The 56389-nt window shown below is 69.6% G+C and carries 48 protein-coding genes and 3 tRNA genes (1 of these 51 running past the window's edge); 24 read left to right on the forward strand and 27 right to left on the reverse strand.

Annotated elements, in window-relative coordinates:
* On the forward strand, positions 1-118 hold the 3' portion of the coding sequence (locus AAFX79_11890) for a CoA transferase subunit A (GenBank protein ID MEO1009258.1). It extends 584 nt beyond the left edge of the window; 118 of the gene's 702 nt are visible here — the last part of the coding sequence; the start codon falls outside the window, past its left edge; its stop codon occupies positions 116-118.
* Positions 119-121: 3 nt separating this feature from the next.
* Complete coding sequence (locus AAFX79_11895; GenBank protein MEO1009259.1) at positions 122-280, forward strand: hypothetical protein; 159 nt, start codon at positions 122-124, stop codon at positions 278-280.
* Between the two features lie 7 nt (positions 281-287).
* Here the strand turns inward: AAFX79_11895 and AAFX79_11900 are convergent, their stop codons facing one another.
* Together AAFX79_11900 and AAFX79_11905 are read right to left on the reverse strand one after the other, a co-directional pair.
* The gene (locus AAFX79_11900) at positions 288-1526 is read right to left on the reverse strand and encodes an Nramp family divalent metal transporter (protein ID MEO1009260.1); all 1239 of its coding nucleotides are present in this window, start codon (positions 1524-1526) and stop codon (positions 288-290) included.
* 30 nt (positions 1527-1556) lie between these two features.
* Positions 1557-2486 (reverse strand): MqnA/MqnD/SBP family protein, encoded by a 930-nt coding sequence (locus tag AAFX79_11905; GenBank protein ID MEO1009261.1) that lies wholly within the window; start codon positions 2484-2486, stop codon positions 1557-1559.
* Between the two features lie 221 nt (positions 2487-2707).
* Here AAFX79_11905 and AAFX79_11910 point away from each other — a divergent pair, with 221 nt between their 5' ends.
* Complete coding sequence (locus tag AAFX79_11910; GenBank protein ID MEO1009262.1) at positions 2708-3397, forward strand: heme-binding protein; 690 nt, start codon at positions 2708-2710, stop codon at positions 3395-3397.
* A gap of 19 nt (positions 3398-3416) precedes the next feature.
* On the opposite strand, the gene AAFX79_11915 is transcribed toward AAFX79_11910, so the two are convergent.
* Together AAFX79_11915 and purF are read right to left on the reverse strand one after the other, a co-directional pair.
* Positions 3417-4052 carry a hypothetical protein gene (locus tag AAFX79_11915; protein MEO1009263.1) on the reverse strand — a complete coding sequence of 212 codons (636 nt, stop codon included), beginning with the start codon at positions 4050-4052 and terminating at the stop codon, positions 3417-3419.
* A gap of 47 nt (positions 4053-4099) precedes the next feature.
* Positions 4100-5662 (reverse strand): amidophosphoribosyltransferase, encoded by a 1563-nt coding sequence (purF, locus tag AAFX79_11920; protein MEO1009264.1) that lies wholly within the window; start codon positions 5660-5662, stop codon positions 4100-4102.
* A 250-nt stretch (positions 5663-5912) separates the two neighbouring features.
* Here purF and rpsD point away from each other — a divergent pair, with 250 nt between their 5' ends.
* Positions 5913-6518 (forward strand): 30S ribosomal protein S4, encoded by a 606-nt coding sequence (gene rpsD / locus AAFX79_11925; protein ID MEO1009265.1) that lies wholly within the window; start codon positions 5913-5915, stop codon positions 6516-6518.
* A gap of 58 nt (positions 6519-6576) precedes the next feature.
* The gene (locus tag AAFX79_11930; GenBank protein MEO1009266.1) at positions 6577-8625 is read left to right on the forward strand and encodes a hypothetical protein; all 2049 of its coding nucleotides are present in this window, start codon (positions 6577-6579) and stop codon (positions 8623-8625) included.
* A gap of 5 nt (positions 8626-8630) precedes the next feature.
* Here the strand turns inward: AAFX79_11930 and truB are convergent, their stop codons facing one another.
* Together truB and AAFX79_11940 are read right to left on the reverse strand one after the other, a co-directional pair.
* Positions 8631-9344 carry a tRNA pseudouridine(55) synthase TruB gene (gene truB / locus AAFX79_11935; GenBank protein MEO1009267.1) on the reverse strand — a complete coding sequence of 238 codons (714 nt, stop codon included), beginning with the start codon at positions 9342-9344 and terminating at the stop codon, positions 8631-8633.
* The gene (locus tag AAFX79_11940; protein ID MEO1009268.1) at positions 9341-11143 is read right to left on the reverse strand and encodes a glycosyltransferase family 39 protein; all 1803 of its coding nucleotides are present in this window, start codon (positions 11141-11143) and stop codon (positions 9341-9343) included. The genes truB and AAFX79_11940 overlap by 4 nt, the downstream gene beginning before the upstream one ends.
* Here AAFX79_11940 and AAFX79_11945 point away from each other — a divergent pair.
* Together AAFX79_11945 and AAFX79_11950 are read left to right on the forward strand one after the other, a co-directional pair.
* A complete protein-coding gene (locus AAFX79_11945) occupies positions 11127-12017 on the forward strand; it encodes a phosphatase PAP2 family protein (GenBank protein ID MEO1009269.1) in 891 nt (296 codons plus the stop codon). The two genes, AAFX79_11940 and AAFX79_11945, sit on opposite strands and share 17 nt — an antisense overlap.
* Positions 12018-12093: 76 nt before the next feature.
* Positions 12094-12180, forward strand: a tRNA-Ser gene (locus tag AAFX79_11950).
* Positions 12181-12233: 53 nt separating this feature from the next.
* Here AAFX79_11950 and AAFX79_11955 read toward each other — a convergent pair.
* The 3 genes from AAFX79_11955 to AAFX79_11965 all read right to left on the reverse strand — a co-directional run bounded on the left by AAFX79_11955 (position 12234) and on the right by AAFX79_11965 (position 15880).
* Complete coding sequence (locus AAFX79_11955) at positions 12234-13367, reverse strand: hybrid sensor histidine kinase/response regulator (GenBank protein ID MEO1009270.1); 1134 nt, start codon at positions 13365-13367, stop codon at positions 12234-12236.
* Between the two features lie 61 nt (positions 13368-13428).
* Positions 13429-13884 (reverse strand): response regulator, encoded by a 456-nt coding sequence (locus AAFX79_11960; protein MEO1009271.1) that lies wholly within the window; start codon positions 13882-13884, stop codon positions 13429-13431.
* Positions 13853-15880: an ATP-binding protein gene (locus AAFX79_11965; protein MEO1009272.1), complete on the reverse strand. Its 2028-nt coding sequence runs from the start codon at positions 15878-15880 to the stop codon at positions 13853-13855. The genes AAFX79_11960 and AAFX79_11965 overlap by 32 nt, the downstream gene beginning before the upstream one ends.
* Before the next feature lie 431 nt (positions 15881-16311).
* On the opposite strand from AAFX79_11965, the gene lysW reads away from it, so the two are divergent.
* From lysW to AAFX79_11990, 5 genes are read left to right on the forward strand one after another with little or no spacing between them, the layout of a single operon-like run.
* Entirely contained in the window at positions 16312-16497 is a 186-nt protein-coding gene (gene lysW / locus AAFX79_11970) for a lysine biosynthesis protein LysW (protein ID MEO1009273.1), read from the forward strand.
* Between the two features lie 41 nt (positions 16498-16538).
* A complete protein-coding gene (gene lysX / locus AAFX79_11975) occupies positions 16539-17399 on the forward strand; it encodes a lysine biosynthesis protein LysX (protein ID MEO1009274.1) in 861 nt (286 codons plus the stop codon).
* The gene (argC, locus tag AAFX79_11980; GenBank protein MEO1009275.1) at positions 17393-18421 is read left to right on the forward strand and encodes an N-acetyl-gamma-glutamyl-phosphate reductase; all 1029 of its coding nucleotides are present in this window, start codon (positions 17393-17395) and stop codon (positions 18419-18421) included. The genes lysX and argC overlap by 7 nt, the downstream gene beginning before the upstream one ends.
* Before the next feature lie 26 nt (positions 18422-18447).
* Positions 18448-19275, forward strand: a complete 828-nt coding sequence (locus AAFX79_11985; protein MEO1009276.1) for a [LysW]-aminoadipate kinase — start codon at positions 18448-18450, stop codon at positions 19273-19275.
* A complete protein-coding gene (locus AAFX79_11990) occupies positions 19272-20399 on the forward strand; it encodes a [LysW]-lysine hydrolase (protein MEO1009277.1) in 1128 nt (375 codons plus the stop codon). The genes AAFX79_11985 and AAFX79_11990 overlap by 4 nt, the downstream gene beginning before the upstream one ends.
* Here AAFX79_11990 and AAFX79_11995 read toward each other — a convergent pair.
* Together AAFX79_11995 and AAFX79_12000 are read right to left on the reverse strand one after the other, a co-directional pair.
* Positions 20396-22885, reverse strand: coding sequence for a protein kinase (locus AAFX79_11995; GenBank protein ID MEO1009278.1), 2490 nt, complete (start codon positions 22883-22885; stop codon positions 20396-20398). The genes AAFX79_11990 and AAFX79_11995 overlap by 4 nt on opposite strands.
* Entirely contained in the window at positions 22885-23454 is a 570-nt protein-coding gene (locus AAFX79_12000; GenBank protein ID MEO1009279.1) for an ECF-type sigma factor, read from the reverse strand. Before AAFX79_12000 ends, AAFX79_11995 begins: the two co-directional genes overlap by 1 nt.
* Positions 23455-23660: 206 nt before the next feature.
* Between AAFX79_12000 and AAFX79_12005 the strand changes: the two genes are divergently transcribed.
* From AAFX79_12005 to AAFX79_12015, 3 genes are all read left to right on the forward strand, one after another.
* Positions 23661-24608, forward strand: coding sequence for a GC-type dockerin domain-anchored protein (locus AAFX79_12005; GenBank protein MEO1009280.1), 948 nt, complete (start codon positions 23661-23663; stop codon positions 24606-24608).
* 541 nt (positions 24609-25149) lie between these two features.
* On the forward strand, positions 25150-26223 hold the full coding sequence (locus AAFX79_12010) for a CocE/NonD family hydrolase (protein ID MEO1009281.1): 1074 nt from the start codon (positions 25150-25152) through the stop codon (positions 26221-26223).
* Entirely contained in the window at positions 26202-26696 is a 495-nt protein-coding gene (locus tag AAFX79_12015) for a nuclear transport factor 2 family protein (protein MEO1009282.1), read from the forward strand. Before AAFX79_12010 ends, AAFX79_12015 begins: the two co-directional genes overlap by 22 nt.
* Here the strand turns inward: AAFX79_12015 and AAFX79_12020 are convergent.
* The 3 genes from AAFX79_12020 to AAFX79_12030 form a co-directional block, all read right to left on the reverse strand.
* Positions 26694-26766 (reverse strand) — tRNA-Ile (locus AAFX79_12020). The genes AAFX79_12015 and AAFX79_12020 overlap by 3 nt on opposite strands.
* Before the next feature lie 367 nt (positions 26767-27133).
* The gene (locus AAFX79_12025; GenBank protein MEO1009283.1) at positions 27134-30166 is read right to left on the reverse strand and encodes a serine/threonine-protein kinase; all 3033 of its coding nucleotides are present in this window, start codon (positions 30164-30166) and stop codon (positions 27134-27136) included.
* A complete protein-coding gene (locus AAFX79_12030; GenBank protein MEO1009284.1) occupies positions 30163-30705 on the reverse strand; it encodes an ECF-type sigma factor in 543 nt (180 codons plus the stop codon). Before AAFX79_12030 ends, AAFX79_12025 begins: the two co-directional genes overlap by 4 nt.
* 201 nt (positions 30706-30906) lie before the next feature.
* Here AAFX79_12030 and AAFX79_12035 point away from each other — a divergent pair, with 201 nt between their 5' ends.
* From AAFX79_12035 to AAFX79_12050, 4 genes are all read left to right on the forward strand, one after another.
* Entirely contained in the window at positions 30907-32124 is a 1218-nt protein-coding gene (locus AAFX79_12035; protein ID MEO1009285.1) for a dockerin type I repeat-containing protein, read from the forward strand.
* Positions 32125-32503: 379 nt separating this feature from the next.
* Entirely contained in the window at positions 32504-35704 is a 3201-nt protein-coding gene (locus tag AAFX79_12040; GenBank protein ID MEO1009286.1) for a glycosyl hydrolase, read from the forward strand.
* A 244-nt stretch (positions 35705-35948) separates the two neighbouring features.
* A complete protein-coding gene (locus AAFX79_12045) occupies positions 35949-39194 on the forward strand; it encodes a glycosyl hydrolase (GenBank protein MEO1009287.1) in 3246 nt (1081 codons plus the stop codon).
* A gap of 1334 nt (positions 39195-40528) precedes the next feature.
* On the forward strand, positions 40529-40978 hold the full coding sequence (locus AAFX79_12050) for a hypothetical protein (GenBank protein MEO1009288.1): 450 nt from the start codon (positions 40529-40531) through the stop codon (positions 40976-40978).
* 119 nt (positions 40979-41097) lie between these two features.
* On the opposite strand, the gene AAFX79_12055 is transcribed toward AAFX79_12050, so the two are convergent.
* Positions 41098-41589: a redoxin domain-containing protein gene (locus tag AAFX79_12055; protein ID MEO1009289.1), complete on the reverse strand. Its 492-nt coding sequence runs from the start codon at positions 41587-41589 to the stop codon at positions 41098-41100.
* Between the two features lie 73 nt (positions 41590-41662).
* Between AAFX79_12055 and AAFX79_12060 the strand changes: the two genes are divergently transcribed.
* Positions 41663-42451, forward strand: coding sequence for a YggS family pyridoxal phosphate-dependent enzyme (locus AAFX79_12060; protein ID MEO1009290.1), 789 nt, complete (start codon positions 41663-41665; stop codon positions 42449-42451).
* An 18-nt stretch (positions 42452-42469) separates the two neighbouring features.
* On the opposite strand, the gene AAFX79_12065 is transcribed toward AAFX79_12060, so the two are convergent.
* Positions 42470-43192: a peptidoglycan recognition family protein gene (locus AAFX79_12065; GenBank protein ID MEO1009291.1), complete on the reverse strand. Its 723-nt coding sequence runs from the start codon at positions 43190-43192 to the stop codon at positions 42470-42472.
* Between the two features lie 141 nt (positions 43193-43333).
* On the opposite strand from AAFX79_12065, the gene AAFX79_12070 reads away from it, so the two are divergent.
* Together AAFX79_12070 and AAFX79_12075 are read left to right on the forward strand one after the other, a co-directional pair.
* Positions 43334-44191 (forward strand): DUF481 domain-containing protein, encoded by an 858-nt coding sequence (locus AAFX79_12070; protein ID MEO1009292.1) that lies wholly within the window; start codon positions 43334-43336, stop codon positions 44189-44191.
* Between the two features lie 26 nt (positions 44192-44217).
* Positions 44218-45156, forward strand: coding sequence for a mechanosensitive ion channel domain-containing protein (locus AAFX79_12075; GenBank protein ID MEO1009293.1), 939 nt, complete (start codon positions 44218-44220; stop codon positions 45154-45156).
* A gap of 27 nt (positions 45157-45183) precedes the next feature.
* Here the strand turns inward: AAFX79_12075 and asnB are convergent, their stop codons facing one another.
* The 3 genes from asnB to AAFX79_12090 form a co-directional block, all read right to left on the reverse strand.
* Positions 45184-47298: an asparagine synthase (glutamine-hydrolyzing) gene (gene asnB, locus AAFX79_12080; GenBank protein MEO1009294.1), complete on the reverse strand. Its 2115-nt coding sequence runs from the start codon at positions 47296-47298 to the stop codon at positions 45184-45186.
* A 5-nt stretch (positions 47299-47303) separates the two neighbouring features.
* Positions 47304-47942, reverse strand: a complete 639-nt coding sequence (locus tag AAFX79_12085) for a hypothetical protein (GenBank protein ID MEO1009295.1) — start codon at positions 47940-47942, stop codon at positions 47304-47306.
* A 62-nt stretch (positions 47943-48004) separates the two neighbouring features.
* The gene (locus tag AAFX79_12090; protein ID MEO1009296.1) at positions 48005-49393 is read right to left on the reverse strand and encodes a UDP-glucose/GDP-mannose dehydrogenase family protein; all 1389 of its coding nucleotides are present in this window, start codon (positions 49391-49393) and stop codon (positions 48005-48007) included.
* A gap of 161 nt (positions 49394-49554) precedes the next feature.
* Here AAFX79_12090 and AAFX79_12095 point away from each other — a divergent pair, with 161 nt between their 5' ends.
* Positions 49555-50430 (forward strand): class I SAM-dependent methyltransferase, encoded by an 876-nt coding sequence (locus AAFX79_12095; protein MEO1009297.1) that lies wholly within the window; start codon positions 49555-49557, stop codon positions 50428-50430.
* Here the strand turns inward: AAFX79_12095 and AAFX79_12100 are convergent.
* Positions 50412-51044: a pyroglutamyl-peptidase I gene (locus AAFX79_12100; GenBank protein ID MEO1009298.1), complete on the reverse strand. Its 633-nt coding sequence runs from the start codon at positions 51042-51044 to the stop codon at positions 50412-50414. The genes AAFX79_12095 and AAFX79_12100 overlap by 19 nt on opposite strands.
* A 36-nt stretch (positions 51045-51080) precedes the next feature.
* Here AAFX79_12100 and AAFX79_12105 point away from each other — a divergent pair, with 36 nt between their 5' ends.
* Positions 51081-52304 carry a class I SAM-dependent methyltransferase gene (locus tag AAFX79_12105; GenBank protein ID MEO1009299.1) on the forward strand — a complete coding sequence of 408 codons (1224 nt, stop codon included), beginning with the start codon at positions 51081-51083 and terminating at the stop codon, positions 52302-52304.
* Here the strand turns inward: AAFX79_12105 and AAFX79_12110 are convergent.
* The 7 genes from AAFX79_12110 to AAFX79_12140 all read right to left on the reverse strand — a co-directional run bounded on the left by AAFX79_12110 (position 52301) and on the right by AAFX79_12140 (position 56350).
* Positions 52301-52627 carry a hypothetical protein gene (locus AAFX79_12110; protein ID MEO1009300.1) on the reverse strand — a complete coding sequence of 109 codons (327 nt, stop codon included), beginning with the start codon at positions 52625-52627 and terminating at the stop codon, positions 52301-52303. The two genes, AAFX79_12105 and AAFX79_12110, sit on opposite strands and share 4 nt — an antisense overlap.
* A gap of 27 nt (positions 52628-52654) precedes the next feature.
* Positions 52655-52729 (reverse strand) — tRNA-Met (locus AAFX79_12115).
* A gap of 94 nt (positions 52730-52823) precedes the next feature.
* Complete coding sequence (locus AAFX79_12120) at positions 52824-53189, reverse strand: twin-arginine translocase TatA/TatE family subunit (protein ID MEO1009301.1); 366 nt, start codon at positions 53187-53189, stop codon at positions 52824-52826.
* Between the two features lie 102 nt (positions 53190-53291).
* Positions 53292-53726, reverse strand: coding sequence for a hypothetical protein (locus AAFX79_12125; protein MEO1009302.1), 435 nt, complete (start codon positions 53724-53726; stop codon positions 53292-53294).
* Complete coding sequence (locus AAFX79_12130) at positions 53687-54559, reverse strand: NYN domain-containing protein (protein MEO1009303.1); 873 nt, start codon at positions 54557-54559, stop codon at positions 53687-53689. Before AAFX79_12130 ends, AAFX79_12125 begins: the two co-directional genes overlap by 40 nt.
* A gap of 3 nt (positions 54560-54562) precedes the next feature.
* A complete protein-coding gene (locus AAFX79_12135) occupies positions 54563-55996 on the reverse strand; it encodes an NAD(P)/FAD-dependent oxidoreductase (GenBank protein ID MEO1009304.1) in 1434 nt (477 codons plus the stop codon).
* A gap of 57 nt (positions 55997-56053) precedes the next feature.
* Complete coding sequence (locus AAFX79_12140) at positions 56054-56350, reverse strand: hypothetical protein (GenBank protein MEO1009305.1); 297 nt, start codon at positions 56348-56350, stop codon at positions 56054-56056.
* Between the last annotated feature and the right edge of the window lie 39 nt (positions 56351-56389).

The following is a 56389-nucleotide window of genomic DNA, read 5'->3' on the forward strand; positions in this document are numbered from 1 at the left end:
CCAGATGGTCGCCCTGGGCGAGCTGGACGCCGACGAGATCCACACGCCGGGCAGCTTCGTGGATCGGGTGGTGCACACGACTAGCGAGAAGCGCATCGAGCAGCGGACGACGCGGTAGGCCATGGGCACGACGAACGCAAAGAAGCGGTTGATCGTCTCTCTGGGCCTGGCCGTGCTGGGCGTCGCGATGATCGCCATCGGCGGCATCGCGGTCCTCGTGCCGCCGATCCTCACCGGCATCGGCTTCCTGCTGCTGGCGTGGTACCACGGCACGAGCTAGCAACGGCTCACAGCCGGCCCGCGATCGACCAGCCCGCCGCCGTGAGCGAGATCGCGATGGCGATGACCAGCGCGATGTTGGAGGCCAGCCGGTTCCGGAGCGCCTCGCCGATCCAGGCGGTTCGGTTGTTGAGCAGCACGAGCGCGATCGCCAGCAGCGGGATGAAGCCCGCGCCGACGATGCCGTACCACTTCTGGGCCGCCCGGTAGTCGACGAAGAGCAGGCCGCAGGGCAGCACGGCGATCGCCAGCAGGTAGCCCCGGTAGGCCCAGGACCTGGTCGAGGCGCCGCGGGCCGTGCGGCCGGGCCGCATGCCCCACCAGTCGGCGAAGACGTAGGGCACCGCCTGCCATACTCCCAGCAGGCTGCTGAAGACGGCGCCGAACGCCCCGATGAGGAAAGCCCAGCGGAAGGCCCCGCCGAGCTCGCCGCCGATGAAGGCCGCGATGATCGGGATGACCGCGCTGCCGCCGAAGTCGATGTCGCCGCCCGCGACGCCCGCCGCCAGCACGACCATCGCGACGCCGAAGATGGCGGTCATGCCGTAGCCCACGAGCAGATCCAGCCGGCACAGCCGGAGCGACTCGGGGCCGCGGCGGCCGGTCTCCCGCATCCAGTAGGCGTAGCAGATGATGGTGAGCGTGCCGCCCACGCCGCCAACGAGCGCGATCGTCCACTCCAGCGCCCTGGCATCGGCGGGCGGCCGGGGCACGAAGCCCGCTAGCACGACGAGCGGATCGGGCCGCGTCGCGATCGCACTCGTAACGACCACGACGAACATCACCGCGATGCACGTCGCCATGACCCGCTGGAAGAGCGCAAAACCCCCGAGCAGCACCATGACCAAGCCGAGCGCGCTGCAGCCCACGCCGTAGAGCCACGCGTGCTCGATCGGCTGCATGCTCGAGAGCGTCACCATGCAGGCTTTCATCAGCGTGACGGCCACGAAGGGCGACCAGAACAGCAGGTACGCGCCGAAGACCGCCCACACGACCGGTCCGAGCCGCGTGCAGGCGCCCTCGAGGATGGTGGTGCCCGTGGCGAGCTGCCAGCGGGCGAGTTGCTCGTTGAGCACGAACTTCACGCCCGCGCCGACGAGCACCGCCCAGAGCACGGCCAGGCCGATCTGGCTGCCGGCGAACGCCGCCCCGCCCAGATCGCCCGCGCCGACGCCAGTGGCGGCCACCAGCACGCCGGGACCCACCAGCACCAGCAGCGTTCGCAGGCCCTGCGGTTGCTTCACCATGGCGGAGAGTGTACGGACCCCCGTGTGCGGCTAGGCGACGTCGACCGTGGGCAGGCGATCGACCACGCCGCGGAACAGATCGGCGGCGGCGGCCTCGCGGTAGAGCAGCGCGAGGGCATCGCGGCCCGCGCCGCCCATGCTCGCGGTGAGATCGCTGACGTACATCGCCAGGTAGCGGTTGAGCAGGGCCGCGTCACGCCACTCGGGCCGCGCGTCGGCGTGCATGAGCAGGTAGCGGCGCGTGGCGTCGGGGTGCGCCCGCGCGTGCGTGACCGAGGCGCTCAGCAGCCGGCTGACCTCCGCGAGCGTGCCACCGCCGTGCTCGGCCTCTAGGCCCCGGCGGATGACGTTGAGCCCCAGCGGCAGCGGCGCACCGGTCTGATCGTGCCACCACGCGCCTAGGTCAACCACCATCCGCAGGCCCATGCCCTCGAAGGCCAGCTGCGCCTCGTGGATCAGCACGCCCCCATCGGCCGCGCCGGCCAGCACCGCCGGCGCGACCTGCTGGAAGGGTCGGGCCTCCAGGGACACCCGCTCGCGTGCCTCGCCCAGCAGCAGGCGGAGCACCAGGGCCGCGGTGGTCCGCAGCCCGGGCACGATGATCGCCCGCGTTTTGCGGAGCTGCTCGATCGTCCGCACCGGCGCGTCGGCGGGCACCACCACCTTCGGTCCGTACCCCTCGCCGAAAGACGCGCCGCAATCGGTGATGGCGTAGCGGTCGGCCAGCGCGGGCCACGCCGCCGCCGAGATGGCGGTGATGTCCAGTTCGGCGTCGCCCGCGCTCGCGTTGAGGGCCTCGACGTCCTCGGCCATCGGGCGAAACGCGAAGCGGCCGGTCTCGATCGCGGGCGGCTCGACCAGCTCGCCCTCGGGATCACGCATGCCCGTCAGCGGCCACCACATCGCCATGTCGTCGGCATCGGGCGAGTGCGCGAGCGTGAGTTCGATCGGCCGGGCCATGGGCGAGCGTAGTCGGCCGCGGCCGTCGTGCCCGAGCCGCACCCGCGGACAACCCGCCGAAAGCGCTGGATGTCCGCGATGCCGTCGAGGGTGCGTCCGCGGTCCGTTGCGAGCGCGCCGCATTTCGTACGCGTGACGCCGACGATTCTTGACGTGTCACGCGGCGACGCGCACCGGGATGGGGAGCACTGCCCCGATCGCACCGCGAAGGAGAACACCCCATGGCACGCATCCTGGACACCATCCGCCGACGCAAGCTCGCCACCATCGCCCTCGTGGCCGCGGCCGCGGCCATATTTCCGATCACCGGCGTGGGATGCTCGGTGATCGGCATGGGCGGCTGGGAGGAGCGGGCCTATACGGCCGTCGTGGAGGACGGCCGCTTCGAGATCCGCGACTACGAGCCGGCCATCCTTGCCACCGCCACCAGCGACGGCACGTTCGGGAGCGCGAGCGGCGAGGCCTTCGGCGAGCTCGGCGGCTACATCTTCGGCAAGAACGCCGAGGAGGCATCCATCGCGATGACCGTGCCGGTGCAGCGGGTGCCGGTGGGCGCGCCCCGCATCGAGGTGCTGGACGGTGATGCCAACGCGACGACCGCCGCGGACGAGGCCTGGGAGATGGGCTTCTACATGCCCCGTGAGTGGTCGATGGCATCGCTGCCCGAGCCGACGTCCGATGCGGTCACGATCCGCGAGATTCCCGGCGAGACGATGGCGGTGTACCGATACTCGGGCGTGCAGCGCGGGAGCGACCTCGAGAAGTACGCCGGCGACCTGCTGGACTGGATCGACGCGAACGGCTACCTGCCCGCGGGCGAGGCGGAACTGGCGGCCTTCGATCCCCCCTGGACGCTGTGGTTCCTGCGGCGGAACGAGGTGCAGGTGCCGGTGCGGAAGGTCGGCCAGTAGCGGCCGAGCGCACGCGGCGTCAGCGTCGTTTCGGCCGGCCGCACTCGGGGCAGCGCGACGCATCACCGAGGTCGTAGCCGCAACCGACGCAGTGCCCGCGGCACGTGCGGACCAAACGCCGCACCGGGGCGGGCAGCCGAGAGAGTGCATAGAGCAGGACGGCGTACACGAGCCCGTTGGCCAGCAGGCCACTCCAGATCGGCAGGTACGGGAACCGCACGGCGCGGCCCCAGATCTGGAGCTCGGCAAGGCCCTCATCGACATGGCCGGAGAGCCCGCGCACGTCGTGGCCCCGCGTGTAGAACGTGGGCCACGGGGCGCCGGCCTCGAGGCCCCAGGCATAGGTCCGCCGCCGCATCGCAATCTCGCGCAGCCAGCGGGGCCTTGGATCGTCTGCCGCCTCGATCTCGGTCTCGCGGCGGAGCGCGCGGATCTGTGCGGCATGACCGATTGGAATCGGCTGGGTCGTCATGAAGCGTGTAGCCCCGAGCGACCATTCGCGGCGCACATGAACCTCGAGCTCCGGACTCGGCCGGTACGCGAACACCTCGGTTCGATAGCTCGGCCCGAACTCGTACCACAACACGCCGATGGGCGCCGATGTCGCGGAGAATACGAGCCCCAATCCGCCGAAGACCGCCAGGCGCCGGATCACGCTGGTCCAGCGGATGCTGGCGACGACTGGGAGCCGGGCGGCCAGTGTCAGGGCCTCGCGGCGGGGTTCTCGGCGGGCGCCGGCTCGCCGCGGCCGTTGGCGAACATGCGGCCCTGGTCGGGATCGATGAACTGCTCGGTGGTCGGGTGATGCACGTCGATGCGGTACTCGCCGCTCCAGCACGCCGTGCAGTAGCGATCCGGTCCGTGCGCGGCGCACCCGAGCATGCCATCCAGTGAGAGGAAACGCAGGCTATCCACGCCCAGGAACTGGCGGATCTGCTCGGGGTCCCGGCCGTTGGCGACCAGCTCGTTCTTGCGGGCGAAGTCCACGCCGAAGTAGCACGGGTGGCGGATGGGCGGGCAGCTGATGCGGAGGTGGATCTCGGCGGCGCCGGCGTCGTAGATCTGCCGCATCTTCAGCCGCGTCGTCGTGCCGCGGACGATCGAGTCGTCCACGACGACCACACGCTTGCCGCGGACGATCTCGCCGATGACGTTCAGCTTGAGGCGGACGGCGGTCTCCCGCTCGCCCTGCGTGGGCTTGATGAACGTACGGCCCACGTAGCGGTTGGGCACGATGCCCTCGCGGTAGGGCACGCCGCTGGCCCGCGCGTAGCCGTTGGCGGCCGACCGCCCCGAATCGGGCATCGGCATGACGTAGTCGGGTGGATCGTCGCGGAGCAGGTCGTCCTCGGCCCAGAGCGTCGCGCCCAGGTCCTCGCGGAACGTCTGCACGTTCTGGCCGAAGACCGTGCTCGCCGGGCTGGCGAAGTACACGTGCTCGAAGACGCACATCGCCGTTCGCTCGGCCGCGGGCGCGAACCGGCGGCTGGAGACGCCATCGAAGCCCAGCGTCACGATCTCGCCGGGCTCGACCTCCCGCTCGAAGGTCGCGCCGAGCACGTCGAAGGCCACCGTCTCGCTCGCAACCACGGGCGAACCGTCGGGCATCGTGCCCAGCGCCAGCGGGCGGAAGCCCCAGGGGTCCCGCGCGGCCTCGAGGCGGTCCTCGAACAACATCAGCAGGGAAAAGGCGCCCTGCAGCCGGCGGAGCGTGGCGGCGACGGGGTCTGGCGCGGCCTGCTGCTCGGGGCCGGCCAGAAGGTGGATGATGACCTCGGTGTCGCTGGTCGTCCGGAACAGGTGCCCCTGCTCGCCGAATCGCCGCCGCATCGCCCGCGCGTTGACGAGGTTGCCGTTGTGCGCCAGCGCAATCTGGCCCCGCGGCATGGTCTGCACCAGCGGCTGGGCGTTCAGGTCGCTGCTCTCGCCCGTGGTGCTATAGCGGTTGTGGCCGATGGTGGCGACGGGGTCGGCGGCCCTGAGCCGGACGAGCGTCAGCTCATCGAAGACCTCGGCCACCAGCCCCATGCCGGTGTGGCCCGTGATGGTCCGCCCCGACGTGCCCGCGATGCCCGCCGACTCCTGGCCGCGGTGCTGCTGGGCGTACAGGGCGGTGTACGCGTGGCCGACGGGGTCCGTGGTGCCCCAGACGCCGAAGACGGCGCACTTCTCCTTCTTCTCGCCGGCATCGGGCCAGCCGCCGCAACCGGGATCAACGGCCGCGGGCAGCTGGGGTAGGGCGACACGGGCGGGACTCTTTGGCATGCGCACCCCTCGTCCCACATGGTATGGGCCTCCCGCGACCGACCCCGGCCGGAATCCGGTTGATCCGAAGTTCTCGGCGGCCTTGAATCCCCTTCCCTGGCCCGCGGATGGGCCGGATCAGCCCCGCCGGCCCGCAGTCGCGGCTTGCCGGCCTGATCGCCGGACCCCGATGCGCCCCCATGATGGCGTATCGGACGCCTTCCGGCACCCTCGGAGGGCCCGTGCCCTTCGTGCGGACGGAGATGCAGCCATGGCTAACTACACCGGACCCAAGGTCCGCCTCAGCCGCCGCGTCGGCGTGCCCATCGAGGCCGTCGACAAGCACGCCAGCAACGAGCGGGTCCGCCAGCCGCCGGGCATCCATGGCGGCCGCGGCCGCCGGCCTCGGGACTACGGCATCCGCCTGACCGAGAAGCAGAAGCTCCGCTTCCACTACAACGTGGGCGAGAAGCAGTTCCGCCGCTTCGTCAAGGAGGCCAAGCGACTGCCCGGCAACTCGGGCGACATGCTGCTCGTGCTCCTCGAGCGTCGGCTGGACAACGTCATTCGCCGCATGGGCATCGCCCGCACCATCTGGGCGGCGCGGCAGATGGTGGCCCACGGCCACGTGCTGGTCGACGGCCGCAAGACCGATCGCCCCAGCTTCATGGTCAAGCCGGGCATGGAGATCTCCATCAAGGAGAAGACCCACAAGCTCTGCCGCGAGAACATGGAGAGCCTGCCGGGCCACGAGGTGCCCGAGTGGATCAGCCTCAACCCCGGCGAGCTGAAGGCAAAGATCGTCTCCGTCCCGCGGGCCGAGGAGATCCCCTTCCGCGTGAACACCAACCTCGTCATCGAGTTCTACCGCTTCTGAGCCTCCCGGTCGCGGGAGCCTCGGTCGCAGGATCGCGCGGCGGCGCGCGGGGGCCGGCATGCTCAAGTTCCTCCGCAAGCATACCAAGTGGCTGCTGATCATCTTCGGCGTGTTCCTGATGGTCGCCTTCACGGCGCCGCAGGCCATCACGCAGCTCAGCCAGGGCCTAGCCAACCCCACCGTCGCGACGCTGGACGGCAAGGACATCGACGCCCGTACGCTCGCCGAGGCCGAGCGGCAGATGGACGTCGCCGGCTTCATCGTGGGGTCCAGCCCGGCCTTCGCCGCCCTGCTGGACGACCGCAACACGGGCCTCCACTGGATCATGCTGACCACCGAGGCCGAGCGGGCCGGGCTCATGGGCATCCGCGAGGATGGCCGGCTCTGGCTCGAGGAGCTCGCCGAGCCCTTCGCGTTCGTCCAGCTCGAGTCCGAGCTCTCGCTCCGATACGGCCGGGACATCGCACGCCAGCTCGCGGGCTTCCAATGGAACAGCCTGGACCCCGAGATCCGGCAGGCCCGCATCGACCAGGCCTTCGGCGCACTCCAGCGGCCGCCTCCCGGCACCAGCGAGCGGGAGTACCACGAGGCGCTCAGCGCCGCCCGTGGCGTGCAGCGGCTCATCGACGGCTACTGGGACAGCGCCGCGCTGTCGGATGCCCGGGCCCGCCGCGAGAGCGCCCGGATCCAGCGCACCGCGAGCGTCGAGGCGTTCTGGATCGAGGCTGCGCGGTTCGCCGACGCCATGGGCGAGCCCACGGCCGAGCAGCTCGACGAGCACTACGCCCGCTTCGCGTCCACGGATGAGGGCGGCGGCGAATTCGGCATCGGGTACACGCTGCCTCCGCGGGTGACGCTGGAGATCCTCCAGATCGACCGCGCCGCGATCGAGGCCGGCATCGAGCCCGACAGCCTGGAGGTCCGCAAGCGCTACCAGCTGCAGGCCCGGGAGGACGAGCGGGCCGGCCGCGAGCCGCCGCCGTTCGCCGACGCCCGCGAGCGGATCGCCTCCGAGATGCGGCGGGAGATGGCCGAGGACGTGATCCGTGTCGCACGGCAGGCGTTCGTGGCCGCGATGTCCGAGGCGACCCGTGAGCTGCAATCCGACGGGCCCTACAAGCGGCTGCCCGAGGGCTTCGCCGCCCAGCGTCCCAGCTTCGAGACGATCGCCCGGCGGATGGTCGAGGCCGTCGCGCTGACCCGCGTCCCGCTGGCAGAGGGCGGCCGCGTCGAACTGCCCGAACCCACCGTCATCCGGCCCGAGGGCTGGCAGACCTTCGCCGACGTGTCGGCCATCGAGGGCTTCGCGTCCGCGATCCTGCAGGTGGGCTCCACCCCGCTGCCGGCGTCCCAGGCGATCTTTGCGGTGCGGGAACTGCGGGCCGACACGGGCGGACGACTGGCGATCCAGGCGGGGCTGCCCGCGGCCGACTCGCCCGTCGTGGATGCCGCCGGCAACGTCTACTTTTACACGGTGCTCGACGTCCGCGACCGCTCCGAGCCCGACGATCGTGCGGAGATCGCCGAGCGGCTCGTCGACGACTGGCGGACGCTGCAGGCCTTCCAGCGGCTCGAGGCATTGGCGTCGCAGACCCGCAACCGGGCGAGCACCGCGGGCCTGACCGCGGCCGCACTGCAGCTGGCCGAGGTGCTGCCGGGCGACATCGACACACCGGAGCTTGCGCAGCTCACCGTCACGCCGGCGCAGGTCGCCGGCGCGCCGCCGCTGAACCAGCCGGCCTTCCGCGACGAGATCATGGCGATCTTCGATGCGCTCGATCCGCTGGTGGACGTCGAGACGGTGCCGCCCGAGCAGCGGACCTTTGCCCAGCCGGTGCCATCCACGCTGACGCTCGGCGTCGGCATCGTCCGCGGCACGACGCCGCTCACCATCGAGGACTACCTCCGCAGCGCTGACCTGCTGAACCAGAACATCCGATTCAACGAGCTGCGGTCGCAGCTGGTCGACGGCCCCTTCGTCTTCGAAGCCATGCGGGAGCGGCTCGGCCTCGAGATCGTGTCCGAGGACGACGACCCGCGGGACGCCGCAGCCTCCGAATCCGAGCCAGAAGCCGAGACAGAGACCGCGACCGGCGAAGACGGCTGAAGCCTTCAGGCCTCCGGCGGTTCGAGATCGGACTGGGTGAGCGACTCCGGCAACTCATCGATCGTGGTCGCGTCCTCGATCGCGAACCGCCCCACCGCCGTCCGCCGCAGCCCCGCGAGCATGCCGCCCGTCCCGAGCGCATGGCCCACGTCCCGCGCCAGGCTGCGGATGTAGACGCCCTTGCCGCACCGAACTCCGAGCGTCAGCATCGGCCACGCGTACCCGAGCGCGGCGATCGCGTGGATCTCGACGCGGCGCGGGGCCAGATCCGGCGGCGCGCCGGCGCGAGCCAGCGCGTACGCACGGCGGCCGCCGACCTTGATGGCGCTGTAGGCCGGCGGCACCTGGTCGATCTCGCCGACAAAGCCACGGAGCGCGGCGCGGATCGCGTCGTCGGTCGGCGGCCCGGCGACGCGGACGGGCCGGCGTGCGCCCTCGCGGTCGTCGGTGTCGGAGAACGCCGACAGGTCGACCTTGGCCACGTACCGCTTCTCGCCGGCCATGACGCGGTCGCAGAGCTTGGTGGCGCGACCGCACAGCACGACGAGCACCCCGCTGGCGAGCGGGTCGAGCGTGCCGCCGTGGCCGACCTTGACCCGCTTGGGCGCGCCGCCGCGCCGCAGCTTCGCGCGGACGATGGCGCACGCCTTCATCGAGCTGGGGCCGATGGGCTTGTCGATCACCAGCAGGCCGCTGATGGGGGGCGCGGGCTCGGTCATCGCAGCCGATCCGCGTCGCGAGCGGGCACGATGGACACCGCCACGGGCTTGCCCCGGGAGTAGTTGAAGCCCCGCTCGGTCGGGTAGCCCTCGGGCGGCGCGGCCAGGCGGTCGTGCTGCACCACCAGGAGCGCACCGGGATTGGATGCGGCCCACGTCCGCCACTGATCGTCGGCGAGTCGCTGCGCCCGGCCGCGGGTCGCGAAGATGAGGCTGTCCTCGTGGTAGCCGACCAGGCCGACGGCGGCGGTCTCGTCGGCGGCGCGCAGGGCGGCGGCGATGCGGGGCGACAGATCGACGACGGACGCGCCGGGCAGCCCCACGCCGATCATCGCCCACCAGGCCATGACCGCCCCGGCGACCGCGGCGACCTGGGCTGCGAGGTACCGGCGGCGGCGGATCGCCAGCAGCATCGAGACGCCCGGCACCGCGAAGGCGATCGCGAGGATGGCCGCGGCGGCCGAGGCGGCGGCGACGCGATCGTCGTGCGCCGCGAGGGCGATGCCGATCCCGCCCGCGGCGACGATCACGCCGACGCCGAAGAGTGCCCAGAGCCACGCGAGCGCACGGAACCACCCGCGCCGGACGATCGCCGCCGAGCCGCGCACGACCGGAGGCATGGCCCGCGCCGCCAGCAGCGCGAGCGCCGGGTACAGCGGCATCGTGTAGTGCGGCAGCTTGGTGCTGACCAGCTCGAACACGATCCAGGACGGCACGATCCAGGCGAGCAGGAACGCCTCGGCCGGCCGGTCGTACACGAGGGCGCGCAGCGTCGCGGCGGTGCGAGACAACCAGCCAGGGCCCTTCGCCGCTCGCTTCGCACGAAGCCACGGCCGCACCACGCCGTATCCCAGCAGCAGCGTGCCGGGCCAGAGCAGTGCGAGCACGAGCAGCAGGTGGTAGCCGGGTGGGCCCGAGTGGCCCTCCTTCGCGGACACGCTGCGGCCCAGCGTCTCGTCGTGGATGATGGCTACGTACTCGCCGAAGCCCACGTGGGTGGCGACGGCGAGCACCCAGGGCGCTACTACGAGCACGGCGAGGAAGACGCCCCAGATGGGACGGATGCCGCTCAGGGGTCGCCACGTCCGGCCGGCGAGCGCGAGCGCCGCGACCGCCAGCAGCGCAACCATGGGCGTGATCGGCCCCTTGGTGAGCACGCCCAGGCCGACGGCAAGCCAGAATGCCGCCGCCCATCCGCGGGATCGCGTGCGGAGGGTCGTCCACAGCAGCAGCATCGCGAGGGTCGTGACGCAGACGAGCAGGTGGTCGGCCCGGGCCTGCCGCGCTTCCCAGACGAAGATTGGGCACGCCGCGAGCATGCCGGCCGCCAGGATCCCGACGCGCGGGCCGAACATGCGGCAGCCCAGCCGCCAGGTGAGCAGCACGGTGCCAACGGCGGCGAGCAGCGACGGCACACGGTACATCCAGATGGCATCGCGCATCGGCTCGAAGCCGGTGAGCACCGCCGCCGACGCCGCCTGCGCCCAGTAGATGAGCGGCGGCTTGTTGAGCCGCGGCGTGTCCTGCACCATGGGCACGACGAGGCCGCCGGCGTGCAGGGCCGGATCGCGCTCGGCGGGTGTCAGCAGGACGGCCTCGAGCATCTGCCGGCTGGCCTGCGCGAAGCGGGCCTCGTCGCGGTCGATGGTCGGCAGGCGGAAGAAGCCCGGGAGGAAGGCGGCGAGGCACAACGCGACGAGCGCGAGCCCGCCCCCGGTGCGGCCGTACCATTTCGCTCCCCGCCAGGCCGCGGGACGATCACTCTGGGCGCCGGATGGTGCGGTGAGGAACGCGAGCATGGGGCCCAGCGGGCTGCAACGGGCGTGGGACTATAACCGGGGGGTTCCGGCGTGGCTGCGGCCCGCGGCGATCGGCTTCGACGCGCTGATGACCGGCGTCTTCCGGTCGTGGGTCTGGACGGGCCTGCCGTCGCGGCGGCAGTGGGCGCGGCCGCTGCTCGTGGGCGTGCTCGTCGGCCTGCTGCTGCTGCCGCTCGACGGCATGCTGATCGAGCTGGCGCGATGGATCGACCGCGAGCGCATCGTCGGCGGCGACGTCCGCCGCGTGCTGGTGACCCTCGGCGAGTATGGCCAGGGCGTGTGGCTGGTGCTGGTCGCCATCGCGGTCTGGTGCCTGCACCCCGCCGGGCGGCGACGACTGGCGGACCTTGCGCTGGCCGTCCCCGTGCTGCTGGTGCTGGTCAACGCCGGCAAGATGCTCATCGGCCGGCCCCGCCCCCGCGACGGCATGGCCGACCTCTATGGCTCGATCGACTTCCTCGGCCCGCTGGGGCAGCACCCCTTCGCGGCGGCGGCCCACGAGGATGCCGTCGGCGTGCGGCACGCCTGGCAGATCCTGCCCCCGGCGGACCTGAGCGACATCCACTCCATGCCGTCGAGCCACACGGCCTTCGCCTTCCTGCTGTCGGCCTTCTTGGCGTGCGCGTACCCGGCGATCGCGAGGCTGGCCTTCGTGCTGGCCGTGATCGTTGCCGTGTCGCGGGTCATCGAGCGGGCGCACTGGCCGAGCGATACCGCACTGGGGGCGGCCCTCGGGCTGGCGGTCGGGCTGGTCTTCGTGCGTCGAGAGCTCGGCCAGCGGCTTGTCGACGCCGTGCGGCGGTGGCTGGGCTACGCACCGGTCTTCCGGCCCCAGGCGTCAACGGCCGCGTAGGCGACCTGGGCTCGCGTCGGCCGCGGATGGAGCCCCCGCCGCCTATCCTGCGGGCCCGCAATCGGGACCCACTAGTGGAGCGGTGGCCGAGCGGTTTAAGGCGCACGATTGGAATTCGTGTGGGGGTGCAAGCCCCTCGTGGGTTCGAATCCCACCCGCTCCGTTCCGCGTCGGCCCTGCCCGCGGCGATTCGTGCGATGGAATGAACGGTCGCCGCTACGCCGCGGTCGCTGCGGGGTCGGCCGCCTCCCGGCGAGCGTCGCCGATGGCAGCGGGCATGGTGAAGCGGAAGGTCGCTCCGCCTCCGGGCGTGTCGTCGATCCAGATCTCGCCCGAGGCCCGCTCGACGATCCGCCGGCAGACGCACAGGCCGACGCCGGTGCCGCCCGGCTCGTCGCTGAGCCGCTGGAAGACCTTGAACGCCCGCTCGCGGTCGGCCTCGGGGATGCCCGGGCCGTTGTCCTGCACGAAGATCTCGACGCGGTCGCCGCGCTGGGTGGCGCCGATGCGCAGCGTCGAGCCGGCTTGTGGGCAGCCGTACTTGAGGGCGTTGGTCATGAGGTTCTCGAGCACGCGGCGCAGGCTGGCGCGATCGGTCTCGACCGCGGGCAGGTCCTCGTCGGCGACGATGGCCACGCCCCGCTGCGCGGCCCGGGGCTGCAGCGAGACCCGCATCTCGTGCACGAGCTCCGAAAGGTCGACCGGCTCGGGATGCCATTCGCTGCGGCCGACGCGCGAGAGGATCAGCAGATCGTCGATCATGGCGGTCGCGTTGCGGCAGGTCCGCTGGATGACCGCCAGCGCGTCGTGGATCGAGTCGCGATCGCGGGCCTCGCACGCAGCGTGGAGCAACTCGCAATAGCCCTGGATGGTCAGCAGCGGCGACTTGAGGTCGTGCGACGCCGCGTAGGTGAACTCCTGCATCTCGGCGTTGGCCAGCTCGATGCGGCGGTGGGCCTCATCGAGCTGGTTCTGCACGCCCTGGCGGTGCAGCGCGTAGCGGATCGCGCGGCCGAGCAGCGGCGTGAGTACGTCTGCCTTGGCAATGTAGTCCTGCGCCCCGAGCTCGAGCGCGCGGTAGGCGAGGACGCCGGGATCGCTGCCCGTGAGCGCAATGACCGCGGCGTCGGGGGCGGCCTCCTTGACGGCGCGAATGGTCTCGATGCCGTGGCTGTCGGGCAGATCGAGATCAGCCAGGACCACGTCGGCGGGCGCCGCCGAGATCTGCTCGATGGCGGCGGCGAGACGCTCGGCGTGCAGCACCTCGTGCTCGGGACCCAGCTGGTCCCGCAGGGCGCGTTTCAGCAGGTGCAGATCGCTCGGATTGTCCTCGAGGGCCAGGATCCGCATGGGTGCTCTCCTCGGGTCGGCGGCCGGATCGGCGGCGGGATCGCCGCGGGCAAGAACGTCGCTAGGCGGCGGAGGTGCGGGGCAGCTCGACGGTGCGGAGCCAGAACTCCTCGAAGGCGTGCACCAGGCCGGTGAAACGCTGGAGGTCGACGGGCTTGGTGATGAAGCAGTTGGCGTGCAGCCGGTAGCTCTCCTCGACGTCCCGCTCGGCGCAGGAACTGGTCAGCATGATGACCGGGATGCTGCGGAGGTCGTCGTCGGCCTTGGTCTCGGCCAGGACCTCGAGGCCGGTCTTGCGGGGCATGTTGACGTCCAGCAGCACGAGGTCGGGCCGCGGCGCGTCGGTGTACTCGCCCTGGCGGCGCAGGAAGCGGACCGCCTGCTCGCCGTCGCGGACGATGTGCAGCCGAGTCGGCGTGCGGAGCTTGCCGAGCATCCGCTGCATCAGGTGGGCGTCGGCGGGGTTGTCCTCGGCCAGCAGCACGTCAACCGGCCTTGCGGACGCTGGACTGCTCATGGCGTTCCTCCGAGCATGCGGGGAGCGTGAAGGTAAAGGTCGTGCCCCGGCCGGGCTGCGAATCCACGGTGATGCCGCCGCCGTGCCGCTCGACGACTCGCTTGCAGATCGCCAGACCGATGCCGGTGCCCTCGTACTCCGACCGGGTGTGCAGCCGCTGGAAGATCTGGAACACGCGATCCGACAGCGCGGGATCGAAGCCCACGCCCTCGTCGGCGATGGACACCGCCACCGAGGACGCACGGCGCTCGGCCGACACCCGGATGCGGGGCGGACGGTCGCCCGAGAACTTGATGGCGTTGCCGATGAGATTCTGGAAGACCTGCGTGATCTGCGGGGCGTCGGCCAGCGCGTGGCCCAGCTGGCCGACCTCGACCTCGGCGCCCGACTCGGCGATGGCGGCCTCGAGCGAGGCGAGCGCCGCCCGCAGGGGCTCGGCCAGCGGGGTGGGCTCGGGGCTGCGGCCCGTGCGATTGATCCGCGAGAGCTGCAGCAGGTCGTCGATGAGCACCTTCATCCGCTTGGCGCCGCTGATGGCGAATTCCAGCGAGGGCCGGGTCACCTCGGGCAGCAGGTCGCCGCAGTCCTCCTGGATGATCGCCAGGTGGCTCGCGATGGATCGCAGCGGCTCCTGCAGGTCGTGCGACGCCACGTATGCGAACTGGCTGAGCTCGGTGTTGCGGCTCGTGAGTTCCTGCTGGAGCTTCTGCTCGGCATCGATGTCCAGGTGCATGCCCGCCACGCGGAGCGGCTTGCCCTCGTCGTCCCGCGCGACGATGCGGCCGATCGTGCGGATCCACATCCACGAGCCGTCCTTGCGGCGCATGCGGAGGTTGGCCTCGAACGTATCGCACTCCCCAGAGAGGTGCGCCTCCATGCAGGCCATCGCGACGGCGATGTCCGAGGGGTGCACCAGCTCCTCCCAGACCTCGAAGGTCATGGGCAGCTCGCCGGGCTCGTAGCCCAGCATGGTGTACCAGGTGTCGCTGTAGGCGACGATATGGTCGGGCATGTGCCAGTCCCAGGTCGCCTGGCCCGCCGCCCGCAGCGCGAGGTCGAGCCGCTCGTGGACCTCCTTGAGCCGGGTCTCGGCCTGGCGGAGCTCGCTGACGTCCGTGGCGATCGCCACCAGGCGATCGAACTCGCCGTGCTGGTTGGGCAGCGGGATCTTGTCGGTGCGGATGACGCGACGCTTGCCCTCGGCGTTGACGTAGCTCTCCTCGATCCCCAGCTTGGGCCTGCCCGAGTTGAGCACCTCGAGATCGTCCTCCAGGTAGGCCGACGCGTCGTCGGGGTAGATCTCCTCGGTCTGGCAGCCCGAGATCTCGTCGACGGTCATCCGCATCGATTCGGCGCCCGCGCGGTTGACGTTGAGGATCTTGTTGGCGTTGTCCTTGTAGAAGATCAGCGACGGGACGGCATCGAGGATGGTCCGCAGCTCGCCCCGAATGTCTTCGACCTGCCGGGCGTCGCGGCGCAGCTCGAGCAGCCGTGCGGTCTGCTGCGCGAGGACCTGCAGCTGGGCGAGCGACGCATCGTCGATGGTGCGCGGCTGGGTATCGATGACGCACACGGTGCCCAACGGATCGCCCGACTCGAGGCGGATCGGCGCGCCGGCATAGAAGCGAATGCCGGGCTCGCCGGTGACCAGCGGGTTGTCGCGGGTCCGCGGGTCGCGGGCGGCGTCCTCGATGACCAGGGGTTCCTCGGACAGGATGGCGTACGCGCAGAACGCTTGGTCGCGGGGAGTCTGGCGGGCGCCGAGGCCCACGGCACTCTTGAACCACTGGCGATCACGATCGACCAGCGAGATGAGCGCGATGGGCGTCCGGCAGATGCTCGCGGCGAGCTGGGTGATGCCGTCGAACACCGGCTCGCGGTCGGTATCCAGGATGCTGCACTGGTGGAGCATCGCCAGGCGGGTGGCCTCGGCTGGGTGCGGGGGCGGATTGCCCCCCGCGGCGGCGAGATCCGGCGTGGCACGGTCGTCGCCCATGGCGGCAGCCCCCTCGTGGTGCAAGCGGCACCGCAGTGGCTATCGGCCGCGGCGAGGGTCGGATCCAGTCGCGATTGGCGGATTGGCGGTTGGCTGCTGGCGGTCTTTGGGCGACCTGCGGCGACCCCGCACGGGCGAGCATGCACGTGGCCCGGCGCGGCCGCCTGGGTATACTCCTCCGCCATGCGAAGCCCCATTGCACGCAAAGCCAGCAAAGCGACCACCCGCGGCGTCCTCGTCGCCGGGCGTTGTCGTTGTGGCTTCCTGCACGCGGGCTAGGCCCTAGCCCCGGCACACCGAAGCAACGACGCACCCCCGGCCCGCCCGGGGGTGCTGTTCTTCGCGTCCGCCGCGGATGTTCCGCGGCGGTTCGGGCGCACGCGATGCCCACCCACACCATGCACCCAACCCACGCAGCACGGAGCACAGCCATGATCGAATCGCCGAGCGCCACCACCGCCTGTCCCGAGTGCGATGCCGCCGTCGCCTTCGACCGCCCGCCGCTCAACGGCCAGATCGCCCGCTGCGGCGACTGCGGCGCGGAGCTGGAGGTCATCGCCATCCAGCCCATCACCCTCGAGCTGGCGCCCGAGGTCGAGGAAGACTGGGGCGAATAGCACCGCTTTCGAGCGCGGCGCGCCCGCGGCAGGAGGCCACCATGCACATCGCGATGACCTACACGCGTCTGCGGACCGAGGAGCGGCTGCTGCTCGATGCCATCGAGTCCATCGGCGTCCGCGTGACGCCCGTGGATCTGCGTGGGATCGTGTTCGACCCCGCCGACGCCGGCGAGTGGGCACGGTACGACGCCGTGCTCGATCGCTCGGTGAGCCTAACGGCGACGCTGACCGCGTTGCGGCTGATCGAGGGCTACGGCGTCCGCTGCATCAACCCGCTGCGGTCGATCGAGGTCTGCGCCGACAAGCTGCGGACGACCATCGAGCTGGTGCGAGCGGGCGTGCCGACGCCGGCGGTCCGCGTCGCGACCAACGCCGACGCGGGGCTGCGGGCGGTCGAGGCCATCGGCTACCCGGCGGTCCTCAAGCCGACCGTGGGTTCGTGGGGCCGGCTCGTGGCCCGGCTCAACGATCGCGACGCGGCCGAGGCGATCCTGGAGCACCGCGAGACGCTCGGATCGGTGCAGCAGGGCGTGGTGTACGCCCAGGAGCACGTGGACAAGCCGGGGCGGGACATCCGCGTGTTCGTCGTGGGCGGCGAGCCGATCGCGGCCATCGTGCGCTCGAGCGACCACTGGGTGACGAACACCGCGCGGGGCGCGCAGGCCGAGGGGCTCGCGATCAACGACGAGCTGCGGGACGCCTCGGCGCGCGCGGCCGCGGCGGTGGACGCCGACGTCGTCGCGGTGGACGTCCTCGAAGATCCGCGGCGGGGGCTGCTCGTCAACGAGCTGAACCACTCGATGGAGTTCCGCAACAGCATCGACACCACGGGCGTGGATATCCCCGCGGCCGTGGCTCGACACGCCGTGGCGATCGCCGAGGGAGCGGCCGCGTGCTGAGGCGGGCGTCCATCGTCGGCGGCAGCGGCTTCACGGGCGGCGAGCTATTGCGGCTGCTGCACGCCCATCCCGAGATGGAGATCGCGCAGGTCTCCAGCCGCTCGCTGGCGGGGCGGCCGGTGCACGGCGTGCACCCCAATCTGCGCGGGCACGTCGACGCGGCCTTCTGCACGCCCAACGAGATCGAGGGCTGCGACGTGCTCTTCCTGTGCATGCCGCACGGGCGGGCGGCGGCCGAGATCGATGGCTGGCGGGGCCTCGCGCCGCTGGTGGTCGATCTGTCGGCGGACTTCCGGCTTTCGGATCCGGAGGCGTACGAGCGCTGGTACGGCGAGACCCATCCGGCGCCCGCCGTGCTGGCCGAGGCGGCCTACGGGCTGGCCGAGGTCTCGCGGGCGCAGCTGACGGGAGCGGGGCTGGTGTCGGGCGTGGGCTGCAACGCGACGGCGATGACGCTGGCGCTGCTGCCGCTCGCGCGGGCCGGCCTCGTCCGACGGGCGATCGCGGACATGAAGGTCGGCTCCTCGGAAGCCGGCTCCGAGGGAGGTGCGGGCTCGCACCACGCGATCCGCGCGCGCACGGCTCGCACGTACAGCACGGCGGGGCATCGGCACCTGGCCGAGGTGGAGCAGTCGCTAGGGCCGCTGGACCTCGACGCGACGATCACCGCCATCGACATGGTTCGGGGCGTGCTGTGCACGGCGCACGTCGAGCCCACAGAGCGGCTGGCGACCCGCGACCTGTGGCGGCTGTACCGCGAGGCCTACGGCGGCGAGCCCTTCGTGCGGATCGTGGCCGATCGGAGCGGTCCCAACCGGCTGCCCGACCCGCGGGTGGTGGTCGGATCGAACCACGCCGATGTGGGCTTCGCGATCGACGAGCGATCGGGACGCATCGTGGCGCTGTGCGCCATCGACAACCTGGTGAAGGGCGCCGCGGGGTCGGCCATCCAGGCGATGAACGTTGCACTCAGCCTCGACGAGGCGCTGGGGCTGGGCTTTCCGGGGCTGCACCCCGCGTAGCGGACGAACCGGGCAGGAGCACGCACATGCACACCATCGTGGTCAAGATCGGCGGCGGCGAGGGAATCGACCCGATGATCGCGGTCCCGGAGATCGCCGAACTCGTCCGTGCCGGCGTCCGCGTCGTGCTCGTGCATGGTGGTTCGCACGAGACCAACGTGCTGGCCGAGGCGCTGGGCCATCCGCCGGAGACGATCACCAGCCCGAGCGGGCACCAGTCCCGCCGGACCGATCGTCGGACGCTGGAGATCTTCGAGATGGCCTACTGCGGCCGGGTGAACAAGGCGGTGGTCGAGGGCCTGCGCGCCGCGAGTGTCGATGCCGTCGGCCTGAGCGGGCTCGACGCGGGCATCTGGCAGGGTCGGCGGAAGCACGCCATCCGCGCAATGGACGATGAGGGCCGCACGCGGATCATCCGCGACGACCTGTCAGGCCGCGTCGACTCGGTCGACGGCGACTTCCTCGGCGTGCTGCTGGATGCGGGGCGGACGCCCGTGCTTACGCCGCCGGCGGTGACGCCCGAGGGCGTGGCGATCAACGTCGACGCGGATCGGGCGGCGGCCGCGACCGCGGCGGCGCTGCGGGCCGACGAACTGCTGCTGCTCTCGAACGTGCCGGGCGTGCTGGCCGACCCGGCACGGCCCGAGACGCTCATCCGCCGCGTCGGCGACGATGCGCTCGAGTCGGTGCGTGCCGCGGCCCGCGGGCGGATGAAGAACAAGGTGCTCGCGGCCGAAGAGGCGATCGCGGGCGGCGTGCCCCGGGTGGCGATCGCCTCGGCGTCGGGCGGCGACGCGATCGCACGGGCACGGTCAGGAAGCGGCACGGTGTTCGCCGCGGCGGTGGCGTCGTGAGCGTTCCGCATCCACAGTTGGATGGCGACGCGCGGTTCCTCGTCGACCTGGTGTCGACGCCCAGCATCTCGGGTAGGGAGCGAGCAGCGGCCGAGCTATTTGTTGATCGAGCTCGCGCCTGGGGCTTCGACGCGGACATCGACGAGGCGACCAACGCCGTCGCGCACCGCGGCCCCGCGGATGCGGCCATCCACGTCGTGCTGCTGGGCCACATCGATACCGTGGCCGGCGACATCCCGGTGCGGATCGAGGACGGCGTGCTGCACGGGCGGGGCAGCGTGGACGCCAAGGGGCCGCTGGCGGCGATGCTGGCGGCCGCACGGCGGGCGGACATGCCCGCGGGCGTGCGCCTGACGGTGGCGGGTGCCGCGGGCGAGGAGACGCCGATGTCGCCCGGCGCGCGGCACCTGGTCGATCGGTGGCGGCCCGATGCTTGCATCATCGGCGAGCCGAGCGGTTGGGACGGCGTGACGCTGGGCTACAAGGGTCGGCTGCTGGCGGCCGCGACGGCGACGTGCCCGCACCACCACTCCGCGGGACGCGATCCGTCGGCGGCGGACCTCGCGTTCGCGTGGTGGCGCGGCGTGCTTGGCTACGCCGATGCGTTCAACGCGGATTGTGGCCGCGTCTTCGACGGGATCCAGGCGAGCATGCAGGACATGCATTCGGATTGCGACGGATTGACGCAGCGGGCGAGCATCGACGCGGGCTTCCGGCTGCCGGTGGGCGTCGAGCCGGCCGTGTTGGCGGAGCAGCTGCGGGCGATGGCGCCGGCGGGTGTGCAGATCGAGTGCCGCGGCATGGAGCGCGCACATGCGACCGACCGGAGCGATCCGGTCGTGCGGGCGCTGACCAGCGCGATACGGACCAACGGCGGCCGGCCGCGTCCCAAGCTCAAGACCGGAACGGCGGATCTGAACGTGGTCGGGCCCGCGTGGCGATGCCCGATCGCCGCATACGGGCCGGGCGATAGCACGCTCGACCACACACCGGACGAGCGACTCCCGCTGGACGAGTTCGGGCGGTCGATCGACGTGCTGGCGGATGCAATCGCGTCGCTCATCGACGAGCTGTGCGCGGCGGATCCGGCAACGGCCTCGGGCGTGCCGCAGCGGGTTGGCTAGCGGACCGCCGGTTCCTGGCTTGCGAGCAAGCGGGCGGCACGCCGCTCGCCGAGCGACTGCAGCACGCGTCCCTTGTTGAACGCCGCTGCGGCGTCGCCGGCGGATTCCGCGCAGGCGATGGCGTAGCGAATCAGCTCGAGGGACAGGCGATGGTCCGACCCCGCGAGCTGTTCCGCGGAGCGGAACAGCTCGTCGATGGCGTGCATCGCATCGCTCGGATTCTGCGGCGCGACCACGGCCATCGTGCGCAGGGCGCTGGCGGCGATGAGGTCCGGATGGTCGGGGCCGAGCCTGCTCGAGCGGATGCGGTGGCAGGCGTCGGCGTGGGTCGAGGCCGCCTCGATGCGGCCGGCGGCGAGCGCGAGCCGCGCCTCGACCTCGTGGACGTCGGCGAGGTCGACGTGGTTCTCGGGCAGCCTGGCCTCGAGGATCCGTCGCGCGGCGTGGGCGTGCTCCTCCGCCTCGTCGAACCGATCGGCCTCCACGAGCACGCGCGCGAGCACGGTGCGGACGTGGGCCTCGGCGTAGGACTGCTCGCTCGCGCCATCAACGAGTTGCAGCGCGGCGCGGGCGGTGGCCTCGGCCTCGGACGCATCGCCGCCGGCGAGTTCGGCGAGCGCGCGCCAGGCCATGGCGCGTGCGCGGTAGGCCTCGCCGTAGTGCCGCGCGAGCAGATCGCTGGCACGATCCAGGGCGTCGCGGGACTCGTGCAGGCGGTCGTGCATGAGCAACGAGCGACCGAGCTTGAGCCACTGCCAGCCGGCTTCGGCGGATTCGTCACGGCCGGCTGCCTGCTGGAGCTGCAGGATGCGGCGGAAGCCCTCCGCGGCCGCCTCGGCCTGCCCGTCGACGAGCAGCGTGAGGTAGGCAATCTCCTCCGCAGCGGAGATGGACTTGGGGTGGTCCTCGCCCAGGTGTTCCCGCCAGGTGCGCAGGGCCGCCTGGATGTTCCGCCGGGCGGGGGCGTACATCGAGTGGCGGCGGTAGATGAAGCCGATGGAGTAGCGGACCTCGGCCTCCACGAGCGGCGCGTCGGCGAGATCCCGGTGGATGCGGTTGGACGCGTACTCCAGCGCGTCGAAGAAGCTGGCATCGGGGCCGAGTTCCTCGGGGTCGACGCCGAAGATGGCGTTCTGGAGGAAGGTGCTCATGCGACCCGCGCGGAGGATCTCGGCCTCGGCCTCGGCGGTGGCGAGCAGCGCGGCCTGGGTCGCCTCGCGCTCCCGCTCGGCCGACGCGTGCGCGTTGAGCATGCTCGCGACGAGCAGCCCGAGGGCGGCGACGGCGATGAGCACGGTGATCGAGGCGGCGATGACCACCGGGCGGTTGCGACGTGCGTAGAGACGGGCCCGCCGGAGCGGTCCGCCGCTGCGAGCGTCGACGGGCTCGTGTGCGAGCCACCTGCGCAGGTCGGCCCCGAACTGGCCGATGGAGGCGTACCGCCGCTCGCGGTCGGGCGCCATGGCCCGCGCGAGCACCGCACTCAGCTCGGCGTCGATGCGGGCATCGACCTCCTGCGCCGCCGGCGTCGGCGCGGTCAGGGCGGCCAGCAGCGCGTCGCGGGCGGCCTGCTGCGCGTCGGCCGCGAGGGGCGTGCCGCCGAATCCCGCGGTCGGCGCGCGGCGAGGCAGCTGGCCGGTCAGCAGCTCGAAGCCCAGAGCGCCCAGGGCGTAGATGTCGGCACGGGTGTCGAGATCGTGGGTGTGCCCGGTGAGCTGCTCGGGGGGCATGTAGGCGAGCGTGCCGATGATGCTCCCACCCTCGGCGAGCCGGGCCTCGACGCCGCGATCGAGGGCGCGGGCGACGCCGAAATCGAGCACGCGTGGGGCGCCGTTCTCGTCGACGAGGATGTTGGCGGGCTTGAGGTCCAGGTGGATGACGCCGCGCTGGTGGGCGTGCTGCAACGCGTCGCAGAGCACGGCCAGCAGCGCAACGCGCTCCCGGATCGAGAGGCCCTGGTTGCGTGCGTGCACCTCGAGGGGCGTGCCCTCCACGAGCTCCATCGCGATGAACGGCCGCTCCTCGCTGCGGCCTCGATCATCGACGACCTCGGCGTGGCCGGCCTCGAAGATCTGGGCGATGCCGGGGTGCCGAAGGCGTCCGAGGATCTCGGCCTCCTGCTCGAGCCGGCCCGCGATGCCCCGGCCGAAGAGCTCGGGCTTGATGAGCTTGAGGGCGACGTCGCGCTTGGGCGTCTCTTGGAGGGCCCGGAGCACGACACCCATGCCACCGCGGCCCAGCTCCTCGACCACCGCGTAGCGGCCGACGCGGCGGAGCGTGGCCGGCTCTTCTGGCGACGCCGACGCGACGGCGGACGGCTCGAGGAATCCCGCCGCCGAACCGTCCTCGGCTACGAGATCCTCCACGGCCCGCCGCAGCTCGGCGTCGTCGCAGCGCTCGTCGAGCACCGCGATTCGTCGCTCGGGCGGCAGGTCGCAGACCTCCTGGAACAGCCTCGTGACGAGCTCGTAGCGGGCGGCGTCCATCACTCGGCATCTCCCGCGTCGCCCTCGCTCAGGCGGCTCCGCAGCCAGGCCCGCGCCGTCCGCCAGTCCAGCTCGACGGTGCGGGGCGAGACGCCGAGCGCATCGGCGGCCTCGGCGACGGTGAGGCCCGCGAAGAACCGCAGTTCGACGATGCGGGCCTGCCTGGGGTGGAGGTTCGCCAGCTCGGTGAGCGCTGCATCGAGGCCGAGGGTGTCGACCTCATCGCCGCCGGCGACGTCGAGGCCGGTGAGCGTGACGCGGTGCCAGTGGCCGCCCCGCTTCTGGGCGAGCCGCTGGCGGGCGTGCTCGACGGCGGCCTGCCGCATGGCGCTCGCGGCCGCGCCGAAGAAGTGGTGGCGGCCCTCGAAGCTGGGGTCGCGGCCACCGAAGAGCTTGGCGTAGGCATCGTGGACGAGGGCAGTGGCGTGCAGCGTGTGGGCCGCCGACCCGCCGAGCTGCCGGCCGGCCATGGCTCGGAGGCGGTCGTAGACCCGCTCGACGAGGTCCTCCCGCGCGCGGGCATCGCCCGAGCCGACGCGATCCAGCAGCTTGGTGAGGTCGTCGTCCATGGGGCGGCCAGAAAAATCGCCGCGGCGTTGCGCCCGCCGCCGGCGGTTTCCATATCTCGGTCTGGCCCGCCACGACCCAGGAGGGAGGCGGCGGGCCGCAGAGCCCCGGGGCCTTCGCATTCGGCGCAACGGCGTGCCGACCCCCGCGGGTACCCACCGTGGCCCGCCTTGGACGGGCCATCGAACGCATACCGAGAGGATACGCCATGCAGTCCATGACCAACCGCACGCTCGTTGCCGCCACCCTCGTCGCCGCCGCAGGCGCCGCCCACGCCTCCGACCCGGTCGTCTACAGCGATTCGGGCGCCACCGCCGGGGACATCACCGCGACGGTCGACGCCTTCCGCGACGCCCTGGGCGATCTGAACCGTCCCGAGCCGGGCACGGTGGGCACGGGCCGCCGCCAGATCGACTGGGATGCCGCCCCCGACGCCGTCAGCGCCCCCAACGACTTCCCGGGCGATTTCTTCAACTTCCCGGCCTTCCCGCGGGCCCGGGGCGTGGTGTTCACCACGGACGGCACGGGCTTCCAGCTGTCGGCCACCGAGGCGTCGGGCGTGGGCGTGGAGTTCGCCAACATCGACCCGACCTACGACGACATCTTCTCGACCTTTAGCCCCGAGCGGCTGTTCACGCCCATCGGCAGCAACGTCGTCGACGTGCACTTCCGGATTCCCGGCGAGGACCGCCCCGCCGCCAGCACCGGCTTCGGCGCCGTCTTCAGCGACGTGGACACCGAGGAGCAGACCAGCCTGACGTTCTACGGCCTGGACGACGAGTTCCTGGGCATCTATTACGTGCAGGCCGGCGACGTGGATAGCGAGTCGCTGTCGTTCCTGGGCGTGAAGTACGACGAGGCGATCGTGACCCGCGTGCGGATCGTGACCGGCGATACCGCGCTGGCCGCCGGCGTGCAGGAAGCCTGGCCCGCCAACGACCTGGTGGTCATGGACGACTTCATCTTCGGCGAGCCCAACTTCCTGCCGTGCTTCGCCGACCAGGACGCCGACGGCGAGCTGACGATCTTCGACTTCCTCGGCTTCCAGAACGCATTCGCCGCCGGCAGCCTCGATGCCGACTGCGACGGCAACGGCCGGCTCGAGATCTGGGACTTCCTCTGCTTCCAGAACGCATTCGACACCGGCTGCCCGTAACACCGGCCGGCAACGAAGCGTCGCGCGGGTGCGTGGAACCCATCCGAAAATCCCCCCGAGCACGGCGGCCGCGCGGCTTCTCCGCGGCCGCCGTGCTGGTTGCGCGTTGGGGGCCTCGGGACAACTCCACGCGTGCTGTTCGCTGGATTCCAGTCGCTCTCAACGGCAAGGAAGCGGCACGGAGATTCCTGCATGCCGAGGCAGGCCTGGGCCACCGCCGGGTGGAGAAGTGCAACAATTGGTTCCGGAAGTAGCAGTTGCGTGGCCGCGACGAACCTCACGAGCGACGCCACGGATGTCGCGTTGCGGGTCTTCGGGGCTCTTCTTGCCTGACCATGAACCGCTCACCATCGAGTGCGTGGGTTCTGCCTTTGCAAGATGGCCCAGCAATCACCGTGCTCTGCAACACGCCGAACGAGCACGAACGCTCTAACATCATCAACGCATCTGCATTTGTTCCGCTATGCGGCGTGATGCTTCGCGCGTTGAATCGACGCATGAGTTGAGCGACGCTTCGATCAAGATCACACGAGGACCCGCCATGAAGTCTGCCGCAATCACCGCCGCCGTCCTTGGCGCTTTGCTTGCCAACGGAGCATGGGGTTTCGATGAGGTTGTCCGTCGGAACGTCTCCTTCGAGTCCGGCGGCGTCACGCTCGTGGGCCATCTCTACCTTCCGGACGGGCACGATGCACGCAGGCTCCCGGGCCTCGTCGTCACCGGTGCCTGGACGACCGTAAAGGAGCAGATGCCGGCGACCTGCGCCGCAGTAATGGCCGGCCGCGGGTTTGCGGTCTTGACCTTCGACTTTCGCGGCTGGGGCGACTCGGAGGGACATCCCCGTTTCCTCGAGGATCCGGAGCGCAAGACCGAGGACATCATTGCCGCCACGACGTATCTGGCCGCACGGCCCGAGGTGGACGCCGCGCGTATCGGCGGCCTCGGGGTGTGCGCTTCCGCGGGCTACATGAGTGACGCGGCACACCGGAGTCCAGTTGTTCGGGCGATCGGGCTGTCGGCACCATGGCTGCACAACGACGCCATCGCTGAATCGGTCTACGGCGGACCGGAGGGCGTTGCGAACCTGGTCGCGGCCGGCCGCGAAGCGGCCGCATCGGATGAACCGGTCATCATCGAGGCCGCCAGCACAACAAACGAAGCCGCGCTGGTGTTCAACGTTCCGTACTACACGGAGGCCGACCGCGGACTCGTCGAGACGTACGACAACCGGTTCAACGTTGCATCATGGGAGCCCTGGTTGGCCTATGACGCGATCAGCATCGGCGATTCGCTCCGCAAGCCCACGCTCGTGGTGCACTCGCGTGCGGCAGTCATTCCCGAGGGCGTCACGGAGTTCGCGGCGCGCATGGGTGGTCACGCCCGCATCATGTGGCTGGATGGCATCACGCAGTTCGACTTCTATGACCAACCGGCCCCCATCGCGATGGCGGCGGACGCCCTCGCGGAGCATTTCACGACGGTGTTCGAACTGCAGCAGGATGTGGCGGCCGTGAAGACGGTCGTGGAGGGCGTTGCCAGCTCGCGGACCTGGGACAGTTCGATGCCCTCCAAGATCTCTATGCGGACGAGGTCATCGTCGACTACAGCTCGCTGACTGGCCAGCCGGCGGCGACACTCGCAGCCGCGGATCTCATGCGGTCCTGGGCCGGCTTCCTGCCCGGCTTTGATCGCACGCGGCACACGCTGTCCGAGATCCACGTGTTGATCCGCGGCGACACCGCCGTCGCAACCGCGGACTTCGTCGCGGATCATTACCTCGGTGGGCACTTCTGGCAGGCGCGGGGCGACTACGGGTACGAACTCCGGCGCACGGGACGGCAATGGCGCATCACCAGCCACACCATGAATCTTCGAGACGAGATCGGAAGCAGAGAGGTCCTGCAGCTTGCCCCGCTGAAGGCGGTCGCAAGCCGGCCGATCCCTGAGACGCCGGGCGCCGCTGCCCTAAGGCGGCGATGGCACGGAATCTCGGGCGGCCAGCATGACCGTGCGGCGACAGCGGTGGGCACCGACGCGGCACGAACGTGTGGTGCTGCCGAGCACGTGCGCCTAGCACCCACTCAATAGCCCCGCCCGGATTCGAACCGGGGACCAAGCGATTATGAGTCGCGTGCTCTAACCGCTGAGCTACGGGGCCAAATGCCTCTGTTTCAAGGACTTGCGTGTTTCGACATCGTGATCATCGTGCGTTGAAGCACAACGGGCAGTGAGATGGTAGGAATTCCGCCGCGGGAGATGGAACTCTCTACCTCTCCGAGCTGCTGCACGGGCAAGGCTAGATCCCCGGACGCCGGTGCGGGCCTGGGGCTGGCTGCTTGGTGGTGCCTCCGGAGCATCGGGCCCTGGCCGACATCCCGGCGCACCACAACGACGAAGGCCCCCACGCCCCGAGCGGAACCTCGTTGCAGCGCGATCACCCACCCAGATGCGCCAGGGGGCGGCCTCGTGATCGATCACGCCATCTGCGATCACCAGTTCACGCAAAACCCGTTCGCACCTTCACGCTACCGCCGATGCTCGACTGTCACACCGTCGGCTCTTCCACCTGCACCCACAGAACCAATCGTGCGGATGCGCATGGGATCCAAGCTGCGCGCGTGCATGGCCACTCGCAACGGATGCTCCTCCCTGACGCCCAGGGCGTCGCACAGAACGCGAGTTCGGTCGTAGAGTCGCTCCGCCAGATAGACATCACCCATATGCAGCGCGCACTCGGCCATCAACGCGCACCACTCGGCTTGCTTCGTACTGCATTCCTGCACGACAGCGCCATGATCCAGCACGCCTTTTAGCATCATGTAGGCTGGCATGTACTCGCCCATGCCGAGATGGGCCCTGGCAAGGCCCTCGTAGAGATCGGCCACTCGCGACGATTCGTGCAGCGTATCGTCGGCCATCGCGCGCACGAGGGCATCGTACTCTTCGTATGCCATTCGATACTCGTGCCGCTCGATGAACAGGTCGGCGAGCAGCCGGCTCGCATCAAGGCGCACCTTTTCGCGTACCTCGTCATTCGAGAGCATGGACCACAATGCCACCTCTGCTTCGTCGAGCTGGCCAGCAGCGAGCATCGCCTCGATGCGCAACGTGCTCCGGCGGGCATCCGGGCCCGCCCCTTCTGTTCCAAGCACTTCGAGCACCCGAACCGGCCTGCCTGTTTCGAGCAATGCGTCCACGTAACTGGTTTCGGTCGCGCGGACGTGCGGGTGGCCCGGGCCGAACATGTCCACCAGGCCCCTCCACGCTGCCGCGAAGTGGTCGATGCTGCCCTCGGCGTACCCAGCTCGGACTCGCGTTACCGCCATGTTGTGCCTGATCTGCAGGTTCATGAAATGCCCCGGCGACAACACCCGCTCGAACGACTCTAGCGCCTTGCCGAACCACAATTCGGCCTCTGCATAGCGCCCCTGCCGCGACGCGATCTCCCCGAGCAGGCGCCACGTCATGCGCGTTGGCTCATCACCTTCGGCATGGTGGACCCGGCACGCCTCGAGGGCCTCCTCGGCGAGTTGGCGGGCCCGCTCGAGGCGACCGCTTAGCGCACAAGCCTGCGCCATGTTGTTCCACAGGGCAACCGTGTTGGGATGCCGCCATCCATAGACTCGCAGCACCATCGACCGAAGTTCGTCCGACAGCTCGACAGACTGCTCTATGCGACCCGTCTGTAGGTATATCAGATAGAGAGAGTTGCAGGATGACAGCGTGCGAGGGTGCGTCTCACCAAAACTCTCGCGATACCGAGCATGTGCGTCGCGAAGCAGCTGCTCCGCGAGTTCGTAATCTCCGCGACGTCGATGTGCTTCGCCGAGGCCGAAGAGCGTATCGGCAACTTCGGGCGCCGCCGAATCGACTCGCTGCCAGTCTTCCAGGACTCGTTCGCCGATGCGTACGGCGTCGTCGTATCGTCCCTCGTGTATCGCAATCTCCAGGGGAAGCCGCCGCCACCGGAGCGCGTTCTTGTCGTCGTCCTTGGATGCACGATCATGCTGCCGTAGTGCTTGGTCGGTTACCTCTTTCGCTGCGTCCATGTCGTCCAAGCCGATCAGTGCACGCGCAAGCACGAGACGCGCCTCGGACAGTTCTGGGCCCGCGTGTCCTTCCTGTTCCTCGAGGACATTGACCGCACGGCGCGCATACAGAATGGCTTCGTCCAACAAATCACAGTCATAGCAGCGTGATGCGAGTTCGATGTAGAATTCGCCACGAGACTGCGCGTTGGCTGCCTCGATCGCATCGAGATCGCCGGCGGCAACTCGGTTCGTGATGAACTCCATCGTGTCATAGAGGGTGGCGTTCGGTCCCAGATTTTGCGGACGCACGGCCTCGAGCATCAGCCTGGACAGCGCGTCGCTCGCCCGTCGCTCCGAAACGGATTGCTGCGCCGCGAGCCGCTGCCGACCCGCGTTGGTGGTCGCGATGGCAGCGAGGAGCACGAGGCTTGCCAGCACGAGGCACGCGACCGTCCATGCCCCGGTCGTCCACGGGCGCCGCTGGATGAACTTGGAGGATCGATACGCCACCGTCTGCCGGCGCGCCTGCACCGGCCGGAGCGCCCCGACGCGCCGCAGATCTTCGGCCACATCCGCCACGTGTGCGTACCGCTCCCCCGGATTGTCTGCCAGGCAACGACGGAGCAGATGCCGCACATCGGCCGGCAGCGACTCCGCGAGCGATAGCTCCGGAGCCTGCGTAGCGCGCCGCACGGCCGCCAGGAGCGACCGGTCGTTCACGGCCCAGGGCAATCGACCGGCTAGCACCTCATGAATGACGACACCGATCGCGAAGACCTCTGATGCGGGCGTTGGCTCGGCGCGGGCGGTGAGCAACTCGGGACTGATGTAGGCCGGCGTACCACTGCACGAGCCTTCGCTGCTGCGACCCTGCAATCGTGCTATGCCAAAATCCAGGAGTCTCGCGACACCGTCATCGCTGACCATGATGTTGGACGGCTTGATGTCGCAGTGCATGACGCCACGATCATGGGCGTGCTGCAGGGCATCGCACACCGAGGCGAGCAGTGCGAGTTGTTCACGCAAGCTCCGCGTAGCTGCGACCTCCGTGATGATCGAACCACGCACCAATTCGATGGCGGCGTAGAAGCACGCCGTACCAGCAATGACAACCGAGCCCGCTGTGAATACCCGGGCAATGCCGGGATGGTCCAGTCCGGCAAGCACGTCGATTTCGTGCTCGAAGGTAGCCTGATCCTGGTGCGGACCCGATGGGACCAGCTTCAACGCGACCTCGCGGACTGGCCAGCGTTGCGTGGCACGGTACACGACGCCGTACGAACCAGACCCCAGCTGCTCTTCGAGCGTGAATCCCGCGATCGTGTCGCCGGGGCGGATCGCCGGGAGCACCGCGTCGGGACTGTCCCCGGGCGCGGTGTCGGCGTGCCACGTGATCAGCCGCCGTGCGAGTTCCGCAGCGTCATCGCCAAGTCCATGGAGGCGTCGCTGCAGATCTTCGGCCCCTGTGCTCCTGCCAGCAGCGTCGTCGAAGAGCGCTCGGACCTTCCGCCATTCTTCATTCGTCAATGACACAGCTTGCTCCGGAGCCATGCGCGCCCGAACATCCAGTGTCGCTTTACGCTGCGTTCCGAGATTCCCGTAGCCGCGGCGATGCCGGACGTCCCCAGGCCCGCGAAGATCCGAAGCTCCACGATCGTCGCGAGTTGTCGGTCCTGCTTATCGAGCGTGTCGAGCGCCTCATCGAGCGCGATGAGATCGATGGCGGCCAGGCCACTCGCCGGCAATTCATCCCCGGCCCGTGCCCGCGTCCGCTTGCGATCTCGCTTCTGCGCGGATCGCTTGTGGGCATGGTTCACGAGCAGCCGACGCATCGTTCGCGTCGCCAGCGCAAAGAAGTGCTCGTCAGATTGGACGTTATGCATGGCCGCGATCGCCATGTACGCCTCGTGTACGAGAGCCGTTGGCTGCAGTGTGTGGTCCGGCGATTCGGTGCGCAGCATGCGGCTTGCAAGCTTTCGCAATTCATCGTAATGCAACTCGACGAATCGATCAATGGTGTTTTCCGCAATGCGGCCTTCGTCTTCCGTGGAGCTGCCGGTCGCCATTCGTCTCCCCGTCCGTGATTCGCGCCGCCGCCGACCAAAAAACCGGTCCTTCGTGGCCCCGCTCGGCGCGGTTCCTGCTTGTGTATCCAATGCGATGGCGCCGGGATGCGACGTTCGCCAATGGATCCAAAGCAATGTCCTGCCGGCATCACATCGCAGCGTGGAGTTTATCGATCGGACCAAGCACACGAGGAGATGCCCATGCATGCGAACGTTCTCACCGCGTCGACACTGGCCGCTTGCGTTACCGCGACGGCGTGGTCCCAGGGCGGCTGGACGCCGCCGCCGCCGACCGCCGATCCGCTCCGGCCCCAGGAATTCCCCGGCGGATCGTACGTCCTGCCGACTTTCCCCATCGATCGCCGGCCGATCGCCTTCCAAAGCCTGCGACTGGACACGGCCAACGTCCAGCATCTTCTTGGCGACAATGACGACGCCAATGGCAATGGTCATCCCGATCCGGACGACAACTGGGCGGGATTCGATGCACTTATTACCAAGCTCGACGCGCTGTACGACAGCGGCTGGCGCCGCATCGCGCTAAACCGTGCAACCGGCGATCTTTCGCTCGCGTTCGCCGACATGACGGCATGGCAGCAGTACGGCTACCTGACGTTCATCCGCGAGTGGGCCGACGCGCACCCCGAGGTATCGCTCGAGATCTACATCCTGCCGCAGTCCATCTCGTTTGTAAGCGAGAGCGATCTCAACGATCCGGCGACGATGCAGGACGTGCTGGTGGACTTCGAGCCGTGGCACAACAGCGGCATCCGGACGATCTGGCTCGATAGCAGCTTCGGTAACGCATCGCTGCTCGAGGCGATCAACAAGAGCCCGCTGCTGTACGACGTTGATTCGGATCGCAGGACGTACATCGCGAGCGAAGCGGGGTCCGGGCTTATCACCGCGCCGGGCGTCTGGCCCACTGAGTCCCAGATTCCCTGGCTCGCCGCGAGCCAGAATCCTTTCTGGTGGAGCACGAACTTTGGCCTCGCAACGCCCGTCAACCCGCTGCTCTCCAGCGTTGGCTATTGGTACATGACCGGAAGTCTCGGCGACATCGAGGACGCGTACAACCACGTACGCGGGGGCAAGTGGCTCGGCATCCAAGTCGGATCGATGCCGGCGACCGAGTGGGTCCGTCGAGTGTGCGAGTTCGGGAACATCAGCACCCCCGCCGACTTCAACGGCGATGGCACCGTCAACAGCCTGGACTACCTCCTGTTTATGTCGCAGTACTCGGATCCCGATGACGCCGACGACCCGACGTTCTTCGAGGGCGACTACGACCAGGACGGCTTGGTCACGAGCCTCGACTACTTTGCGTTCATGAACGACTACTCGGCGGGCGGTGGCTCCCCCCGGTTCCTCGGGGTCTCGCAGCAGCCGCCGCTGTGGCCGGAGCACCGGACGCCCTGACCGTTCCCGTTCTTGCATCGCGTGCCTCGGGCCACGTCCACGTCCATGGGCGTGCGCTCGAGGCTTATCACGGTCCAGCCCCACGCTCGACCCCGGAATGGGAGCGGACGGCGGCTTCGGCCGCTTGGACGAACGTCCCGGCATCGACGTGATCCCGCCCGCCAGCGGTGGCCGCCTCCCCGGAGGCGTGCCAGCGGCTCGGTTAGGATGCCCGACACGACGCGAATCACCACGGTCACTTGCCCAGGAGCCAGACATGGCAGCTCATCGAACCGCATGCTCTTCGTTGCAGATCCTGCTGGCCTGCTGCTGGTTCGCTGCCTCGGCCCGGGCAGCCAGCGCTGGCGCGAGTCAGCAGCAAGGCGAGACCCCGGAGTCCATGAGCGCCGAGACGTTCGCCGGACTGGAGCTGCGATCGATCGGCCCCGCGCTCATGTCGGGTCGCGTGTCCGATCTCGCCGTGCATCCGGAGGACCAGAGCACGTGGTACGTCGCCGTCGGAAGCGGCAATCTATGGAAGACGACCAACGCGGGCACCACCTGGAACGCCATCTTCGACGACCAGGGCTCATACTCGATCGGCTGCGTGACGCTCGATCCGCGCAATCCCGAGGTCGTCTGGGTTGGCACCGGCGAGAACGTCGGCGGACGCCACGTCGGCTACGGCGACGGCGTGTACCGGAGCCGCGACGGTGGTGCGTCGTGGGAGCACCTCGGGCTGAGGGACTCGCAGCACATCGGGATGATCGCGGTCGATCCGCGTGACTCGGACACCGTGTACGTCGCCGCCGAGGGTCCGCTGTGGTCCCCCGGCGGCGATCGCGGACTGTTCAAGTCCACCGACGGCGGGCAGACCTGGGAGAAGATCCTCGGCGGGAGCGAATACACCGGTGTCAACGAACTACACCTCGATCCGCGCAACCCCGACGTCATGTACGCCGTGACGCAGCAGCGCTTCCGGAACGTCGCAGCCCTGATCAACGGCGGGCCGGAGAGCGGCATCCACAAGTCCACCGACGGCGGACGCACCTGGCGGGAACTCACCAGCGGCATCCCATCGGAGGACAAGGGCCGCATCGGCCTTGCCGTCTCGCCGATCGATCCGGACATCGTCTACGCGACCATCGAACTCGCCCACCGCCAGGGCGGCTTCTACCGCAGCACCGATCGCGGCGAATCCTGGACGAAGGGCGCCGAGTACATCTCGGGCGGCACGGGTCCCCACTACTACCAGGAGATCTTCGCAAGCCCGCACAAGCTCGACCGGGTCTACCAGATGGACGTGCGTGCGCACGTGACCGAAGATGGTGGCAAGACCTTCCGGCGGCTGCAGGAGACGCACAAGCACAGCGACAACCACGCGCTCGCCTTCAACCCCAGCGATCCCGAGTACCTGCTCATGGGATCCGACGGCGGCCTGTACGAGAGCTGGGACCTCGGCGAGACGTGGAAGTTCACCGCCAACCTCCCCGTCACGCAGTTCTACAAGGTCGCCGTAGACTATGACGAGCCGTTCTACCACGTCATCGGCGGCACCCAGGACAATGCCACCCAGTACGGCCCGTCGCGCACCGACAACATCCACGGCATCCGCAACTCCGACTGGATGATCACCGTCTTCGGCGACGGGCACCAGCCCGCGATCGACCCGACGAACCCCGACATCATCTACTCGCAGTGGCAGCAGGGAAACCTGGTGCGCCACGACCGCAAGACCGGCGAGATCGTCTACATCCAGCCCCAGCCGGGCGCCGACGAGGAAACCGACCGCTTCAACTGGGACGCACCCATCCTGATCAGTCCGCACGATCCGGCCCGCCTCTTCTTCGCGAGCCAGCGCGTTTGGCAAAGCGACGACCGTGGCGAGTCCTGGGTCGCCATCAGCGGCGATCTCTCGCGCGGCATCGAGCGGCTGACCGAACCGATGATGGGGCGCGTGTGGAGCTTCGACGCCATCTGGGACCTCTACGCGATGTCCAAGTACGGCACCATCACCTCCCTCTCGGAATCGCCGCAGCAGGCCGGCTTGATCTACGCCGGCACGGATGACGGGCTGATCCACGTGACCGAGGACGGCGGGCGGACCTGGCGGGCAGCCGGCCCGCTTCCCGAGGTGCCCGACTTCGCGTTCGTCAACGACATCAAGGCCGGCCTGCACGATGCCGACACCGTCTATGTCTGCCTCGACAACCACAAGGCAGGCGACTTCGCCCCGTACGCGCTCAAGAGTTCCGACCGCGGCCGCACCTGGACGTCGATCGGCGCCAACCTGCCCGACCGGCACATCGTCTGGAGGCTGGTGCAGGACCACATCAAGCCGGAGTTGCTCTTTGTTGGCACGGAGTTCGGCGTCTTCTTTAGCGTGAACGACGGGCAGGACTGGATCGAGCTGACCGGCGGCGTGCCGAACATCCCGTTCCGCGACCTCGCGATCCAGACGCGCGAGGACGATCTGGTCGGCGCGACATTCGGCCGGGGCTTCTACATCCTCGACGACTACTCTCCGCTGCGGAGTGTCTCCGAAGATACGCTCGAGCAGGACGTGGACCTCTTCCCCGTGCGCGATGCGTGGTGGTACGTGCCCCGTCGCACGCTCGGCTACGGCCAGAAGGCCTCCCAGGGCGACGCCTTCTTCGTTGCGCCAAATCCACCATTCGGCGCCACCTTCACGTACTACCTCCGGGAACCGCTCGAGACGCGAAAGGAAATCCGCACGAAGCGCGAGACGAAGATCGCCGAGACCGGCGGCGATACGCCCACGCCTGGGTGGGACGCGCTCCGCGAAGAAGAACAGGAAGAACCCCCCGCCGTCGTGCTCACCGTGCGCGACGCCAACGGCGACGTCGTCCGGCACATCACCGGACCAACGCAACGCGGCATCCACCGTGTGCAGTGGAGCCTGACCTACCCCTCTACCGATCCGTGGGTCGCGGATCGCGGCGAGGATAGCGTGTACGCCATCGGCGATCCAGACGATGGCGTCCTCGTGACGCCGGGGACATACACCGTGCACCTCTCGACGCGCGTCGACGGCGAACTGATCGACAGCGGAAAGTCGGAGCAGTTCGAGGTCGTGCCTTTACGCAAGAGCGGCACTCTGCCGGGCGCGTCCCCGAGCGATCTGGTCGCGTTCAATCGGGGCATCGCGGAGATGCAGCGGTCCGTAGCCGGAGCGAGGCGTGTCCTGCAGGACACGGGGCGCCGGCTCGGCGCTATTAGGCAGACCCTCGATCGGTCGATCGTCGACGACGCCACGCTCGGCGATGAAGTCAGGCTGATGGCGCGACGCGTCGCCGATATGCAGGAACGGCTCTCCGGCAACGAGCGGCGTGGCCTGGCGAATGACCAGGGGCCCGTCTCCATCTCGCGGAGACTAAGCGTGGCGCAGTTCGGGACCCAGTACGCGCTGCACGGCCCCACGCCGACACACCGCGAGTCGTATGACATCGCTCGGCGGACATTCGCCGACCTGAAGGCGGAACTGGATCGCCTGGTGACGCGTGAACTTCCGGAACTGGAACGCCGCCTCGATGAGGCGGGCCTGCCCTGGACGCCAGGCCGCGCCGTGCCCGGTCGCTGACCACCGCGACGCCACGCTCGCTGGCGCGGCGCTGCCCAATTTCGCCGGCATTCCGAGGGCGGCATCGACCACGCCGCCGTCCGCGGCGTGGGCCTACATATTCTCCGCAAGGAGGTGCGTCGTGAGCGATTTGCTGCCAATCCGATCCATGTTGTTCCTCGCCGGGGCCGCCGTGATCGGCTGCGCACCGACTCACACCCAGGGCGGTGAATGGGCGAGCGCCGGGACTACCCGGGGACCGCGGGTGGTTGCGCCCCAGGAGGGCATCCAGGCCCCCACGGCCGATGCCGCCGCCCAGGAAGCGGAGTCCGAAGAAGAACCGGTGATGAGCGCCGGTTCCTTCTCGGGGCTCAAGTTCCGCTCGATCGGGCCCGCCCTCATGTCCGGACGCATCGGCGACCTTGCCGTCAATCCCCACCGCGACGCCGAGTACTACGTCGCCGTTGCCAGCGGCAATGTCTGGAAGACGGTCAACGACGGCATCACGTTCGAGCCGGTCTTCGATGGCGAGGGCTCGTACTCGATCGGGTGCATCACCCTCGATCCCAACGACACCAACGTCGTCTGGGTCGGCACGGGCGAGAACAACTCGCAGCGTTCGGTCTCCTTTGGCGACGGCGTCTACAAGAGCATCAATGGGGGTGGCAGCTGGACCAATGTCGGCCTGCCCGAATCCGAGCACATCGGCATGATCGCAGTCGATCCGCGCGACTCGGACACCGTGTACGTCGCGTCGCAGGGGCCACTCTGGCGGTCCGGCGGCGACCGTGGCCTCTACAAGACGATCGACGGCGGCGAGACCTGGGAGCGCATCCTCCACGTCTCCGACGACACCGGGATCAATGAGGTCCACCTCGACCCGCGCAACCCCGACGTGCTGTACGCCTCCGCCTACCAGCGTCGGCGGCACGTCTGGACGCTCATCAATGGCGGGCCCGAGGGCGGCCTCTGGAAATCCACGGATGCCGGAGCCACCTGGAAGGAGATCAACTCGGGCCTGCCGGGCGAGGACAAGGGCCGGATCGGCCTGGACATCTCGCCGGCCGACCCCGACGTGCTCTACGCCATCGTCGAAGCGGCCAAGGGCGAGAGCGGCTTCTACCGCTCGGACGACCGCGGCGAGACCTGGACAAAGATGAGCGGCCACGCCACCACCAGCCCGCAGTACTACAACGAGATCGTCTGCCATCCCACCGATGTCGACACCGTCTATTCGCTCGACACGTTCATGCACGTCACCCGCGACGGCGGCAGGAGCTTCCAGGTCGTGCCCCGCATGAACCGGCACGTCGACGACCACGCGCTGTGGATCGATCCAGAGGATCCCCTCCACATGCTCGTCGGCTCCGATGGCGGCCTCTACGACACGCACGATGCCGGCGAGAACTGGCGGTTCATGGCAAACCTGCCGATCACCCAGTTCTACCGCGTCAACGTCGACAACGCCGAGCCCTTCTACAACATCTACGGCGGCACGCAGGACAACAACACGCAGGGCGGGCCATCGCGCACCACCGATCGCGGCGGCATCATGAACGAGCACTGGTTCATCACCGTTGGCGGCGACGGCTACGAGACGGTCGTCGACCCACAGGACCCGAATCTGGTCTACAGCCAGTGGCAGTACGGCGGGCTGGTGCGCCACGACCGGCGGTCCGGCGAGGTCGCCGACATCCGGCCCCTGGCGCGTCCCGGCGACGAGCCGTACGTCTTCAACTGGGATACGCCGCTCATCATGAGCCCGCACGACAACGAGCGGCTCTACTTCGCGGGCAATTTCCTGTTCCGATCCGACGATCGCGGCAACAACTGGCGGATCGTCAGCCCGAACCTCACCCGCGGCATCGATCGAAACACGCTCGAGGTCATGGGCGTGATCCAGAAGCCCGACGCGGTCGCCAAGCACAATTCGACGTCGATCTACGGCAACGCCGTCGCGCTCGACGAATCCCCCATCGCCGAGGGGCTCCTCTATGTTGGCACCGACGACGGACTCATCCATGTCACCGAGGATGGCGGCGAGAACTGGCGCAGGATCGAGCGCATCGAGGGCGTGCCGGAGAGGACCTACGTCAGCTGCCTGCACGCATCGATGGTCGATCCCGACGTCGTCTTCGCCACCTTCGACAACCACAAGATGGGCGACTTCGCCCCGTATGCCTATCGCTCCGATGACCGCGGGAGGACGTGGACGCCGATCACCGGCGACCTGCCCGAGCGCGACATCTGCTACGTCATCCGCCAGGACCACGCGAATCCGGATCTGCTGTTCCTCGGGACCGAGTTCGCGGCGTACTTCACCGTCGATGCGGGCCAGACCTGGATCAAGATGAGCGGCGTCCCCACCATCGCCGTCCAGGATCTCGAGATCCAGCGCCGCGAGAACGACGTGGTGCTCGGCACGTTCGGCCGAGGCTTCTACGTGCTCGACGACTACTCACCGCTCCGGACCATCAGCGAAGACGTGCTCACCGGCAAACCCGTGCTGTTCGGCGTCAAGGACGCGCCGCTCTACGTCGAGCGGAGCCGGCTCGGCCACACCAACGGCCGGGGATACCAGGGCGCCTCCTTCTACGCCGCGCCCAACCCCCCATTCGGCGCGATCTTCACCTACCACCTCGCCGAGAAGATCACCACGCTCGAAGAGCAGCGGCACGAGCGCGAAGATGAGGAAGGCTGGGCGTACCCCGGCATTGATGAGCTTCGCGCCGAGGACCTCGAGACTGCGCCGCGAGTCGTCCTCACGGTGCGCGACGAGGCCGGAGGCGTCGTCCGGCGCGTCGAGGGTGGGCGCGACAAGGGCTTCCATCGCACCGCGTGGGACCTGCGGTACCCATCGGAGCAGCCCGTCGAGCTCTCGAGTGGCGAGGTGTCGGACTTCGCACCACCACCGGCCGGCCCGCTCGTTGCATCCGGCACCTACTCGGTCACGCTCGATCTCTACCACAACGGTGCCGTCGAACGGCTCGCCGGCCCAGAGCAATTCGGCGTGTATGCGTTGGACCTCGCGACCATGCGGGACGCCGATCCCAGGGGCTCGCTGGCGTTTGCCCGCGAAGCCTCCGAACTGCGTCGACGGGTCGTGGGCGCCATCCGGGCGTCCGGCGAGGCCGAGAATCGCATCCGCTACCTGCGGCAGGCCATCCTCGACACGCCGGCCGCCGGCCCCGAGCATGACGAGCGACTGGAGACCATTCGCACCGATCTTGCCGGCATCCTCGTTGAATTGCGGGGCGACCCAACACTCCGCCGGCGAAATCGCCCGCAGGACCCATCGATCGGCGACCGCATCGGCGCCGTCGTCTCCGGCCGGCTGCGAGTCACCAGTCCACCGACCGGCACGCATCGCGAGCAGTACGATTTCGCGGCCGAGTCGTTCGCTCGGGCACATGCGGAGCTCCGCCGCGTGATCGATCGCTTGGTCGAGTTGGAGTCCGAACTGGAGGAACTGGGAGCACCCTGGACGCCCGGCCGGGTGCCGTCGCGGTAGCCCGGGCTACAGGGGTGCTTCCGAGGGATGCCAGGGCGACACGCCGCAACCGAGTCACGCGCCGTCGATGAGCGTGCGGGTGGAGTTCAGGGAGCCCCGAGTCGAACGATCCGATCTCGCGCGATCGCCCAGCTCGGTGACGACCACGCAACATGCCGGCAAGACCATCTCGATCAACGAATGGTGGACGACCATGCCGCCGCCGGACGTCGATGGCCGTGCTTTCCGTGCCGGGGATGCTCGCAAACCGGCGCCATGCCCGGTCGCCATCGCCTGGCCTAGCCGATCGCATAGAAGACCGCGGACGCGACCTCGCAGAGCATTTCGGGGTCCATGGGCTCGGAGATGCGCTCCAAACGGGCATCGCCGTAGAGCCATCCGTCGCTCTCGTGCCCGCGGTAGTCGTCGAAGGAGTCGCCATAAGCGGATTGCAGCGGCGGCCAGGTCGTGACGGCCGGGGCTCCCAGCGCGGGGCGGCCTCGAGCTGCGCCCGGTTCGCCCAGTTGCCCCGGTCGAGCAGGCCCGCCTCATCGATCAGGCCGGCGTACCCGTCGAGCCAGCCGATGGCCGCCTTGCTGGCGTACCGCGGGTGCACGTTGCCGAAGGCGCGCGCGGTCGACGACGTGTCTTCTCTCTCGTCGAACGTCGAATCGAGCGGCGGCTGGGACACCCACAGGTAGCCCTCGGTGTCCTGCGTGGCGACACGGAAGCGGGACGACGCGAACGTGATCAGCCCAGAAGGATCGAACGCCGCATCGAGCCGCGCGACGTGGTATCGCTTGGCGAGCATCCGCTCGTCCTGGTAGTCGCCGCCCACGAAGTCGCGGTTCATGCCGAAGCTGGGGAACACGCTGATCAGGTAGGTCCACGTATCGGTGCCGCCGGCGGCGACGGTCTGCTCGAAGTCGCGCAGGGTCCGGCCCTGATCGCCGACGTGCGTGGTGCCCCCACGGGAAGTCGACGTACGGCCCGAGGCGGGTAGGTCCATCGCTGGGAAACGAGCGGTCCGCTCAGGGCGCCAAACTCATCCAGGACGCCCTCGGACTGCTGCGCGGTCAGCGTGGCCGGCATGACAGCGCCGACGGAGTCGCCCGGGTAGGAATGCAACGCCTGCATCAGCGACCGCACCGCCGCCAGCGACTTCACGGTCGCGGCGGTCCGCCGCGATGAGCGCGGGCAGCAGGATGCCGGCTCTTCCTCGACTGCAGCTGAGAGGTAGTCGCAACAAGGCAAGGTCATGGCGTACATGGTCGGCAGCTTTCCTGTTTGACAGGAACAATTCCAGTCAAGCAGGATCTTGCCGCGCCCACGACGGCCGGCTGCATCTGCACTCGGTGTGGAACCGCAAGCTGCCCAGCCGAGACGGCACGCCCACGCGGAGCGCCGGCATCGCCTTCTCCAAGTTGGTGCACTACGGGTACGGCGGCCTGCTGCTGAGTGATCGCCGCCCCAGCGTCGCTGACCCGAACTCCGCGAGGAAGGGGCACCGCGCCTGGGTGGGCTACCGCATCTCGTCGCTGCCGCAGCCAACGCGGACGGTGATGTTCGCCGATTCGACTCGCCGGATCGTGGGCCGGCTGCTGCCCCAGAAGGACATCCTGCCGTCTATCGACGTGGCGTTCCGGGATGGCGCGGCACGGGCGGCGGCGAGTCCCCGCGTGCACGGCCGCCACTCGGGCAACGCCTCGTCGCCGCGGACGGCGCAGCCGTTATCGCGGTCGCCGTGGCCGACGTCGTGCTGGCCACAAAGCCGTCCGGCAGCACGCCGGTCTTCGACGCCATAGGGCGGGCCGACGGCATACGAAATTCTCAAGGTGGCCGTGCGATGCGGAGCCTGCCGCGCGGGCTCTTCGCACGGCCTTGTCGCTCCTGCCCATCACATCAAGACGCAGATCGACCGCCCCTAGCCGAGTTGGCCAACCAGCTCGTCGAGGTCCATCGCGTCCTTGATCTCGCGGGCCTGCACCCACTTGACGGTGGGCTGGCCGTCCTCGCCGCGGGTGATGAGCACGGTGCCACGGCTGGAGATGTTCAGGTCGGACCAGTAGAAGCCGTAGGCCTTGCAGACCGCTCGGTGCATGTCGGCCAGCAGGGTCTGCTTGAGGCCGAGCTGGCTGGCCCACGCCTCGTGCACGAAGAAGCTGTCGCAGGAGATGCCGACGACCCGGGCGTTCTTGGAGGCCCACGAGTCCATCTCGTCGGTCACGCACTTCATTTCGGCGGAGCACACGGGACTGAAGTCCATGGGGTAGAAGCAGAGGGCAACGTCCCCGTCGGCCAGGGCCTCGCTGAGCGTCCACTCCTCGCGGTTCTGGTCCATCAGCGTGAAGTCGGGCGCGGGCTCGCCGGCGGCGATGGGCGATTCGCGGACGGGCAGCTCGATGGTCGCGGTCATGCGGTCTGGTTCCTCTCGCGTGCCTGTGGGCGCTGCGTCGCGATGCACCGCGCCGCTCGGCGTATGCTAGGGCATGCCGACGACCCGACCGGCCGCCATGAACGACATCGCCGACGACGAGCTGCGGCGCCGCTATCGGGACGTCCACGAGCGGATCGAGCGGGCCGCCTCGCGGACCGAGACCGATGCCGCCTCGATCATCCTGGTGGCCGTCACCAAGCACGCCGAGCCCGAGCAGATCCTGCAACTGGTGCGGGCCGGCCACCTGGATTTCGGCGAGAACCGCGTGCAGCAGCTGCTCCAGCGGGCCTCGATGCTCAGCGAGCAAGCCGAGCGGATGCGCTCTCTGGGTGCGGCGCTGGGGGCGGCGGGCGCGAGCGAGCCCGTGCGGTGGCACATGATCGGCCAGCTGCAGCGCAACAAGGCCAAGCAGGTCGCCAGCGTGTGCCGCCTCGTGCACAGCGTCGACAGCCTGCGGGTGGCCGAGGAGCTCCAAGAGATCGGCCTCAAGCGGGAGGCCCCCGTCGAGGTGCTGCTGCAGGTCAACACGTCGGGCGAGGCGGCCAAGGCGGGCTGCCCCGGCGCCGCGGCGCTGCACGTCGTCGAGCAGATCCACACGATGATCCACCTGCGGCTGCGCGGGATCATGGCCATCGCGCCCTACAGCGAGGACCCCGAGGACAGCCGCCCGGTATTCTCGCGGTGCCGGGAGCTGTTCGAGGAAATCCGCACCGAGGGCCTCGTGGAGCGGTCGTTCAACATCCTGTCGATGGGCATGTCGGGCGACTTCGAGGTGGCGATCGAAGAAGGGGCGAACATGGTCCGCGTCGGCAGCGCCATCTTCGGAGAGAAGCGGGAGTAGCCCCGCGAGCGGCGGGTGCTACGCCAGGCCCGGCACGCCGCTGCGCCGGCCATTGTCGACGGCGCGCTGCAGCCAGGTGCCCGGGCACTGCGTGGCCGCCAGCTCGCGGTGCGTGCGGACGCGGGCCGGCGGCACGCGGTAGCGAAGCGCCTGGGCGCCCACGAAGCTGCGCAGGGCGGCGACGGCAGCGGGCGTGGGCTGCTCGTGCATGAAGTTCCCCAGCACCACGATGCCCAGGTTCCGCTCATTCTGGTCGCGGACGTGGGCGCCCTGGAGGTTCGTGGGGCGGCCCTCCCACACGCGGCCCGCCGGATCGATGGCGTAGTGGTAGCCGATGTCGGCCCAGCCCAGCTCGAAGTGGGCCCGCTGGATGGCCCGCAGCCTGTCGGCGGCGTCGCCCCTGGCGAGCATGCCGCTGGACGGCATCGCGTCGTGGTGGATCGTGATCCGCTGGATGCGGCGCATGCGGTCGGCCAGCAGCACGCGGGGCGGCTCGCTGGCCCACGCCGAACGCCGCTCGACGCCCATCGCCCCCACCACGGGCACGGGGGCCTCGACCGGGCTGCCCGACGGACGCGGACCGGGCACGTATGGGTCGGAACTCGCGGGCCACACGGGCGCGGGCAGCGCGGCGGTGGACCTCGGCCGGCCCGCGCAGCCCAGCATCAGGCCACCCACCGTGAGGCAGCCGAGCCCTAACACCTGCCGACGGGTTGCGCTCCGCTCCATGTCGCTGGTCATCGGCGTGGCCGCTCCAAAAAGTGGACATCTTTCGATGGCCCGCGAACGGGGCGTCCTGTACACTCGCCGCCTCGGCGGCCGGGCCTGGTTTTCGGCCCTACCGGGGCGTCCCGGTCGTGCCGCGAGGGGAGTTCGAAGACGATGCACCGATGCACCTTGCTTGCGCTCCTGGCGGCCGGCCTGGCCGTCCCCTCGAGCGCGCTCGCCGAAACGCTCGGCTTGCCAACGGTAGAGCTGCCGCAGGACCAGGCCGAGGTCGGCGAAGCGCAGGCCGACGGCGAGGCCGAGCCCGTCGACGAGGGCCCCGGCCCGCGGACCAGCTTCTGGTCGGGCTGGTCCCGCACGATCGAGCTGGGCCTGGACGGCGCCACGGGCAACACCGAGGCGTTCAACTTCCGCTTCGCAACGAGCACCATGCGGGAGACCGACTACCTCCGCACCGAGCTCTCGGGCACCTACGACTTCGGCACCAACGACGGCGAGGAGTCCAAGAACCAGGCCCGCGTCCTCGGTGTCAATGACTGGAAGGTGCCCGGCAAGCGGCACTTCTACTTCGGCCGCGGCGTATACGACTTCGACGAGTTCCAGGACTGGGACAGCCGGCTGCAGCTCTTCGGCGGCGTGGGCTACGAGATCCTCAAGGAACGCTCGCTGCTCGACGGCGGCACCGACAAGGCCGACCTCAGGGGCCGGGCCGGCGCCGGTGCCACGCGCGAGTTCGGCGGCGTGGACAACAGCTGGCGGCCCGAGGCGCTCATCGGCATCGAATTCGACTGGATGATCAACGAACGCAGCTCGTTCGACGCATACAGCAACTTCTTCCCGGCACTGGACGACCTGGATGCCCGCATCGAGAGTGGCGCGAACTACGACATCCTGCTGTCGGAAGAAGACTCGCTCACGCTGCGGCTGGGTGTCGAGCACCGCTACGACACCGAGCCGGGCGACGCGAATCGCAGCGACTTCGAGTACTACATCCTGCTAGTCTACGAGTTCTAGGGCATTCTGCACGAGGAGATCGCGTCATGCTGTACATCCAAGATGATCCACAGGCAACCGGAGCGACCACGCCCGAACCCCAGCCCGAGCCGACCGATCTCGAGCAAGCCGCCAGTGGCTTGTGGGAGAAGATCACCAGCGGCAACCTCGACCAGATCACGCTACCGGAGGTCTGGACGGTCCTCCAGCCGGTCGTGATCGCCATCGTGCTCATCATCGCGGTCTTCTTGATCGCTGGATGGGCCCGCAAGCTGACGATCAAGGCAACGACGAAGGCCCGCGTCGAGATCACGCTGGCCAAGTTCTTCGGCAATCTCGTCAAGTGGGCCATCATGGTCCTGGGCGCCATCACGGTGCTCCAGACCTTCGGCGTGGAGATGACCAGCTTCGCCGCGGTGCTGGCGGCCCTGGGCTTCGCCATCGGCCTGGCGCTCTCCGGCACGCTGGGCAACGTGGCCGCGGGCGTGATGCTGCTGGTCTTCCGCCCGTATCGCGTGGGCGACGTGATCTCCGTCAACGGCGTGACGGCAAAGGTCGACGAGATCGAGCTGTTCACGACGACCTTCGACACGCCCGACAACCGCCGCATCATCATGCCCAACAGCGACATCTTCGGGTCGACCATCGAGAACATCTCGCACCACGCGACGAGGCGGGTCGATGTCGCCGTCGGCACCGCGTACGAGGCCGACATCGACAAGGCCCGCGAGGTGCTCATGGAGGCCGCCCGGAACGTCGAGGGCCGGCTGCCCGACCAGGAGCCCGTTGTCTACCTCGGCGAGCTGGGCGGTTCGTCGATCGACTGGGCGGTCCGCATCTGGGCCAACGCGGCCGACTACTGGGCCGTCAAGGAGCGGGCGACCCGCGACATCAAGGTCGCCCTCGACAACGCCGGCATCGGCATCCCCTACCCCCAGCGCGACCTGCACGTACCCGGCCCCATCGAGGTCAAGGTCACGAACTAGGACCGCCTGCTTCTACAATGCGGCAATTCACCGAGCCCCTCGTGCATGCGAGGGGTTCTTGCTTTGGTTGCCGCGTAGCCCGGCGAGCCACTTCGCCCAGATGCTCAGCACGAGCAGCATGTACAACCGCTGCGAGTGGTCCCGCCCTTTCCACGGGTTCAGCGACCGCTCGCCGGCGGCGTCGTGCTCTCGGAGCATCCTCTCGACAAACCCCAAGTCGATCTCGACGCCCGCCCCGCCGAGCCCCGGGAACGGGTCGGCCGACTGGAGATGGTCGTAGAGCAGCTGCCGCATCCCGCCGTAGTCCTCCCGGAACCACCGGCCGATGGGGATGGCGAAGCCCTGCTTGCGGCGGTCGACGACGTGGGCGGGCAGGTACTCACGGGCCACCCGCTTCAGCAGGCCCTTGCGCTCCCCGCCCGGCATGAGGACGTCCAGCGGGGTGCGCAGCGCGGCCTCGACCAATCCACGCGCCAAAAAGGGCGCGCGAACTTCCAGCGCCACGGCCATCGAAGCCGTGTCGGTCTTGCGGAGCAGGTCGTCTGGCAGGTAGTGCGTGAAGTCGTGCGTCAGCGGATCGTTGACCCGTGCGAACTCGTCCGAACCAAGCCGCTCCCCATCAGCCGACGGCACCAGCCGCCGCAAGTCGGGCGTCTGGAAGATCGCCAGCAGCTCCTCGTACCCGCCGTGCCGCGCGGCGACCGCGAGCCGGGCGAGGTAGTCGCTCCGCGAGCCGGGCGTGCGTCGATCGAGCAGCCGATCGGGCACCAGACGGAGCAGGCGATGCCAGCGATTGAGCGTCGGCGTGATCGCGTGCCGCCGGTAGCCGCCGAACAGCTCGTCCCCCCCATCACCGCTGAGCGCCACCTTGATGTGCTCGCGGGCGGCCTTGCATAGCCAGAACGTGGGCAGCAGCGAGCTATCGCCGAAGGGCAAGCCGAGTTGCTGGATCAGGTGCACCATATCGCCCGCGGGATCGGGCTGGCACTCGAGCGTGGCGTGGTCGGTGCCAAGGGCCCGGGCGGTGTCCGCGGCCGCCTCGGACTCGTCGAAGCGTGCGTCCGGCATGCGGACGGTGAAGGTCTTGAGTTCGGGCAGCTCCCGCTTCGCGATGGCGGCGATGAGGCCCGAATCGACTCCGCCTGAGAGGAAGACACCGAGGGGGACGTCGGCTTCGAGGCGCTCGCAAATCGACTTCGTTAGGAAGTCCTGCAGCAAGCCGGCACTCATGCAGCCGACACCTCGCACGGGCTTCGCGGCCTGAACCTCTTCGCTCGACATCGCACCGGGACTGAATCGTCCCACCTCGGTCCGCGGATTGCACTCGTTGCTGGACGCTGGAAACGTGTGAACGTGGTTGGAGAGCGTGGAGCTACTCGCTCCAAATCGAATCCACGATCTAGCCTGCGGCTGGCGATCCACAAACCGCCCCATGGGCCTTAGACTGCGTGCGACGATGTCAACCGAGGGCAACGTGCTTGAAAAGCACAAGTCATAACCCGACCGCTGATCGTTGTCGTGGTAATGCTTGATCGGGTACTTCGAGGCAAAGTACAACGGCTTCTCGCCGGACAGGTCGCGTGCCAGGTACACTTCGCATCGTTCACGGCACCATGTGCCCAACGAGAACATACCTTCGAGCTTGGCCGCAAGGGGCTGACTCATCGAGTAGCTAGGCCCCCACGCCCGCCACCCATGCACCAGCACCTCGGTGTCGCTGTGGTCCGTCTCCAAGCGATACCCCAGCGCCCCCAGCTCCATCCGCAGCTCGTGCTGGTTGTAGATGCACCCATTGAACACCACCGCCACCAGCGGCCGTGCCGGGCACAACTCGTGCGCCAGCTTGGGTTCCTCGCCGGGCTGGTAGGTCAGATCGGGCCGCAGCCGCTCGCCGTCGTGGACCATCGGCTGGTGGCCGCCTTCGTGGTCCAGGATGCTCAGCCGCCGGTGGACGAACGCGACGTCGACCACCGCGCCGTCGGGCCGCATCGCGCGATCGCGGAAGCGGCCCTGGCCGTCGGGCCCGCGGTGCTTGATGCCCTCGTCCAGCACGTCGAGCCAGGCCTCGGGGATGGCCTCGAGCGGGGGCGGCGGCGTCTGGCCGGCCGGGTGGATCCGCAGCACGCCGGCGAGGCCGCACATGCCGGCTAGACCGCCTCGCGCTCGCGCGCGGGCTCGCCGGCATCCGAGTCGTCGTCGAAGGGCTCGCGTGCCTCCTCGGCCTCGCGTTCCCGCTCGTGCTGCTCGACGAACCCGGGCTCGGTGCCCACGCCGTAGTGGTACTCATCGTCGCGAAAGGTGCCCGTCCAGATGCCGCTGATGGTGTGCAGCGTGCGGGTGACGAGGATGGCCGTTACGAAGCCGAAGACGAACGCCCAGCTCGCGCGGATGTCGCCGTACTTCTGCAGGCCGTACATCAGGCCCATGGAGACGACGGCGAACACGGGCACGAGCGCGAGCCGCTCGGCCTGCACGCGGCCGGCGTCGGCGAAGAAGTTGCGGCGGTGCCTGGGCTTCTCGATCCGCGGCTGGTTCTTGTGGATCGCCCGCGGCCGCCAGTGGTTGGCCACCCAGTGCAGCCCGAAGTAGACCGCGACGTCGAAGACCGTGTCGATCGCGTAGGCGATGAGCGAGATCAGGAACTTCTGGTCGGAGCCCAGCCAGCCCGAGATGAGCGCCACGGGCCCCTTGGCCAGCGCGATGGCCAGCAACCCCGCCGCCACGAGGTTGACGTTGATGTTGACCACCCGCTTGCGCTGGTAGTAGCGAACGACCCGCCCTGGCATCGGCGGATCGTAGCGATCCGATGGCGGCCGCTCGGCCATCGCGGAACCCCGCACGCGGCCGATCACCCGACCGGCGCCGCCCCCGCCTGCACGCTGGGCCGGCCCACGCTGTAGTGGTTGAAGCCCAGCTGGGCCATCTGGTCCCGCTTGTAGAGATTCCGCCCGTCGAAGATCGTCGGCTCGGCCAGCCGGCCCAGCATCCTCTTGAAGTCCGGGGCCTTGAATTCGTCCCAGTCGGTCGAGACCACCACGCCGTCGCAGCCCGCGAGGCAGTCGTACATGTCCCCCACGATCTCGGCGGGCACGCCCATGGCGTCGAGGGCCTGGCGGCCGGTCTTGTCGGCCACCGAGTCGTATGCCCGGATGCTCGCGCCCCGCTCGTGCGCCAGCCGCATGAGCGTCAGGGCGGGCGCCTCGCGGACGTCGTCGGTGTTGGGCTTGAAGGCGATGCCCCAGAAGGCCAACGTCTTGCCCGAGAGGTCGCCGCCGTCGGGCGCGTAGTGCCCCATGATCTTGTCGAAGAACAGCCGCCGCTGCCGCTGGTTGACCTCGTGCACCGACCGCGAGAGCTGGGCCTCGAAGCCGCTGGCCTCGCCCATGCCAATGACCGCGAGCGTGTCCTTGGGGAAGCAGCTGCCCCCGTAGCCCAGCCCGGGGTAGAGGAACTTGTTGCCGATGCGGCTGTCGCTGCACATGCCCTCGCGGACGCGGCTGATGTTGGCGCCGTAGCGCTCGCAGAGCATCGCCATCTCGTTGATGAAGCTGATCTTGGTCGCCAGGAAGTTGTTGCTGGCGTACTTGACCATCTCGGCCGACGGAATGTCCATGATGAAGATCGGGTGGCCGTTGCGGGTGAACGGCTCGTAGATCTCCTGGAAGCGTCGGGCGGTCAGGTCGTCGGGATCATCGGGGTGCTCGACGCCGCACACGACGCGATCGGGCTTGTTGAAGTCGATGATCGCGTCGCCTTCCTTGAGGAACTCCGGATTGTCGCCGACGGTGAAGGGGATGTCGGGCCCGACGCGGTCTCGGATGCGGTCGCGGACCGCCAGCGTCGTGCCCACGGGCACGGTGCTCTTGACGACGATGGTCTTGGGCGTCTGGCCCGGGCCGAGGTCCTTGATGACATGGGCGATGTCGTCGGCGGCCTGCATCACGTACTTCAGGTCGGCCTTGCCGTCGGCGCCGCTGGGCGTGCCCACGCAGATGAAGATCATCTCGGCGTCGCGATAGGCCTCGTCCTTGTCGAGCGTGGCCTTCAGGCGGCCGGCCTTGAGGTTCCGCTGCATCAGCTCGGTCAGGCCCGGCTCGTAGATGGGGCACTCGCCGCGGTTTATGGTGTCGACCTTGTCGGGGATCACGTCGAGGCAGACGACGTCGTTGCCGGTGTTCGCGAAGCAGACGCCGGTCACCAGCCCGACGTAGCCCGTCCCAACCATCGTGAGCTTCATGCCGCTCTCCCGGTGCACGCGGCCGCGGTGCCGCCCAAGCACGATTGAGTCTATTCCCCCGCCATTGCCGCTCGTGGGGCCCGCCAGGCCGGGTGTACGCCGGGCGAATTCACCGTGTTCATCGGCGAGACTCGCGGCCGGCTTCCGCTACAGTCCGCCCCATGCCACAGACCAAGAACAAGCCCAAGAGCAAGTCCAAGGGCTCGAAGAAGGGCGGCCGGTCCAAGCAGCCCAAGAAGCCCCGCTTCACCGCCGCCACCGCCGATCGCCACGTGCTCTACACGCTGGCGGTCCAGAACGTGGAGAGCGAGATCGACTTCGTCGACGAGACCTACCACGCGATCCGGGGCCGCCACGCAAGGCGGCTCCGCGAGGACTTCTGCGGCACCGCGGCGACCAGCTGCGAGTGGATCCGCCGCCGCCCGCTCAACGAGGCCGTGGGGCTCGACATCGACCAGGCCACGCTCGACTGGGGCCGCGACAACGAGCTGGCCAGGCTCACCAACGAGCAGCGGGCCCGCGTCTCGCTCCGCGCGCGGGACGTGCGGGCCCCGGCGCAGGACGAGCGCGACATGGACGCCGTCCTCGCGATGAACTTCAGCTACAACGCGCTGATGACCCGCGAGGACATGCTCCGCTACATGCGGAGCGTCCGCCGCTCGCTCGCGCCCGGCGGCCTGTTCTTCATGGATTGCTACGGCGGCCACGAGAGCTTGATGGAGCAGGAGGAGCCCCGCAAGTGCCCTGGCTTCACCTACGTGTGGGAGCAGGTCCGCTTTAACCCCATCACGCACAACCTCCAGTGCGCGATCCACTTCGAGTTCCCAGACGGCACCGAGATGCGCGACGCATTCACCTACGACTGGCGGCTGTGGACCATGCCCGAGCTCCGCGACCTGCTGCAGGAGGCCGGCTTCGAGAAGAGCACCGTCTACTGGGAGGGCGACGACGGCGACGGCGGCGGCGATGGTGACTTCCAGCCGACCGACGACGGCGACGCCTGCGCGTCCTGGATTGCCTACATCGTGGCCGAGTAGGCCGCCAGCGACGCCTCCAGCACCGCACGCACGGCCCGGGCCGAGGCCTCTAGCTCCAGCCGCGGCTGCTCGGGATCGCCCAGCTGGCCGGGCAGCATCGGCAGGTGCACGAACCCCGCCCGCAGCGGGCGATCCTCGGTCGACGCCAGGTGCAGCGTGCGGTACAGCACGCAGTTGCACGTGAAGGCGCCGGCGGTGTGCGATCCCTGGGCCGGCACGCCGAGCTGCTGGATCGCCGCCACGCACACGTCCACCGGCAGCGTCGAGGCGTAGGCCAGCGGGCCGCCCTCCACCAGCTCGGATGCGGGCAGCTCCGCGCCGTCGTTATCGGGGATCCGCCCCTCCGCGAAGTTGAGCGCGAAGCGCTCCACCGTCACGCCCTTGCGGCGGTGCGACTGGCCGCAGGCGACCACGAGGTCCGGCTGGTGGGCCTCGATCAGCGACGCCAGCACGGGCCACGCACCCGCCCAGGTCACCGGCAGGATGCCCGTCCGGAGGTCGATGCCGCCAAAGTCCTCGGCCGCAACTCGCTCGACGGCGCGCAGCGACGGATTATCGTCCGAGCCGCCGAAGGGCTCGAACCCGGTGAGCAGCACGGTGGGCGCGTCGGGCATGGGGCATCGTTGGCGCGGGCCGGGGCTATGTTGCGGGTGTCGATTTCCCTGGAGAGCTGGCGCGCCCTCGCAGACAGCGGCCCCGATCCCGCCCTGCTCGCCGTGCCGACGCGGCCCACCGTCGCCGACCTCGCCGCGCTGCGGAAGCGCTGGCCGGCAGGCGTCGTGGCGGCGGCGGTCGAGGCCACCCGGGCACGCGACAAGGCATGCCGCAAGCTCATCCCGGATGTCGCCGAGCGAATCCTCGCCGACGCCGCCGGCGTCGAGGTCGCCTCGAGCGCCGAGGCCGCGGCCCACAAGGCCCGGCTGCTCGCGCCGCACGCAACTCGGGGCGGCGTGCTGGACCTGTGCTGCGGCATCGGCGGCGACGCCATCGCACTGGCGGCGGAGGGGGCCCGCGTGCTCGCCGTCGACGCCGACCCCGTGCGAGCCTGGATGGCCGGCCGCAACGCCGGCTGCGAGACCGCCGTCGGCGACGTCACGACGAACAAGTGGCTCGGCCGGGTCGAGGGCGGGGTCGTCCACCTGGACCCCAGCCGCCGCGACGTCCTGGGCCGCAGACACCGCTACACCGACTACCAGCCGGGGCCGGAGGCGATCGCCGCCATCGTGCGGCGGGCAACGGCGGCGTGCGTCAAGCTGGGCCCGGGCGTCGATTTCGACGAGCTGCCCGGTAGCCCGCCGCATAGCCAGCAAGGTGGCCCGGCCGCCACCATCGAGATGCTCAGCGAGCGCGGGCGGCTCACCCAGGCGCTGCTATGGACCGGCGAGGCGGCCCGGTCGGACCAGGGCCGGCGGATCGCGACCATGCTGCCCGCCGGCGAGAGCTTCGTGGCCGAGCCCGCCCCGCTCGCCGACCCGTTCGACGAGCCTCCCGACGAGCCGATCGAAGCGTTCCTGTTCGAACCCGACCCGAGCCTGGAACGGATGGACCTCCTCGGCCCGTTCGCCCGGACCGTCGGCCTGCGGGCGATCCACCCCGCCGTCGGCCTGCTGACGGGCCCGGAGGTCGTAGCCTCCCCCTGGCTCACGCCCTTCCGCGTGCTCGAGATGCTGCCCTGGCGGCCCAGGCGGGTGCGAGCTGCGTTGCGGTCGCTGGGCGGGGGCGTGGTCTCGGTCAAGACCCGCGGCGTGCGGCTCGACACCGACGACCTCCAGCGAACGCTCCGAGGCGACGGTGACTGGGCGCTGGAGGTCTTCGTGCTGCGGCTCGGCGACGCACGCGTCGCGGCCATCGCCGAGCGGGGCGGGCCCGGCTAATTGCGCGGAGCGTCGCCCGAGGCGACCCGCTCGCGCTCCTTGGCGCGGAAGATGGCCGCCCACAACGCCGGGTTGACCATCACCATGAAGCCGCCGACGGTCGCGGCCGCGAGGCCGGCGAACGGATTGATGAAGTACGCGAACCCGAGCGAGGCCATGATGATCGCCGCACCCACGACGAGGAACACCGCCCACATGCGGCGGACGCCCATGCCGGGGTAGGCCGGCCGGCCCTCGGGCGAGATCCGGCCCACGTCCTCGGCGGACACGTCCAGGGCACCTCGATTCGTGCCGCCCTCGGGGGGCGTCTCGCTGTCGGCCATCGCATCCTCGCGATTGATGAAGAGAAGTGGCGAGGGAGGGACTCGAACCCTCGACCTCAGGGTTATGAATCCTGCGCTCTAAACCAGCTGAGCTACCTCGCCAGGGCCGTGCCGGACCGCGTCCGGCGGAGCGGAGATGATAGCCGGAGCCACCGCGCTCGATGCCGCTGGAGCCGGCGCGGACGCCCCGGATTCCTTAGCTGGTCTGCGGGTTGGGCCTCGCCGCGGGCTCGGGCACCGGATCGGCCGTCGGGCTGCCGGCCTCCGCCGCGGCATCGGCCCGGAAGGCAGCCTCCCGGGGTGCCGTGCCCTGCGCGGGATCCAGCTTCGCGGGATGCTCGCGGCCAGAACTCGACCCCGAACCGGCGGTCGAGCTCTCGGCGTCGATCTCGTCGGTGATGCCCTTGACGCCCCGCTTGAACTCGACGATCGCCTTGCCGACGTTGCGGCCGACGTCCGGGAGGCGGCGGCCGAAGAGCAGCACCGCGATCAGCAGGATGATGCCGAGCTCCTGCCAGCCCAGCGGACCGATCAGTCCCAGCATCGGGGTCAATGTGTGCATGGCGTCCTCTGGTAATCCAAGCGGCGCGGGGCCGCGGAGTCAACCGCTGCGCGGATTGTCCTCGCCCCGCACAACGCCTTGCGCCGCAGCGGATTGCGTCGATCACATGCCAAGCCGCACCAGCACGTCGTCCAGGATCGACCGTGCCAGCACCTCGTCGGGCAGCGGCTGCGTGGTGATCGATACGCCGACCCTCGACGGCGTCAGCCGCGTCCGGATAACGACTCGATCGAGCGCATCCCGAGCCGCGCTGCGGGCCTGCCGCCCCACCACTCGGCCCGAATCGCGGCTGACCTCGTCTTCCTCGATGGCGTAGCCCCTCGTCCGCAGCGCCGCCACGCTTGCGTAGTGCGCCCCCGGCACACGAACGGCGTCGGGCAGCTCGGCGTGCAGCGTGCGGCCGCGGAAGCCCGCGACGATCTGCGATTCGCCCTGCGTCCGCTGGTAGGTCTCGCAGCCCGCGATCGAGAGTGCCGCGATGCACGCGACACCGATCGCTATGAGTCCGAATCGCCGCCGTCGCGCTTGGGCATCCATCGCTGCATGTCGAGATCGGCCGGATCGATGTCGAGGCCTGAATCGCGGACGATGTCGCGCAGCTCGTCGGGCACGGACGGCTCGTCCTGCTCCTGCGTCGAGGAGACGGACGGGTCGGGGGCGGGCTCATCGAGCTGGGGCTCGGGCGACGCTTCGGGCGAGCGTGGCGCGGGCCTGGGGATTCTCAGCCGCTCGCCCGCGACGCTGCTCTTTGGCTTGGGCCTCGGTGCGCCGCGGAGGGCGGCCAGGGAGATGTCCGCCACCCCGCTGCCGTCCGTCGCCCGCTCGCCGTCATCGGCGATCGGCGCGTAGCCGAAGAGCGTCATCCAGTAGTCAACGGCGTACTGCCGCAGCGGCACTTCCTGGGCAAAGCCGGGAATCGGCGCGGGGCCGCGGCGCTCGCTGTCCCGCACCAGGTGCCGCAGGAAGCTGTCGGAGGCCAGGCTCCTGGCCCTCCGCTTGCGCGCGGCGCGGACGAGGCGGCGGTCGTTGCTCACCACCGTGAGCCGCCGCGGCGCGGTGTCGCGATCGATCAGCAGCTCGATGACGTCGTCGGCCTCGCGCTGCGATCCGCTGTAGACCACGTCCAGCCCCGCGACCTCCCGGCCCGTGGGCGCAATGTTGGTGGTGGCGGCCTCGGTGCCCGCCGGCTCGGGCGTCTCCGCGGTGAACGCCCGCCGCGGCGCAGCACCATCGCACACCAGCACGGCGGCCCGCGATCGGTAGCGGCTCGCGGCGATCAGCCGGGCGAGCGTCGGCACGTCCAGATCGGCCACGTGCTCGGGGAGCACCAGCGGCACCATCAGCACATTGGAGGTGTCCACCAGCAGCATGGCTCAGGCCAGCATCGCGCGGGCCCGGTCGACGACCCGCGCCCGCCATCGATCATCCGCGGCCCCGTTCTCGGGCACCTCGGCGGCCACGCGGCGAACCAGCGCGTCCAGCCGCCGGCCCCGCTCGAGCGCCTCGGCGTAGGGCACGTTCGAGAAGCTCACGAGGTTGTACAGCGGCGTGACCCGCTCGCCCAGTTCGGCCTCCAGTCCCGCGTGGATGGCCTGCTCGACCTTCTTGTGGTAGAGGAACTCAGGGTCGGCCACCTTCTCGCGCATCTCGACGAAGTTGGCGATCGCCATGTCCGCAATGGCGTTGGCGTTGGGCACGCGGCACGCGCTAAACGGCGCCAGCACGTCCTCGATCGCCCCGCCCGCCTCGTCGATCATCTCGGCCAGGATGCGGCAGTCCTCGAAGGCCGCGTTCATGCCCTGCCCGAAGAACGGCACGATCGCGTGCGAGGCATCGCCGATCAGCAGGCTGCGGCCGCGGTGCCACGGGTTGCAGCGGATGGTCACCAGGCTGCTGGTGGGATTGCCGCGAAAATCTTCGACGAGCGTGGGCATGAGCACGCGGGTGTCGGGGTAGTGCTCATCGAAGAAGCCGCGGAGTTCTGCGTCGCCCAGCGCTTCGACGCGATCGAAACCATGGTCGCCCTCGTAGGGCCAGAACAGCGTGCACGTGAAGCTGCGATCGGGGTTGGGCAGGGCGATCATCATGCTGTCGCCCCGCGATCCCCGGGCGGGCCAGATGTGCAGCCCCTTGGGATCCATCGCGAAGCCGCCCCACGCCGAGGCGGCACGCTCCGGCGGATCGGCGAGGTCGGCCGCCGCGGGGATGTGCAGTTCCTTGTAGCCCGCGTCGAGGTAGTGCTGGCTGTAGTCGAATCGATCGGTCGTTTGCATCGCCTGGCGGACGGCGCTGAATGCGCCATCGGCGCCGATCAGCACGCGGCCCCGCAGTTCGGCCTCGCCCTCGGGCGTCTCGAAGGTCGCCCGGGCGTGCTCGAGGTCGACGTGCGTGCAGCGGTGCGAGAACAGCAGCGTGACCTTGGGGTGCCGGTCGGCGGCCTCGAGCAATGCGAGGTTCAGTCCGCCCCGCGAGACGCTGCGGATGGCCTCGCCGGCGTGCTGGCTGTAGGCCTGGAAGACCGTCCCCTCGCCGCTGGCGTCCCGGAGCGTCGGCGGGTGCATGATGCGGCCCGGCATCGGCAGCGCGTCGGCGAGGGTCTCGTCGCCCAGCCCCGCGGCCCGCAGCGCCGTGATGCCGCGCACCGACAGCGCCAGGTTGATCGAGCGACCGCCGACGTAGCCCTTGGCGCGGGGGTCGGGACGCCGCTCGGCCACGACGACCTCGAAGCCACGCTCGGCCAGCAGCACCGCCAGCAGCGAGCCGGCCAGCCCGGCACCGGCGATCAGGATGGGGGCCGACGTGTCCATGGGCAGATTGTAACGACCACGCGTCGGCGTCCGGTTTGGCCGCGTGCGACCCGGGGATCAGCCCCCGCGGCCGCGGGGGCCCCCCCGCCCCGACACCCGGCCGACCAGGGCCGCCAGCGCCTGGAGGTCCTGCTCGTCGCAGATGCGGTCGGCCTGGGCGGGCTCGACGCCGATGTTCTTCAGCGCAGTGCGGGCGGTGGTCCACAGCCGCTTGGGGTTCTTGCCGTCGGCCGTGGCGAGGTAGAGCTCGGAGACGACCTCGCCGAGCTTGGCCTCCATGATGGCGTCCTTGTTGGCGTAGTAGCGGCCGACGATCTTCTGCTGGTGGGCGCTGAGGTCGGGTCGCTTGGCCATGGCGGAGTGTACTGGTGCCGGGGGGTGTGCGGGCCGGGC

This window comes from Planctomycetota bacterium (genome assembly GCA_039819165.1).
Taxonomy (GTDB): Bacteria; Planctomycetota; Phycisphaerae; order Phycisphaerales; family UBA1924; genus JAHCJI01.

What these genes read in the sequence shown, in the direction of transcription:
- AAFX79_11930 (MEO1009266.1), top strand. Translation starts at nt 6,577, where the DNA reads ATGCTCAAGTTCCTCCGCAAGCATACCAAGTGGCTGCTGATCATCTTC.
- rpsD (MEO1009265.1), top strand. Translation starts at nt 5,913, where the DNA reads ATGGCTAACTACACCGGACCCAAGGTCCGCCTCAGCCGCCGCGTCGGC.
- AAFX79_11965 (MEO1009272.1), bottom strand. Translation starts at nt 15,880, where the DNA reads ATGGGCGACGACCGTGCCACGCCGGATCTCGCCGCCGCGGGGGGCAAT.
- AAFX79_12005 (MEO1009280.1), top strand. Translation starts at nt 23,661, where the DNA reads ATGCAGTCCATGACCAACCGCACGCTCGTTGCCGCCACCCTCGTCGCC.
- AAFX79_11940 (MEO1009268.1), bottom strand. Translation starts at nt 11,143, where the DNA reads ATGCTCGCGTTCCTCACCGCACCATCCGGCGCCCAGAGTGATCGTCCC.
- AAFX79_12100 (MEO1009298.1), bottom strand. Translation starts at nt 51,044, where the DNA reads ATGCCCGACGCGCCCACCGTGCTGCTCACCGGGTTCGAGCCCTTCGGC.
- AAFX79_12065 (MEO1009291.1), bottom strand. Translation starts at nt 43,192, where the DNA reads ATGACCAGCGACATGGAGCGGAGCGCAACCCGTCGGCAGGTGTTAGGG.
- AAFX79_12055 (MEO1009289.1), bottom strand. Translation starts at nt 41,589, where the DNA reads ATGACCGCGACCATCGAGCTGCCCGTCCGCGAATCGCCCATCGCCGCC.
- lysW (MEO1009273.1), top strand. Translation starts at nt 16,312, where the DNA reads ATGATCGAATCGCCGAGCGCCACCACCGCCTGTCCCGAGTGCGATGCC.
- asnB (MEO1009294.1), bottom strand. Translation starts at nt 47,298, where the DNA reads ATGTGCGGCCTCGCCGGCGTGCTGCGGATCCACCCGGCCGGCCAGACG.
- AAFX79_11985 (MEO1009276.1), top strand. Translation starts at nt 18,448, where the DNA reads ATGCACACCATCGTGGTCAAGATCGGCGGCGGCGAGGGAATCGACCCG.
- purF (MEO1009264.1), bottom strand. Translation starts at nt 5,662, where the DNA reads ATGCCAAAGAGTCCCGCCCGTGTCGCCCTACCCCAGCTGCCCGCGGCC.
- AAFX79_11900 (MEO1009260.1), bottom strand. Translation starts at nt 1,526, where the DNA reads ATGGTGAAGCAACCGCAGGGCCTGCGAACGCTGCTGGTGCTGGTGGGT.
- AAFX79_11905 (MEO1009261.1), bottom strand. Translation starts at nt 2,486, where the DNA reads ATGGCCCGGCCGATCGAACTCACGCTCGCGCACTCGCCCGATGCCGAC.
- AAFX79_11955 (MEO1009270.1), bottom strand. Translation starts at nt 13,367, where the DNA reads ATGCGGATCCTGGCCCTCGAGGACAATCCGAGCGATCTGCACCTGCTG.
- AAFX79_12090 (MEO1009296.1), bottom strand. Translation starts at nt 49,393, where the DNA reads ATGAAGCTCACGATGGTTGGGACGGGCTACGTCGGGCTGGTGACCGGC.
- AAFX79_12130 (MEO1009303.1), bottom strand. Translation starts at nt 54,559, where the DNA reads ATGCTGCTGGTGGACACCTCCAATGTGCTGATGGTGCCGCTGGTGCTC.
- AAFX79_12070 (MEO1009292.1), top strand. Translation starts at nt 43,334, where the DNA reads ATGCACCGATGCACCTTGCTTGCGCTCCTGGCGGCCGGCCTGGCCGTC.
- AAFX79_11895 (MEO1009259.1), top strand. Translation starts at nt 122, where the DNA reads ATGGGCACGACGAACGCAAAGAAGCGGTTGATCGTCTCTCTGGGCCTG.
- AAFX79_12000 (MEO1009279.1), bottom strand. Translation starts at nt 23,454, where the DNA reads ATGGACGACGACCTCACCAAGCTGCTGGATCGCGTCGGCTCGGGCGAT.
- AAFX79_12060 (MEO1009290.1), top strand. Translation starts at nt 41,663, where the DNA reads ATGCCGACGACCCGACCGGCCGCCATGAACGACATCGCCGACGACGAG.
- AAFX79_12075 (MEO1009293.1), top strand. Translation starts at nt 44,218, where the DNA reads ATGCTGTACATCCAAGATGATCCACAGGCAACCGGAGCGACCACGCCC.
- AAFX79_12030 (MEO1009284.1), bottom strand. Translation starts at nt 30,705, where the DNA reads ATGGCGACCGGCAGCTCCACGGAAGACGAAGGCCGCATTGCGGAAAAC.
- AAFX79_12135 (MEO1009304.1), bottom strand. Translation starts at nt 55,996, where the DNA reads ATGGACACGTCGGCCCCCATCCTGATCGCCGGTGCCGGGCTGGCCGGC.
- truB (MEO1009267.1), bottom strand. Translation starts at nt 9,344, where the DNA reads ATGACCGAGCCCGCGCCCCCCATCAGCGGCCTGCTGGTGATCGACAAG.
- AAFX79_12035 (MEO1009285.1), top strand. Translation starts at nt 30,907, where the DNA reads ATGCATGCGAACGTTCTCACCGCGTCGACACTGGCCGCTTGCGTTACC.
- AAFX79_12120 (MEO1009301.1), bottom strand. Translation starts at nt 53,189, where the DNA reads ATGCACACATTGACCCCGATGCTGGGACTGATCGGTCCGCTGGGCTGG.
- AAFX79_12140 (MEO1009305.1), bottom strand. Translation starts at nt 56,350, where the DNA reads ATGGCCAAGCGACCCGACCTCAGCGCCCACCAGCAGAAGATCGTCGGC.
- AAFX79_11995 (MEO1009278.1), bottom strand. Translation starts at nt 22,885, where the DNA reads ATGGACGCCGCCCGCTACGAGCTCGTCACGAGGCTGTTCCAGGAGGTC.
- lysX (MEO1009274.1), top strand. Translation starts at nt 16,539, where the DNA reads ATGCACATCGCGATGACCTACACGCGTCTGCGGACCGAGGAGCGGCTG.
- AAFX79_12095 (MEO1009297.1), top strand. Translation starts at nt 49,555, where the DNA reads ATGCCACAGACCAAGAACAAGCCCAAGAGCAAGTCCAAGGGCTCGAAG.
- AAFX79_12040 (MEO1009286.1), top strand. Translation starts at nt 32,504, where the DNA reads ATGAGCGCCGAGACGTTCGCCGGACTGGAGCTGCGATCGATCGGCCCC.
- AAFX79_11910 (MEO1009262.1), top strand. Translation starts at nt 2,708, where the DNA reads ATGGCACGCATCCTGGACACCATCCGCCGACGCAAGCTCGCCACCATC.
- AAFX79_12010 (MEO1009281.1), top strand. Translation starts at nt 25,150, where the DNA reads ATGAAGTCTGCCGCAATCACCGCCGCCGTCCTTGGCGCTTTGCTTGCC.
- AAFX79_11960 (MEO1009271.1), bottom strand. Translation starts at nt 13,884, where the DNA reads ATGAGCAGTCCAGCGTCCGCAAGGCCGGTTGACGTGCTGCTGGCCGAG.
- AAFX79_12085 (MEO1009295.1), bottom strand. Translation starts at nt 47,942, where the DNA reads ATGCCAGGGCGGGTCGTTCGCTACTACCAGCGCAAGCGGGTGGTCAAC.
- AAFX79_12125 (MEO1009302.1), bottom strand. Translation starts at nt 53,726, where the DNA reads ATGGATGCCCAAGCGCGACGGCGGCGATTCGGACTCATAGCGATCGGT.
- AAFX79_12110 (MEO1009300.1), bottom strand. Translation starts at nt 52,627, where the DNA reads ATGGCCGACAGCGAGACGCCCCCCGAGGGCGGCACGAATCGAGGTGCC.